General features: G+C 40.6%; 42 protein-coding genes, 1 pseudogene, 1 riboswitch and 1 other annotated feature. Of the genes and pseudogenes, 12 read left to right on the plus strand and 31 right to left on the minus strand.

Annotation, left to right across the window (positions count from 1 at the left end; translation table 11 throughout):
- The 7 genes and pseudogenes from ACIROD_RS21695 to ACIROD_RS21725 form a co-directional block, all read right to left on the minus strand.
- Nucleotides 1-93 (minus strand): annotated as a pseudogene (locus ACIROD_RS21695) (L-serine ammonia-lyase, iron-sulfur-dependent subunit beta); the annotation flags it as partial.
- A 419-nt stretch (nt 94-512) separates the two neighbouring features.
- Nucleotides 513-1064, minus strand: coding sequence for a hypothetical protein (locus ACIROD_RS21700; RefSeq protein ID WP_402944138.1), 552 nt, complete (start codon nt 1062-1064; stop codon nt 513-515).
- A gap of 197 nt (nt 1065-1261) precedes the next feature.
- Nucleotides 1262-5593 (minus strand): endonuclease, encoded by a 4332-nt coding sequence (locus ACIROD_RS21705; RefSeq protein ID WP_402944140.1) that lies wholly within the window; start codon nt 5591-5593, stop codon nt 1262-1264.
- A 54-nt stretch (nt 5594-5647) separates the two neighbouring features.
- Complete coding sequence (locus tag ACIROD_RS21710) at nt 5648-8458, minus strand: bifunctional metallophosphatase/5'-nucleotidase (RefSeq protein WP_402944144.1); 2811 nt, start codon at nt 8456-8458, stop codon at nt 5648-5650.
- 540 nt (nt 8459-8998) lie between these two features.
- The gene (locus ACIROD_RS21715) at nt 8999-9850 is read right to left on the minus strand and encodes a pirin family protein (RefSeq protein ID WP_402944147.1); all 852 of its coding nucleotides are present in this window, start codon (nt 9848-9850) and stop codon (nt 8999-9001) included.
- Nucleotides 9851-9920: 70 nt separating this feature from the next.
- The gene (locus ACIROD_RS21720) at nt 9921-10394 is read right to left on the minus strand and encodes a MarR family winged helix-turn-helix transcriptional regulator (protein WP_402944150.1); all 474 of its coding nucleotides are present in this window, start codon (nt 10392-10394) and stop codon (nt 9921-9923) included.
- A gap of 182 nt (nt 10395-10576) precedes the next feature.
- Nucleotides 10577-11131, minus strand: coding sequence for a helix-turn-helix domain-containing protein (locus tag ACIROD_RS21725; RefSeq protein WP_048678909.1), 555 nt, complete (start codon nt 11129-11131; stop codon nt 10577-10579).
- A gap of 103 nt (nt 11132-11234) precedes the next feature.
- Between ACIROD_RS21725 and ACIROD_RS21730 the strand changes: the two genes are divergently transcribed.
- Complete coding sequence (locus ACIROD_RS21730) at nt 11235-11819, plus strand: LysE family transporter (RefSeq protein ID WP_402944157.1); 585 nt, start codon at nt 11235-11237, stop codon at nt 11817-11819.
- A gap of 226 nt (nt 11820-12045) precedes the next feature.
- Here ACIROD_RS21730 and ACIROD_RS21735 read toward each other — a convergent pair whose 3' ends face one another.
- A complete protein-coding gene (locus ACIROD_RS21735; protein WP_260356603.1) occupies nt 12046-12831 on the minus strand; it encodes a PhzF family phenazine biosynthesis protein in 786 nt (261 codons plus the stop codon).
- Between the two features lie 341 nt (nt 12832-13172).
- Nucleotides 13173-14585, minus strand: a complete 1413-nt coding sequence (locus tag ACIROD_RS21740; RefSeq protein ID WP_402944763.1) for a glycoside hydrolase family 18 protein — start codon at nt 14583-14585, stop codon at nt 13173-13175.
- Nucleotides 14586-14721: 136 nt separating this feature from the next.
- On the opposite strand from ACIROD_RS21740, the gene ACIROD_RS21745 reads away from it, so the two are divergent.
- The 3 genes from ACIROD_RS21745 to ACIROD_RS21755 all read left to right on the plus strand — a co-directional run bounded on the left by ACIROD_RS21745 (nt 14722) and on the right by ACIROD_RS21755 (nt 17685).
- Nucleotides 14722-15132, plus strand: coding sequence for a hypothetical protein (locus tag ACIROD_RS21745; RefSeq protein WP_402944161.1), 411 nt, complete (start codon nt 14722-14724; stop codon nt 15130-15132).
- A 116-nt stretch (nt 15133-15248) separates the two neighbouring features.
- Nucleotides 15249-15626, plus strand: a complete 378-nt coding sequence (locus tag ACIROD_RS21750) for a hypothetical protein (RefSeq protein WP_402944165.1) — start codon at nt 15249-15251, stop codon at nt 15624-15626.
- Between the two features lie 1309 nt (nt 15627-16935).
- Nucleotides 16936-17685: a sulfite exporter TauE/SafE family protein gene (locus ACIROD_RS21755; protein WP_402944169.1), complete on the plus strand. Its 750-nt coding sequence runs from the start codon at nt 16936-16938 to the stop codon at nt 17683-17685.
- A 78-nt stretch (nt 17686-17763) separates the two neighbouring features.
- Here the strand turns inward: ACIROD_RS21755 and ACIROD_RS21760 are convergent, their stop codons facing one another.
- Both ACIROD_RS21760 and ACIROD_RS21765 read right to left on the minus strand, forming a co-directional pair.
- Entirely contained in the window at nt 17764-19368 is a 1605-nt protein-coding gene (locus ACIROD_RS21760; protein WP_402944172.1) for an ABC transporter permease, read from the minus strand.
- Entirely contained in the window at nt 19368-20285 is a 918-nt protein-coding gene (locus ACIROD_RS21765; RefSeq protein WP_402944175.1) for an ABC transporter ATP-binding protein, read from the minus strand. Before ACIROD_RS21765 ends, ACIROD_RS21760 begins: the two co-directional genes overlap by 1 nt.
- A gap of 154 nt (nt 20286-20439) precedes the next feature.
- Between ACIROD_RS21765 and ACIROD_RS21770 the strand changes: the two genes are divergently transcribed.
- Entirely contained in the window at nt 20440-21027 is a 588-nt protein-coding gene (locus tag ACIROD_RS21770) for a TetR/AcrR family transcriptional regulator (protein WP_063596019.1), read from the plus strand.
- Nucleotides 21028-21062: 35 nt separating this feature from the next.
- Here ACIROD_RS21770 and ACIROD_RS21775 read toward each other — a convergent pair whose 3' ends face one another.
- The 6 genes from ACIROD_RS21775 to ACIROD_RS21800 form a co-directional block, all read right to left on the minus strand.
- Entirely contained in the window at nt 21063-21584 is a 522-nt protein-coding gene (locus tag ACIROD_RS21775; RefSeq protein WP_402944178.1) for a hypothetical protein, read from the minus strand.
- A 349-nt stretch (nt 21585-21933) separates the two neighbouring features.
- Nucleotides 21934-22632 (minus strand): GntR family transcriptional regulator, encoded by a 699-nt coding sequence (locus ACIROD_RS21780; RefSeq protein WP_101224786.1) that lies wholly within the window; start codon nt 22630-22632, stop codon nt 21934-21936.
- 724 nt (nt 22633-23356) lie between these two features.
- Nucleotides 23357-24823, minus strand: coding sequence for an aminoacyl-histidine dipeptidase (locus tag ACIROD_RS21785; protein WP_402944183.1), 1467 nt, complete (start codon nt 24821-24823; stop codon nt 23357-23359).
- Nucleotides 24824-24862: 39 nt separating this feature from the next.
- Nucleotides 24863-25471, minus strand: a complete 609-nt coding sequence (locus tag ACIROD_RS21790) for a VanZ family protein (protein ID WP_101224788.1) — start codon at nt 25469-25471, stop codon at nt 24863-24865.
- A gap of 733 nt (nt 25472-26204) precedes the next feature.
- Entirely contained in the window at nt 26205-27221 is a 1017-nt protein-coding gene (locus ACIROD_RS21795; protein WP_402944188.1) for an ABC transporter permease, read from the minus strand.
- On the minus strand, nt 27218-27943 hold the full coding sequence (locus tag ACIROD_RS21800; RefSeq protein WP_402944191.1) for an ABC transporter ATP-binding protein: 726 nt from the start codon (nt 27941-27943) through the stop codon (nt 27218-27220). Before ACIROD_RS21800 ends, ACIROD_RS21795 begins: the two co-directional genes overlap by 4 nt.
- Nucleotides 27944-28060: 117 nt before the next feature.
- Between ACIROD_RS21800 and ACIROD_RS21805 the strand changes: the two genes are divergently transcribed.
- Entirely contained in the window at nt 28061-28660 is a 600-nt protein-coding gene (locus ACIROD_RS21805) for a TetR/AcrR family transcriptional regulator (RefSeq protein WP_402944194.1), read from the plus strand.
- A 212-nt stretch (nt 28661-28872) separates the two neighbouring features.
- On the opposite strand, the gene ACIROD_RS21810 is transcribed toward ACIROD_RS21805, so the two are convergent.
- A complete protein-coding gene (locus ACIROD_RS21810; protein ID WP_076370632.1) occupies nt 28873-29064 on the minus strand; it encodes a hypothetical protein in 192 nt (63 codons plus the stop codon).
- 331 nt (nt 29065-29395) lie between these two features.
- A riboswitch (cyclic di-AMP (ydaO/yuaA leader) is annotated at nt 29396-29538 on the plus strand.
- Between the two features lie 152 nt (nt 29539-29690).
- On the opposite strand from ACIROD_RS21810, the gene ACIROD_RS21815 reads away from it, so the two are divergent.
- The gene (locus ACIROD_RS21815; protein WP_402944197.1) at nt 29691-31016 is read left to right on the plus strand and encodes a TrkH family potassium uptake protein; all 1326 of its coding nucleotides are present in this window, start codon (nt 29691-29693) and stop codon (nt 31014-31016) included.
- Between the two features lie 23 nt (nt 31017-31039).
- Nucleotides 31040-31696 (plus strand): potassium channel family protein, encoded by a 657-nt coding sequence (locus ACIROD_RS21820; protein ID WP_101224793.1) that lies wholly within the window; start codon nt 31040-31042, stop codon nt 31694-31696.
- A 141-nt stretch (nt 31697-31837) separates the two neighbouring features.
- Here the strand turns inward: ACIROD_RS21820 and ACIROD_RS21825 are convergent, their stop codons facing one another.
- The 3 genes from ACIROD_RS21825 to ACIROD_RS21835 form a co-directional block, all read right to left on the minus strand.
- A complete protein-coding gene (locus ACIROD_RS21825) occupies nt 31838-32671 on the minus strand; it encodes an STAS domain-containing protein (protein ID WP_101224794.1) in 834 nt (277 codons plus the stop codon).
- Between the two features lie 362 nt (nt 32672-33033).
- Nucleotides 33034-33738 (minus strand): class I SAM-dependent methyltransferase, encoded by a 705-nt coding sequence (locus ACIROD_RS21830; RefSeq protein ID WP_402944203.1) that lies wholly within the window; start codon nt 33736-33738, stop codon nt 33034-33036.
- 378 nt (nt 33739-34116) lie between these two features.
- Nucleotides 34117-34737, minus strand: coding sequence for a class I SAM-dependent methyltransferase (locus tag ACIROD_RS21835; protein WP_402944206.1), 621 nt, complete (start codon nt 34735-34737; stop codon nt 34117-34119).
- Nucleotides 34738-35008: 271 nt separating this feature from the next.
- Here ACIROD_RS21835 and ACIROD_RS21840 point away from each other — a divergent pair, with 271 nt between their 5' ends.
- Together ACIROD_RS21840 and ACIROD_RS21845 are read left to right on the plus strand one after the other, a co-directional pair.
- On the plus strand, nt 35009-35287 hold the full coding sequence (locus tag ACIROD_RS21840; RefSeq protein ID WP_373459010.1) for a PadR family transcriptional regulator: 279 nt from the start codon (nt 35009-35011) through the stop codon (nt 35285-35287).
- 16 nt (nt 35288-35303) lie between these two features.
- A complete protein-coding gene (locus ACIROD_RS21845; protein ID WP_402944208.1) occupies nt 35304-36023 on the plus strand; it encodes a pentapeptide repeat-containing protein in 720 nt (239 codons plus the stop codon).
- A 230-nt stretch (nt 36024-36253) separates the two neighbouring features.
- On the opposite strand, the gene ACIROD_RS21850 is transcribed toward ACIROD_RS21845, so the two are convergent.
- The gene (locus tag ACIROD_RS21850; protein WP_402944211.1) at nt 36254-37144 is read right to left on the minus strand and encodes a PhzF family phenazine biosynthesis protein; all 891 of its coding nucleotides are present in this window, start codon (nt 37142-37144) and stop codon (nt 36254-36256) included.
- A 147-nt stretch (nt 37145-37291) separates the two neighbouring features.
- Nucleotides 37292-37513: a binding site (T-box leader), on the plus strand.
- A gap of 64 nt (nt 37514-37577) precedes the next feature.
- On the opposite strand from ACIROD_RS21850, the gene ACIROD_RS21855 reads away from it, so the two are divergent.
- Nucleotides 37578-38402, plus strand: a complete 825-nt coding sequence (locus tag ACIROD_RS21855) for an ATP-grasp domain-containing protein (protein WP_402944214.1) — start codon at nt 37578-37580, stop codon at nt 38400-38402.
- Between the two features lie 771 nt (nt 38403-39173).
- Here ACIROD_RS21855 and ACIROD_RS21860 read toward each other — a convergent pair.
- From ACIROD_RS21860 to ACIROD_RS21895, 8 genes are all read right to left on the minus strand, one after another.
- Nucleotides 39174-40454: a M20 family metallopeptidase gene (locus ACIROD_RS21860; RefSeq protein ID WP_402944217.1), complete on the minus strand. Its 1281-nt coding sequence runs from the start codon at nt 40452-40454 to the stop codon at nt 39174-39176.
- Nucleotides 40455-41158: 704 nt separating this feature from the next.
- The gene (gene galE / locus ACIROD_RS21865) at nt 41159-42130 is read right to left on the minus strand and encodes a UDP-glucose 4-epimerase GalE (protein WP_402944220.1); all 972 of its coding nucleotides are present in this window, start codon (nt 42128-42130) and stop codon (nt 41159-41161) included.
- 97 nt (nt 42131-42227) lie between these two features.
- On the minus strand, nt 42228-45830 hold the full coding sequence (locus ACIROD_RS21870; RefSeq protein ID WP_402944224.1) for a CDP-glycerol glycerophosphotransferase family protein: 3603 nt from the start codon (nt 45828-45830) through the stop codon (nt 42228-42230).
- Nucleotides 45831-45986: 156 nt separating this feature from the next.
- Nucleotides 45987-46874, minus strand: a complete 888-nt coding sequence (gene galU, locus ACIROD_RS21875) for a UTP--glucose-1-phosphate uridylyltransferase GalU (RefSeq protein ID WP_101224801.1) — start codon at nt 46872-46874, stop codon at nt 45987-45989.
- Between the two features lie 266 nt (nt 46875-47140).
- Nucleotides 47141-48883, minus strand: a complete 1743-nt coding sequence (locus tag ACIROD_RS21880; RefSeq protein WP_402944228.1) for a phospho-sugar mutase — start codon at nt 48881-48883, stop codon at nt 47141-47143.
- Nucleotides 48884-49087: 204 nt separating this feature from the next.
- Nucleotides 49088-49729, minus strand: coding sequence for an NAD(P)-dependent oxidoreductase (locus tag ACIROD_RS21885; RefSeq protein WP_402944231.1), 642 nt, complete (start codon nt 49727-49729; stop codon nt 49088-49090).
- Nucleotides 49730-49993: 264 nt separating this feature from the next.
- Nucleotides 49994-50404, minus strand: a complete 411-nt coding sequence (locus ACIROD_RS21890; protein ID WP_230177787.1) for a disulfide oxidoreductase — start codon at nt 50402-50404, stop codon at nt 49994-49996.
- 2 nt (nt 50405-50406) lie between these two features.
- Nucleotides 50407-51096, minus strand: a complete 690-nt coding sequence (locus tag ACIROD_RS21895; protein ID WP_402944235.1) for a DsbA family protein — start codon at nt 51094-51096, stop codon at nt 50407-50409.
- Nucleotides 51097-51409: 313 nt separating this feature from the next.
- Here ACIROD_RS21895 and ACIROD_RS21900 point away from each other — a divergent pair, with 313 nt between their 5' ends.
- Nucleotides 51410-51844 carry an Rrf2 family transcriptional regulator gene (locus ACIROD_RS21900; RefSeq protein WP_402944238.1) on the plus strand — a complete coding sequence of 145 codons (435 nt, stop codon included), beginning with the start codon at nt 51410-51412 and terminating at the stop codon, nt 51842-51844.
- 43 nt (nt 51845-51887) lie between these two features.
- On the opposite strand, the gene ACIROD_RS21905 is transcribed toward ACIROD_RS21900, so the two are convergent.
- A partial coding sequence (locus ACIROD_RS21905; RefSeq protein WP_402944240.1) for an SH3 domain-containing protein occupies nt 51888-53818 on the minus strand: 1931 nt, incomplete at its 5' end.

Raw genomic sequence — 53818 nt, forward strand, 5'->3', positions numbered from 1 at the left:
TACTCTGCCAATTCTGGCAGCTCCTGCTGTATGTGAGCTTGAAGGTCCAATCATGACGGGACCGATTATATCGAATGCAGATCTGTATTTCATCGTGAAATGCCCCATTTCTGGCAATATATTTTTTAACCGTCTTTTAAGGATGAATGAAGATTAAAAAGCGGCATAAATACTATATTAAAATATTTTTGTCATTCCTGCAATGAAAACCCTTTCATTGCATATCCCATATTAACATATATTACATAACATACCTACCAAAATATTTTTTATTTAATGCAAAATAAACGTTTGATTTTTCAGTATTTTAAGATAATTAACTATCAATGATTAACTTTATATAAAAGCATGAAAAAAGCAGCCTTGTGGCCACTTTCAGTTTGTAGATAAAAAATCGTGAGCACTTGCATAGTCACGACTTTTTCTTTTTAAGCAAACCAGCTAATAGTAGCGACTCAATTCATCCATTAAAGGGCCCCTTTATTGAATAAGAAGGTCATTTCCTCGACCGTTCACGCAGTTATTCGGTCTCCCCCCTCTCGATTCGACCGTTCACCCACTTTATTCGACCTTCCACCCTCTCGATTCGACCGTTCACCTACTTTATTCGACCTTTCACCCTCTCGATTCGACCGTTCACCCTCTTTATTCGACCTTTCACCCTCTCGATTCGACCGTTCACCTACTTTATTCGACCTTCCACCCTCTCGATTCGACCGTTCACCTACTTTATTCGAGCTTCCACCCTCTCGATTCGACCGTTCACCCACTTTATTCGACCTTCCACCCTCTCGATTCGACCGTTCACCCACTTTATTCGGTCTTCCACCCTCTCGATTCGACCGTTCACGCACTTTATTCGACCGTTCACCCTCTCGATTCGACCGTTCACCCTCTTTATTCGGTCTTCCACCCTCTAGATTCGACCGTTCACGCACATTATTCGACCTTCCACCCTCTCGATTCGACCGTTCACGGACTTTATTCGACCTTCCACCCTCTCGATTCGACCGTTCACCCACTTTATTCGACCTTCCACCCTCTCGATTCGACCGTTCACCCACTTTATTCGACCTTTAACAATTTTTTTCATTATTTTGCGGTCCACGCATTAAATGCCAAGCGACGCACTCATTTAACAGGGTCTCCGCTAGCCAGTTAAACCAAGTCTCCTCTTAACATCATGGTTGCACTTTCGTCCCCCTTGTGTCAGCAAACTAAAAAAGCAGCCATCAGGCTGCTTTCCCTTCTATCTCCGATTTTAACTTGCCTTTTTCTCATCGATGGATTTAGCGGCACCCCAAATTTCGGATGCCCATTCAGGATGATCGATGAATGGATTGCGGTTATTTTGCCAGTCCTGAATGACATCATTGCGATGGCTCTCGAAATCGTCTACTGGATCGAGTTCATTCCATTTCAATAGTGTCGATAGCTTTCCATGAAGCGGCTTCGGATACGTATTGACTGTATCGGATAATTCAAGATCCAACTCGCCGTCTCCTTCATATCGGACGGCCATGTAAAATAACATCCTTGCTATATCGCCTTTAACATGATCTGGCGGCTCCCATGAATCTGAATCAAACTTACATTCACATCCACTATATGTTTGACCGCCCTCGTCGAAATCAAGGTGGCCCCTTTTCCCATTCACTGTCACATCAGCGGGACGGAGGTGATGAAGGTCTGTCCCGGGACCTTTGCTTGTCCCAAAATCACCGTGGGACTTTGCCCAAACATGTTCACGGTTCCATTGTCCGGCATTGCCCCCATTCGCGTTCTCAGAGATGGATTTTCCAGAGTAAAGCAAGATGACATTCTGTTTGTTCACAGGGTCTTCATCCGTTTCCTTAAGGGCATTCCACACTTGATCATAAGATAACATCGTGTGACCCTTAATAATCGAGTGCAAAACCGATTTCAATTCGGTTCCCGTTTTTCCTGCAGCCGTTTCGTAATAAACTTCAAGCGGCTTATCATTCGATATAGTCAACGTGAAACGTGCAACAACTTCCGATTGCTGGTCCTCGGCCTTGACTGCGACAAGGTATGTTCCAGCTTCATTTGCAGGAAGGATTAATGTCTGACCGGTGACCGTACCGATAGTCGATGAATAGGTAAGTTCATCTCCATCTGGATCTGAGAAGTGCTCACTCAAATCGATGGTGACCTTGGAGCCTGCTTTCACTTCAAGATTTTCCAGGTTTTTGGTCACGACGGGCGCATGGTTTTCTTTAGGGTCAAAAGGGGAAGCAATTGCTTCCCCCTTCGAATCGACAAACTTGATATTCGATGTGTCTACGCCATCTGTTACCGACCATTTCTGAACATTTTCAGCGCCCCTGATTTCTTTTACATTAGCATTATCAATGATGACTTCCTTCACCGCCATGCCGCTAAAATCAATGATTGCACCATCCTTATCCGGTTTTATCGTCACAGCAGCATTCTTCAGCCCAAGGCCTTTGAGTACAGCATATGAACCTTTTAACCAGATACCTTCTTCGATGCTGGATGTTTCGTCAAGATCGATCAAAGCACTAGGTGAAGCGATCGTAAGTCTTTTTGTTTTAACGTTTGTCAGATTATATGTTTTTTCTGGAGAGGGAGTTTCAACTCCCCCTGATTCAGATAAAGTGGTTGAAATCAGTACAGGGTCATGATCGCTAGCCCTTCCGTGAACTTCCATGAAGGATGAATTAATATGGATAATATCAACTTTCGTTGCCGCGGCCATATTATTCGAAACAAGGATATGGTCCAGTACTTGTGAATTGCCTTGATATGTGTAAGAATAACGTTTTTCAAATGGAACTTTTTCGATCATATTGGTTAGGTCTTTGCCCTTTAATGTTTTAAGCGGAGCCGAAAATTCAAAATCATTAAAGTCTCCAAGCAGGACAATATTCGCTTTGGCATCCTGTGACTTGATATCACTGACAAACCGATTGACGATGGAGGCAATTTGAAGCCTTTGCGTTTCACTTGAAAGGACAGGAGGCTGGTTTTTGCCGAATAACGGCTGGTCACCACCCTTGGAATTAAAATGATTGGCTACCACCACTACGCTTTCACCTTTAAATTCGAATTGAGCAGCCAAAGGCTTCCTGCTAGAAGTGAAGGCGGGATCGGCAGGCTCGATTCGTCCAGGGTTCAAGGTAAGTTTTCCATCTTTGAAGGCCACGGACTGTATTGCCGTTCCTTTCGTTCCTTCAGTTAATTTGACACGGTCGACATTATATAAAAAGCCTACCCGGATATTTCCGCCGGGTGCCCCGCCATCAAGTTTATCTTCTGGAGCGATATCGATGTATTGATATTGAGGTCCGCCCAGCTCTTTTATTTTGTCAGTTAACTTCTTGGCACTTTGTGCAGAATCCGTTGTCCCGCTATCTGTTGCCCCATCATTATCTTGCATTTCCGTTACGCCGATGATATCGGGTTGTTTTAGATTGGTAATGATGGATGTTGCGATCGTTTCAACTTTCGAATTAGCGGTTTGAGTCGAGAAATTCTCGATATTATAGGAAGCGATCGATAGCTTATCAGCATCCTTCTCTAAGGATGTCACTTCCCGAGCCGTACCGCCATCCTTTAATGCCGGCAGCTGAGCTTTATCCGTCAGTACCCTATAGTTGCTATATCCATAGCTGATGACACCCTTAACCGAGCCTTCAAAGTAATCACCGGTTTTAGCTGTAAATGACTCATCATTTATATCCAAGGTAATTCTTTCAGGATTGAAATCCGTTTCCGTTATTTTGACGCCTCCAACTGCAGTCGTCGTTTCCATATTCCCCGGAATCACGACCAATTCACCATAGTCTTGAGGAGCTACCACTTTCGGGTCATATACTTCTACGAGCATGCCTTCCAAACTCTCGTAGAAATCAATGCCGTCTTCACTTGGGTTAAAGTCTGTCAATCTATCATCATCGATGTTCTCAGACGGCGGAATGACATCTTTTCCAATGATGATCGGTTCTGGCATAGCTGCAGTGCCAAGCTTTTCAATCGTCGTATTGGTCAATTCAGTTGTTGGCAGATCCGTCGTTTTCATTTCAGCGTATCCTTCGATATACCATTCGGCAACTTTACCTGCCACTTTGACATGATCTCCCGCTTTCAGGCCATGTGCTTTGTTGTACACAAGTATTCCCTCGGATGTCTTCAGGTCCTTATCCGGGTTGGGATCTTGCATGTAAAAGTTATTCGCATCTTTTACATACGTGACGACACCTTCCACACCTGAGACGAGTTGAGTTTCATATGATGAAAAATGATTCATCCCTTGAATGTCACGAATCTTCACTTCATTGGTTTTGGTAACGGTATAGGCAAATGTGAAAACTTCCGATGTCTTGTCATTGACAGCGATTGCCTTGATGACCGTATCTTTCGTTAAAATGATGGGTTCTGTGTACACAGCACTTGAAGACGTAGGTGCGGATCCATCCAGCGTATAATGGATTTTCGCTGCTTCCCAACCAGATTCAAGTGATACCTTTGTATTTTCACTAACCGTACCAGGGAAAATATCCGTGTAAACGGCTGGTTTGTTCACCAGTTCATAATCTTCAATACCACGCGGCTTCAACTGATACGTGTCATTGAACCTCGATCCGATTCCGGTTACGGAAATGACATCCCCTGCTTTAAAGCTCTTCACGAAATCTTCATAACTTGAACCGGTCCGGTTATCATGGCGAACGACAACAGATTTCCCTTCAGTATCTTCCGCCTTGAATTCGAATGTTCCGTATGTTCCCGATGCTGCCAATTCTGTAATGGTTGCATTCTCAATGGTAACCAGCTCACCTTGTGTTTCCTCATTTACGCTAGATGCATCAATTTTTTGGATATCAGGAAGTTCATTCCCGGAGGAAACCACTTTAAGGGAGGTTGGTTGAATTTGTAATTCATTATTATAAGCGGACACTTGTCCGATTACAGTAACCTTATCCCCTAGCTTTACATCCGCAGGCCACGAAGAACCATAAACATATAGCCCAGCCGTTTCATCCTGGATATAAAAACCCTTTCCTCCCCAATAACCAAGGCCCGTGGTGACCACCCCATCGACCTGCACGACATCTTCAGTATTCGTGCGTGCTTCGGCAATGGAGTCCAGTACCTTTACATCAGGCTGTTCTGGAGTCGTTCCTCCATCAGTGATAATTTTGTAATCCGTCGCGGATTTCAGGCCGGGTACTGAAAAGTACTTTTCAAGCTTCCCCGTAATCGTCACCTGCGCATTGAGTAATTCCGGATGTTCGACCAAATTCAAAGCAGTTCGGATATTTCCGGCTGGAAGCTGAACAGGCATGATTTTCTTAACATCCGTTTCATCCGGTCTATCCGCAATACCTATATTCGTACCTTCAGTAAAAGGCGATGTTTGTTGATAGCTTGTACCGCTTTTAGCTGTACCGACAATGTATCCCTTCACCGTCGCCGTACCGCTGTTATTATTAATCGCTTCCGTTACCGATATTGTCCCTTCCGCTTTTGCAGCGGCTGCATATGGCAAAACCGTTGACAGCACGATCAGTATGGCAAAGAAAAGCTTGCTTATCCCGTTCTTCTTCAAGATCTCAACCCCTTCAACTTTTTTTCGTAGGCTCAGCAGTCATTTGAATACCGCTTAAAGAATGGTTTCGCCATTCACCGAGACACCGCTCATGCTCACGGTCTTACCGTTAAGTCCCGATAAATCCAAATTACCCTCGACTGTAACTTGCGAAAAAGTAAAGTCATCCGGAGGAGTTCCTGTTAATGTAAGATTCCCTTTAACCACTGCATTTTCCAATGAAGCAACATCAGTAATATCAACAACTACATTACCTTCATGTGTTTTTGGCGCATCAGCCGTTCCGCCAAAGTCTTTGGCCAATACCACAGTCGGGTCTGTATTGCTTCCGGCAACATCCTTGATGCGTCCTTCGATGCTTGGATCGACAGTTTTCAGCCCGCTTACATAATCCCGTAAATTCTCCCAATCAGCGAGTCCGATATCCGTCACCCTTCCTTCTTCATAAGCCTTCTTGAAAACGGTGAATCCATCTCCGCCCTTGGCTGTAAAAGCATTGGTCGCCACGACATATTCCTTCGCTGCATCCAATTCGGAATAGGTTCCATCTTGTCCAAGGACTTCAACCTTTGTGACACGATTGCCTGCTTCCTTCGAACTGTCGTAGCTGAATTTCATTCCGGAAACATGCAGGAAGCCGCCATTTTCCTTAGGAGCGAGGCTTACACTATGCTCTAATGCTTCATTGATTTCTGCACCCGTAAGCTTCATCGTCGCTAACGTATTCCCAAACGGTAAAACGGTTAGGATTTCCCCTAAAGTGATCTCACCTTGATCGATGCCAGCGCGGATGCCCCCGCCATTTTGGAAGGCTATGGCCGTATCCTTATTGAATTCCTTCGCTTTAGAAAGCATTCCATCCGTAATTAAATTACCCAGTTCCGTTTCATTTTTGCGAACACTCGGCTTTGTTTCATCTCCTGCATCACGCGGTGTTTCCAACGCCTTCACAGCAGATGCACCAGTCTGCGTATCCTTCAGCTCCTTAATCTTCGAGGAGTATGTTTCGAGCACTTTTGCCGCTTCAGCATCATCCTGTTTTTCAGAAAGCTTTATCAGCTTACCGGCTTGTCCGACAATCTTGCCTTCCTTATCGAAGTTCACATCGATCGTTCCTAAATAGTCGCTATATTGATACCCTTGAACGATGACAGTCGGCTCTTTCGTTTTCCCTTTATCATCTTTGTCAACAACAACGGGGGCGTCTAACTGCGTATGGCTATGTCCGCCCACAATCACGTCGATGCCCTTGACCTTGGCAGCCAATGTTAAATCATTGTCATAAGCCGCATTGTCATCATAACCAATATGGGATACGGCAACTATCTTATTGACACCCATGCCTTTGAACGCCTTGACCGCTTTTTCGGCTTCTTCAAGATAGTTTTCAAATTCTATACTTCCTGGACTTGAAATGTCTTTCGTCTCTTCAGTTGTAAGCCCGAAGAACCCTACCTTTTGGCCATCCACTTGTTTTACGATTCCATTGTATATCTTCCCTTGCTCCGGCTTACTTGAAATTAAATCCGAGAATAGTCCCTTGAATTTATCATCTTTGGAGAAGTCTACATTCGAACTGACAAATGGGAACTGTGCCCCTTTAATGAAGTCAGCCAAAGCTTGATGCCCTTCGGCGCTAGATCCCAAATCAAACTCATGATTCCCGAATGTCATGACATCATATTTCATTAAATTCATGAAGCGAAGATCCGCTTGCCCTTTGAATTCATTAAAATAGAGGGTTCCCGAGAATACGTCACCAGCATCCACCAAAAGAGCTTGCGGCTTACTCTTACGCACTTCCTTAACAGCCGTCACCCTTTTGGCCACATTGTCCAAGTGGGCATGCGTGTCATTCGTATGCATCAAGGAAAGCGTGATCGCCTTCGCTGGATTTTTCAAGGCTTCTTCAGCGGCAGCGACTTTCTTATCCGCCAATGCTATTTTCGTCAGGAATTCCTTTCGGTCCGACTCCTTGATTCCATTTAAATTAATGGCTGCTTTCGCCTTTTTAGCCGCGTTTATCTGTTCTTTCGTTTTAAGTTCCCCATTGGCAAGTGCTACATAGGCATTGACCCGTTTGGCCACTTCCTTTTTCTTTTCTGCATATACCGCATCATCATACTTACCTTTCACTTCTTTCACATAGGCGTGTATGGCTTTTCCGAGCTTGGATGTTTTGCTGACCTTTTTCAACTGCGAAGAAACCGTTTGCATCCGCTTGTCCGCGGTCTTTAAATCACCTTTCTTCACCCAGTATGCAGCTTTTTCATAGTAGTACGGAGCTTTCAGGTCACCGTTCAAAGCTGTTTTGGTCGATTTAGTGAATTTATCGTATAGGAGCTTTTCGATTTTCGCACCGTAAACAGTATCTTTAATATCTTTATCTGCCTTTTTCACGGCTTTATCCAGTGCCTCATATTGATTCCTGATATCTATTGATTTCTTGGCAAGTATTGAATTCGTAAGGGCGCCAATCGATTTGCCATGTGCAGCTTTTGCTTTCTCAGCCGCTTTATATCCTTTTACATAGCCTTCTGAACGAGTGATGTACTTATCATAAGCTTCGATTTCTTTGTATTTGGCATCTTTTTCTTTTTTGCTTAACATTGATTTTTTAATGGTAGAGTTGATGTCTTTTTTTGCTTGTTTAGCAGATTTGATTTGTTTTTCAACAGTGGACACTGAAGCGAGTTTAGAAGTGTAAAAATAGGTATCGAATGGTTTTTTGATGGCGGCCTTGGCCGTTTTGATTTTACTATTCAGGCTAGTGGCAGCATCAGAAGGTGCCGGCGCTACCGCTACGATCGTTGTCGCAGCCATTATGGTAGCTGATGCAATTTTTACGATTTTCTTTTTCCCCATTATAGTTAATCCCCCCATAAGTTATATACTGACATAACATTCTGCTAACTTATCCATAGAATTGACACAATTTCCCAAAAAATGAATCCCGACAAATTTACTTATCCATACACAAATCCACCCTACTTTTTTCCTCTAAAGATCCGTGTATCTCCTATATTACAACAAAATAATCCAATTTTAAAACAAATTTACAATACAACATCGAATATTAACAGAATATTATCATTATAATCACCCCAAAATACCTAGTGGCTAATTGATGATATATCAAGAAAATTATTTAATGGTAAAATTGAATCAGTTTCATCTAATTCTAAACTTAGTCTTTATACCTAATTGCTGAAAAGCAAAAAAGGGAGAGATTTAAATCTCTCCCAAACTGCAGATAATGACGCCTAAGACTAGTTAGCATCCAGTTTTTTCTTAAAAAAAGTCCAGTTAATTTCAGAAATGCTCTCCCTTATAATCACTATCCCCGCCCACCAATATGGGAAGATTCAAAAAAAAGAGCATCAATTACGATGCCCTTTTTCCATCTTAATGCTTCAAGAAAGTGCCTTGCCGATACTCAAGGTATGCCTGATCGATTTCCTCTTCAGTATTCATGACAAACGGTCCGCGGGCAACAACAGGCTCCATTAAAGGTTCTCCTGCATATAGAACAAGTCTTAAAGGTTCAGTTGCCGTTATATCAACTTCACTTTCCCCTGATTCTTTACAAGCACCCAGCCATAATACCTGTCCCTTTGAGGCTCTCACTTCGTTGTTACCGAAGATTCCGCTTCCTTCTATTAGATAGATGATTCCGTTGTAGCTTCCTGGTAAATTCTGCGTGACCGATGCTCCAGGCTCCAGGACCATCTCCACCATCGTCACGGGAACATGGTTTTTCGTTGTCGAGATAACGTCCTTGGATGATCCGGAAAAGACACGGATCAGTGCTCCTTCTTCTTTTCTGACCGGCATATCTTTTGCCATTAAGTTTTGATATCTTGGTGTCGTCATCTTTTCACTCCGGGGAAGGTTGACCCAAAGTTGAAGGGAATGGGCAGTCACACCTTCGGAAGGCACCTCATTATGCACGACGCCGCTTCCCGCTGTCATCCATTGTACATCACCAGGTCCAAGTATCCCTCCATCCCCGGTATGACTGTCATAGTGCTCGATCGTTCCGTCAATGACGAATGTAACGGTTTCGATTCCCCTGTGCGGGTGGATATCGAATGATCCCTTTTGAAATTTATCCTCCATCATTAAAAGGAACGGATCACTCTTTTCCCAGTTTCCTGGTTCTATGACTGGTCCGGCCGTATGAATCGGACTATACCTTTGAAGCTTCACATCTTTCACTTCGACAATATCTCGTTTAAAATGATTTTCACTTTTCATTACTCCATTCCTCCCTTAAGTTACTAGTAAACTGATAAAAATGCTATCATTATGGCTGCCTGATCCAGTCTTAGGATTCCTCCTTGCTGGCATTAGGCACTTCAATCTGTAAACTATGTCTATGAATCTTTATCATCATCTCATGCATGCGCTTCTTTTCTTCATCATCCAATATATCGAATAATGAAGCTTGGAAATCGGATTGAATAGGCATGACCGTTTCCATTAACTTTTTCCCTTTTTCCGTTAATGAAATATATTTAACCTTCCATTGTTGATTACGGACGATCAAGTTCTCTTTTTCCAGCCTTGTCAGCATATGTGATACGCCTCCACGGCTTATCGTTAGGTGCTCCGCTAATTCGATTTGTGAAACAGGCTGATGGATAAGTACTTGTGCCAACATATCGAATTGGGCAGCGGTGACGCCGAAATGCTGTAAGTGTTCATTCGAAAGCTGATTGCTTCTTTGATAAAAACGAACCATTCGCAGCCAAATCAGCAAACTCAATTTGTTCTCATCCGAAAATCCCCGTCTATCCATGTAAAGCCTGCCTCCCATCTTTGATGCACCATCAGTTTACTAGTAATTTGATGACAAGTCAAATCGTTGGGCCTTTGACTTTTTGAAGCAGTATCCCCAACAGGCAGACCATACCACCAGTCAATCCATAGGGGATATTCACTTTGCTAAGATATATTAACAGAACTACATTACTCCATTTTTTAAGTTGGATAATATAAGATCATGCTTAATCGAGTTAATGTATCCCCTGAATTATGGTAGGCATGCGGTCTGTCAGCCTTGAACCTGATAGAATCACCATTCCTTATTGTAAATTCTTCGTTATTTACACGTACAGTCACTTCCCCTTCAAAAACAGTTATGTACTCTTCCGTCCCTTCCCTATGCGAATCGGAACTTAGGAATCCACCTTTTTCTATCTCGACTGAATATACTTCAAAGCGCTTCTCATCCTCAAAGGGAAAGTGGGGATAAACTCGATATTTGCCGTTATCTTCAGATAATGATTGAATTTCACTTTTTAAAACAATTTTTGTATCCGGCTGCGGACTATTTATCAATGAAGAAAATGAAATCTTTAATCCATTGGCTATTTTCCAAATTGTCGTAATCGTAGGGCTCGATCCTCCCCTTTCTATTTGTCCGATCATCGTTTTGCTTACTCCAGTTAATTCGGCAACCTTTTCAAGACTTAATTTCTTGCTTTCCCTGATGGCTTTTAAATTGTTAGCAATAATAAAATTTATTTCTTCCATAAAAATACTCCTTATTTACAATATAACGTCTGCATTGTACAATAAAAAGGAAATCGTTATAATGTCAATTTTGGTCATTATAGCATACAAAGGGGAATCAACCATGCCATTACTATCTTTTTTGCTGTTTGTTTTTGTTACCAGTTTCACTCCGGGTCCAAATAACATCATGGCCATGTTATTTGCGAACAAGTACGGGTTAAAAAAGACGATTAAATTTTGTTTCGGAGTAGGTGCCGGTTTTTTTATAATCATGCTATTGTGCAGTTATTTTAATGTTTTGCTTGAAAATTCCATACCAAAGATTGAATTTATCATGACGATCCTTGGGGCAATTTACATGCTGTATCTGGCCATAAAAATCATTTCCAGTCCAAATAAAGCGAAGGACGATAATGATGACAGGAACAACAGTTTTATAGCAGGGATGCTTTTACAATTCATAAATCCAAAAGGAATCTTATATGGCATCACGGCAATATCGACCTTCATCCTACCTTATCACTCTTCAAATTTCAGCTTACTATTCTTTTCATTATTTCTGGCTTTTGTTGGTTTTATGAGTACGTTCTGCTGGAGTATGTTCGGTTCTGTTTTTCAAACGTTTTTATCAAAGTATAGAAGTCAGTTTAATGTAATCATGGCTTTGTTATTAGTGTATAGTGCCATTTCGATTCTTGCACACTAAAAAAAAGGTAAAGGGCACAAACCTTCATTAAGAAGGATTGCCGAGTTGTAAATTTCGAACGTTCATTTCCACACCAGGCACTCGCTTTCCGCGGGCGGTCCGCCCTCGGCGCCTTTGTGCCTGTGGGAACCCCCTTTGGACGCACCTTTCCCGCGGAGTCTCGAAAACCGGCTCCAATCAACTTTTTTAAAAATTTAGATGGAACCACTCAAATCTTCCCCCTGCATTAAATGGTTAAGTTCCCTTCGAATATTGTGACGGCATGTCCGGAAAGTTTAACTGTGTCTTCCGTTACTTCAACCTTCAATAGACCTCCTCTTTCCGATGCCTGATAGGCTATAAAAATACTTTTGTCCAGCTTTCTTTTCCAATATGGTCCCAGACAGCAATGGGCCGAGCCCGTTACTTGATCTTCGTCAAGGCCTTGGGCAGGGGAGAAGAAACGTGAAACGAAATCATATTCACTGCTATCCGATTGACTCGTTACAATGACGCCCCGAACCGGCAATTGGGCAATGGAATCTATATCCGGCTTTAAATTCCTTACGATTTCCTCTGATTGAACTTCGACTAGAAGATCCCATTTGTTTTGCCCAACATACTCAGGCTCAACACCTAAAGCCTTTATCAGTAAATCAGGGGCAGCGGTCTCCTTCTCCCTTAATGACGGAAATTCCAACTGAACCATTCCTTCAACGAATTTTGCAGTGAGAAGCCCGCTTTTCGTCTGATAGGCAATCGGCTGATTCCTTGGCACGTATCCTTTATCCCATAAAAAGAAAGAGCTTGCCAGCGTCCCATGTCCACAAATCGGGATTTCAATGAAAGGTGTGAACCATCGCAGCTTCCATTCACCATTATGAGGTTGAATAAAAGCAGTAACAGGCATATTAATCTCTTTAGCTATTCGCTGCATCCACTCGCTGTTACTTTCCCCGGTAAGAAGGCAGACTGCAGCAGGGTTTCCTTTAAAAAGTTGATCTGTAAACGTATTAATGATGGTTAATTCCATTAACTGTTCCTCCGGTAAGTAATATTCTAGTCTCCTAATTCCACAATGAGGAGCCCTTTTCCTTTTTTGAATGACCATTACCTTGTTTTTTAAAGAGTTCTCATTAAAATGAAAAGGACCACCATATGGCTGCCTTAGGGATTCTATTTTTTCATTCATAAGTTTCAATATGGTGCTCTCGATTAAGTCCCTTTATCGACTCAGATTCCAAACGATTTTTACGTTGTTATAAAAATCCAATTCTTGAAATGCATTTCGAAATCACTAAAATAGACAGCTTTATAATAAGCTGCCCATCATATATTAATAATGTTTGATACACCTTGCTGTAACAAAACACCCTACAGTTTCCGTACAATAAATGTATCCCCAAGCAGTTCCCAATTCTGTGGAAAAGGATAACCAAGTACCCAATAACTGAGACCCCTTGACCTGTAAATTTTCACCAAGTCGAATTTGGCTTTGGCACTGCGTGCGTCTTCAAACCAAACTTCATGTGTGCGTCCCTGATTATCTTTGTACCTATAATAAGGGGATTGGGCTGTCTCGTCATATTTTATTTCTGCATTATATTGGACGGCGCGTCTGATGGCTTCCTGCATGTCGAAAGTCTCTGCTTCCTGTCCCTCTTCATGAGGAATAAGCCAGTCCCGTGCATAAATTTGAAATCCTATGAAGATTTTATTTGTTGGTATCACCGTTACGGCATAGTCAAGGACACGCTTTATTTCATTAATGGGAGAGATTGCCTGCGGCGGCCCCTTTCGGTAACCCCATTCATATGTCATCAGCACCACGAAGTCGAGCAGCCGTCCGTGAACTGGATAATCATGTGCCTCAACTAATGGTCCCTTTTGATTGGCGCTAGTTTTTGGGGCAAGGGAGGATGACACAAAGTAGCCTTCAGGATGCAATCGATCCACTGCTCTTTGGAGAAAGCGATTATAGAAATCACGGTCCTCTGGCGCTACACTTTCAAAATCGATATTCAATCCACGGTACCCTTTATTTTTCATCGTTTTTATGACGTTGGTTAATAATTTTTCCACTAAACTTAAATCGGAAAGTATCGTATGTGCAAGCTGTGTTCCCGCTTCCGTTGCGGAAAAATTCGTTATGCACATCATGGGTATGACGCCAGTTGACTGTGCCGCCCGTATCGTCGGGGTGTCATCTATGACTTCTAGGCTGCCATCTTTCCTCATTCTATAACCGAATGGACTTACGTAGGTCAAATCGTAGGCTACATCACGTACCTGCTCCGCACCTACTTGCCCGTAAACGTTTGTAAAACCATTTACATCAATGATGGGTTTTGGTTTCTGGGGAATCCTTATTATCCTCCCGATATGAATATTGGACGGATCTGTAATCCGATTCGTTTGCATAATGGCTTGAACTGTCGTTCCATAACGTCTCGCAATATCATAAAGGGTATCTCGTTCCCTTACGGTATGATAAATAACCGGGATGGTTAGTCTCTGCCCTGGATAGATAGCGGAAGGATTCGTGATGCGATTCGTTTGCATGATTTCCTGTACCGTAATTCCAAACTGATTTGCGATATTATTTAGAGTATCACCTTGCTGAACCCTGTACTGAAGATAAGGTTCAGGAATCAAAAGAGCTAGGCCAATCACCAGCTTATCTGGATTTTCAAGGCCATTGATCCGAACAATCCGGTTGATACTGACACCATATTGCTGGGAAATTCCCCACAAAGAATCCCCCCTATTCACCACATGGATTTTCACATGCACAGCCCCGCTTTCCTTCAAAATATTCCCTTCATTTTATTCCCTAGATAGCACTAATATGTTTTTTTGCTTTCAACACTCATTAAATAAATGTGTTCATAAGCCTGTGAAGGATATAGGGGAAAAAATAATAATGGCAGCTATCAATTCCAGGGAATGTATTGAGGGCTTGTCCATGTATTTTAAAAGAAACTACAGGCATGATAATACGATTTTTAGAGGGGATTTTGAAGCCGAAGTATTCCAGAAGAGAACTATTATTCAGAAGGAAAGGATTCATTTAAGATTCAAAGCTTATGAGCATGAAAGAATTTCTGCATTGGCCTATTCCATGGATTGTAGTGTTAGTTTAGCGGCAACTATGCTGCTGATTGCTGGTATTAGAAATCGAGACGCCTCTACACAAATGGTGGATTCAGAGGTAATTAGTTTACCTGATCCCGGAAGGCTTAAAAGTTTAAAGATGATTCAGAAATACATTTCAAAACTGAATGACGAGCACATTTCACTTTTTTCTCTATTTTCATATGTAGCGCTGAAGTAGTGGATATACAAAAACGCTTCGTGAAAAAGTGAATCTTTGGATAGATGATAATATAAAAAATATTGATTAGAATTATATGGAGAATAATAAGTCAAAACGGGTGAGGAGGAATGAGCATGAAAATGTTTAAAATAAGTGCTGTGGCATTGGTCGCTGCGTTGTTGTTCCCTTCTTCTACATTTGCAAGTGGCTGGGATTACTTAGGAGAACAATCTCTTTATTCTAATGGTGCTGAAAGTGATGTGTTTGCCTCTACTGGTGGTGATTATAAGATTTGTCGGGATTCTTACGTGGGTCCAGCTGGTAAGTTAAAAGTTGAATTATGGGAGTATGATCCTGACAGTTATAATGATTATGTAGGGGTAAGATATTTAGATCGAGGCCAATGTGGTATTTTCCGGGGTATTGGTAACTTTGTTGATGGAGGAAATGAAGCAGAATTTTTTGCGAAATCAAGGACTAACAGTGATATGCATTTAATCTTTTATGATTAATTCACTAACTGAATGAAAAAAAGACCTGAGATTGATTCGTAAATGCTAAAGGATATTCTTCTAAAATATATATATAGGGTTTTTTAGGCTGAAGTATTTCCACTTCAGCCTTTTCTTATGCAGGAAAATAATTATTTGATTTATCTAAATGGAAAGTGTCATAACTTAAAGGTATTGGCAGAAGAAAGAGCATAAGGAAAAACTGTCCCCAACTAAGTTGTTGAACTAGGCAAAGCCTAGTGTTTTTGTGGTACATGAAAACTCCATCAATGTCCCCTTTGTGTCCCCTAATAAAACCATCAATGTCCCTTTCATGTCCCCTATTTTATTAATTTATTGTACGCATTTACACCAAAATAAACCACTTGTAGCCAAGGGGTTTATTTTCTTTCACTTTTATTGTTTATGTATGATTTTATTCAGCTAAAAAAGGTAGTTTCATAGCGTTAGATTGATTGTCCTTTTTTTCTCTTCTGTTATTTAAGGACTCACCTCTATCAAAGGATTTGGCGTTTATTGTGTACCCCTGCTGGGTACACAATAAACAAAGACCATCTTTATAATGATGGTCTTTGTTTTGGTTAGCAGATTAAACTTTAAATTGAATAAAAGCTTGTAATTCCAATTATCATAGCGATTATTAGAATGGATACTACAACAATAGGTATTTTCTTCCAATTTTTCATATAATCACCTACTATATTTGAAATTTATTTTTTTACAGAAGTTTTTATACTACCTGAGAGTTTTCCTAGATGATTTCCTGATACTTTAAGATAAACATTTCCTATTTGTACAATACCAAGCGATCCTACTCCAACTTTATAATAAAAAGTTACCTCTCCGTAATATTTTTTATTATTGATATAACCACCATAATAAGTTAAATCTGTAGAGATTCTTGGATTATAATGATAGACTACTTCTCCTTTAGTTGAAAGGGCTGATGTAGCACCACTAGGAGTATAATTATATTTTCCTGTGATTTTATATTAAAAGGGACTCCTAAAACTCCTAAAGTTCCAGTATGACTAATTGTTTTTGTTTTAGTTGATGCGAAAGTAGAAATTAATGGAGTTTCATCTGAATTAACACTTCAAGATATACAACGCTTTTCCTGCCTCGTTTTCGACTCATAAGCAACAAAAATAAAGGGTGTGTACCTCTCTATTAAGTATCATTTCAAACACTTCACAAAGAGCGTAAAACGCCTTAAATAACCCGTTTTAAGCATGGTTCCCCCAACCTAAAACCAGGTTGATATGGTATAATTTATAGAAGGGTTATTGTGCTTTTAGGAGGTGAAAGAATGACGATCAGCAGCATCATATTGGTGGTGGCGGCAGTGTTTATCGGCGCCTTGATGCGGACGATGTTCGGGTTCGGTGAAGCGATTGTCAGCATGCCTTTGCTTGCCTTACTTCATATTCCGCTTAATACTTCGGTTTCCTTGATTGGATTGGCCGGTCTTACCGTTGCCTCGCTAACCGTCGTTAGCGGATGGCGGCATATTGAACGCTCGGTATTAATCAGGCTGGCGGCTTCAACGGTGATCGGCATACCAGCCGGCCTGGCTTTGCTCCATTACGCACCTTCTATGATCATCACTTCTGCACTGGGTGTTTTTTTGGTTGCATATGGGGGTTATTCTCTTCTAAAGCAAAGACTTTTTCAGGCTGTGGAAAAACCATTACTTATCTCGAATGGCTGGGTATGGCCGTTCGGTTTTGCGTCGGGAGCCCTTGGCAGCGCCTATAACTTTAATGGGGTGCCGGTCGTCGTCTATGGAACTTTACGAAGGTGGAATCCAGATCGATTCCGCGGAACATTGCAAGCCCATTTCCTAATTTCCGGAATCCTGGTAGTGACGGGTCATGCGCTAGGCGGACTGTGGACAGCCGATTCACTTATTCTTTACGCTTATTCCATTCCAGCTATATTACTTGCGACTGGTCTCGGAATCTTCATGAATAAGCGGATTCCTGCGAAAAAATTCGAAAGCTATTTATTCTTTATCATCATTGCGCTAGGTGTACTATTATTAATTTCCCATGACTGATAACCAAAAGCCTGATTTCTCATTGAAACAATGAGGAATCAGGCTTTTTTCAGGAATAATAGAATCATAGTTGAATCGTCAACCTCGGATATCCCGTTTGTTATATCCGGTAAAGCCAATAGCCAGTAATACTATGGCTATGATGGTAAGCATGGATACTTTCATGAAGTCGATATCTTCAACAGGAAGTTTCGGAATATGGCCAAATGGCGTTAGTTTACTCATCCATTCAGGGAATTGAAGCATTCCCCCTAAATAAACGACCAAGATTGAGTATGTCAAGTAAAGCCAAGTCAAGCCAGATAATTTTGGTACAAAGCCAATGAACAGCACGGCAATGCCAATCATGATCCACATCGCAGGCAGGTAAACCATTGCTGCACTAAATATAGTGCCGAAAGCAACCCCTTCATCCATCACTGAATTCCCGACTGCCCAAAGACCGATGTCAGCAATCGCAAGCATGAGAAAACCGCTAATAACGGAGATGATAAGATAGCTGCCCATAAGCCTTGTACGTGATACAGCGCGGCTCAGTAAATGTTCAGTATAGTTCCTTTTTTCTTCCCCTTTAAGCTTTAACATCGCCATTAGAGGCGGGATGGTGCATATCATTGAGATGACTGACATCAACATTTTCAAGAATTGTTCCGTCAGCGAAAAGCCTTCAACTGGCGTCAATAGTTCGGCCATCATTTCATTTTTTGCAAAAAAGGATTCTAAATCACCTAAAACGGAACCGTAAGATGTGCCTAAAATGAACATCCCGGCTGCCCAGGCAATCAATCCTGTGCGCTGAAGCCTTAGCGCGAGACCAAGCGGACTTTTTAAAAACGATGAAGCATATTTTCTGCCAGGCTTAGCCGGTATGAATCCAGCTTCCAAATCACGGATGGCATTCAAATATAGAGATAGTACAACCAAAATGATTGCCGCACCGATCGTAAGGATGATTGGCCACCAATAATTATTCACATATACCTCTGAACCTAAAACCCAACCCAAAGGTGAAAACCAGGAAAGTGTTTCATTGCTGACATCCCCTATCGCCCGAATAAGATAGGAAAGAAGCAAAACAGTGATGGAGTAACCAATCGTACCTCGCGCACTCTCCGTAAGCTGGGCAAATAATGCCGTTATCGCCGAGAAGAAAATACCGGTTGCCCCTAACGCAGCTCCATACATAAGGGAACCTTCCAAATCCATGCTTTCAATTCCCAGAGCATACAATCCGAAACCCGTTATTAACGCGATCAATGCATTCGTACCAAACGATACGGAAATGGTTGCATATAAATTAGCCAACCGGCCAGCCGGCAAAGAACGGATCATCTCGATACGGCCGTCCTCTTCATCTGCGCGTGTATGGCGCGTAACAAGTAAAATACTCATTATCCCCACGGCCATAGCGGTTAACAGTAACATTTGATGCGCCATCATCGCTCCGTTTGTATAGTCATCCAGGCCGTAACCTTTCCCCACCATCGCTGTCATTGCAGGATTCCTCATTGTTTCTGCAATAGTTTGCCTTTCTAGTTCAGTCGGGTACAGATCGGTGAATGCCATTGCAACCATAAATGTAAGGACAGATAGGGAAATTATCCAAACAGGAATCCGAATCCGATCTTGCCGTACGATTAATCGGGAGAGTCTTCCTGTATTATGATAGGACTGGTTTGCCATTATAACGCACCTCCCGCCCCAGAATCAGAAGTCTTCCTTTCACCTTCATAATGGCTCATGAATAAATCTTCCAATGTAGGCGGCGCGCTTTCCAATTTCACAATTCCAAATTGGCATATATACTTCATGACATTATCCAATTCACCTGTATCCACTTGGAATGAAAGTGCCTGGTCTTTCATCACGATATCCCGAACACCGTTTACATTCCCTAAAGCAGGAATAGGCTGCTTCGTTTCGACAAGCAAGCTTGTTCTCGTTAAATGACGCAGCTCATCCAATGTTCCCGTTTCAATTATTTGCCCTTGCCGAATGATACCCACTTTATCGCATAACCTTTCCACTTCAGAAAGAATGTGACTGGAAAGTAAAATGCTTTTTCCTTCATTTTTCGCTTCCATCACACATTCCTGGAAAACCCTTTCCATCAATGGATCTAGACCTGATGTTGGTTCATCCAAGATATAAAGGTCGGCATCAGATGAGAAAGCAGCAATCAAAGCAACCTTTTGCCGATTCCCCTTTGAATATGTTCCACATTTCTTTGAAGGATCCAAATCGAATTTTTTTATTAGTTCTTCCCGTCTGCTTTTATTGTTCGCCCCGCGTAATTCAACAAATAGATCAATAACTTCTCCGCCTGTTAAGTTGGGCCATAGGTTCACATCTCCCGGAACATACGCAATTCGCTTGTGAATTTCAACCGCATCTTTCCATGCATCCTTGCCAAAAATCTTCGCTTCTCCATCCGTCGCTTTTAAAATCCCGAGCAGCACACGGATCGTTGTCGATTTTCCAGCACCATTAGGACCGATGAATCCAAATACCTCACCTTCATTCACTTCAATGTTCACACCATTTAAAGCTGTAAACCTTCCAAACTTTTTCGTTAAATTCGTTGTTTTCAATACTGACATCCCTCATCCACCTCTTCCTCTGAAAAGAAATTATGAAATATTTTTATTAATTTAGTTCATAATATATAAAATAATAATTCCTGACAATAGTTTATGAACTTATTTTATTGTTCTATTACATATTTTTAATTAAACTAAGGTTGAGGTGAAATAAATGGACGGATTTCAACGCCGCAGGGAACAAAAGAAATTGAATATACTAGAGGCTGCCTTAGCTTTGTTCATGGAGTATGGTGTCCAAAAGATTTCGATTGGGGAAATAGCCAAAAAAGCAAATGTATCTCAAGTTACGATATATAATTACTTCGAAAGCAAACATAATCTAATTCATGAGGTTTTTGTTTATTATACAGATAAGGCACTGGATGAATTTGAACAAATACTGGCCAGCAACATGGCCTTTCCTGAAAAAATAAAGCAGCTCATGTTCACGAAGAATGAAACAGCCAAACAAATACATGAAGATTTTTATCAATATTTAATGAAGGAATATACTTCCGGAATCAATTATATGGAAAAAATATATACAGAAAAGGCCCTGCCCCGCTTTATCGATCTGTTTAACCAGGGGAAGGAACAAGGATATGTTGATCCGAACTTATCTAATGAAGCGATTTTATTTTATATAAAAGCAATGAATGAATATATCCAACGGGAAGAGGTTTATCAAAGCATCCTGCCTTTGACTGAGGATATTATGAAGATTTTGTTTTATGGGATCGTTGGGGAAAAAGAGAAATGATTTAAGAAAAAACGGTGTGAATCGATATCTCCCATTCACACCGAATAAATCTTATTAAGCTTATTCAATTCCTTTGCCAAAATGGATTTCCTTAAACCTCTTTGACGAATGAATTCTCTCATTTCCTCTGGACTTTGATAGGAAAGCCTGAAGTGATAATAATTAATATGCTCGATGATGGCGAAAACATAAAGAAACGAAAACCAAAATACTCCTGATTCAAATGCATTTAATTGATAAAAAAAGGCTGCTATTCCTAGGGCAATAAGGAAAAGGTTTAATCTTTTAAAGAATAGAAAAATCCGTAATTGCGTATAAGGTAAATGGGCGTAATGGTTTTCTTTAGCGCGTTTCCATTTAAGAAACCAATATAAACTTCCTTGAAGTAAAATAAATTCCAGTAGGACGAACGCATACACAGATGAAAATGAAGTTAAGTAGGAATCAGTCCAATCATGCTGCACCAGAAACGAAACCCACAGTACAGCAAAAATCACAGTTGCCATCAATTCTCCTGTATATAAATGAAATAATTTTCTTTTCACCCTTTTTTGCATAAGATTCCCCATTTCCAATACATTGATTGATAAGAATGCAAATGTCCTCAATCTATTAATCTTTGCTTCTTGAATTTTAACCCCATATATTTAATATACGAAAAACAAAGCTTTCCGTTTCATTAATTCCGCTATAAGTTCTGTTCTGCTTAATGAAATTTCCGGTACTTGGGCAGGAATATATGTATCACTAATAATAGATCAAGTAAAACTAAAATAAATAATAAGAGCGATTGCTAATTAATGCAGTCGCTCTTTGTTTGAATATTATTTGATATTATAATCTGTTATCGTTAATCGATCATATCTCTGGAATCTTTTAATATCCTGAAAGAATTTCCTGCCCTCATTAAGTCAATGTTAATAATTTGGCTGAAGTGTAATTATATTTCTCGATTGATAAATCAAAAACGGCTCCGGCTTTTAAAAAGACCGTACTTTCAACTATTAATGTCGGATCACCTGGCTGCAAGTCCAAAAGCTTGGCATCATCGTCATTTAGTTTTTCACACGAAATGATTTTATCTGCAAAACCAATATTCAACTTCAGATCCTCGACTATATATTCATAAATGGAACCATTTGCGATTTCTTTATTTATGATTGGAATGATATCTTTATTGAAAAAGGACTCTTCTATTACAATGGGTTCACCATTTAAATATCTAACCCGTTTGAGGTTATAGATTTTGGTTTTCACATTGCATTTCATTTGCTTGGCCAATTTTTCATCGGCTTCAATTAATTCTAACTTCAACACTTTACTTTTCATTTCATCATTTGGAAACACTTTGGTTAAGCCACCCATATCCCTCATTGAAATGCAGCCCGGTCTGGAAAATTCCCTTAGGAATATGCCGCTTCCTTGCACTTGATAGATATAACCCTGCTCAACCAATATGTTGATTGCTTTTCTTATGGTATTCCTGCTGACATCGAACTTCTTCATCAACTCTTCTTCAGTAGGTAACTTTGTATTTAATGTATATTTTCCTTCTAATATTTCTTTCTCCATTTGTTCTACGACCATTCTATACTTTACACCCATATTTCCATATACCTTCCTCTATACATAATGATTTCGAACAATAATTAATGATAGGTTTTCTTTACAATAGTTTATTTTATAACGATTGTAAAGAAACCTCTGTTTCTTTCAGAATGTAGACAAAAATTCGATGAAAAGCCAGTTTACCTGGAGTTTTTTCTAAAAAAAGATTCGAGTTGATTTCAGAAATCCGCTCCCTTTCCGCCGACTGTCTGCCAAGCCTCCTTGGCGCAAGCGTCTGCGGGGTCTCGGCTAGCCAGTTATTCGGCAGGAGTGTCGCAAATTTCTTCAATCCAATAAGAATTACAGAAAAAAACTTAAAGGATAAACTAGTTTTAAACATAATTCGGGATGAGGCCAGTCTACAATTTTTTCAAGAAAAGATTGCAGTTGATTTCAGAAATCCGCTCCCTTTCCGCCGACTGTCCGCCAAGCCTCCTTGGCGCAAGCGTCTGCGGGGTCCCGGCTAGCCATTTATTCGGCAGGAGTGTCGCAAATTTTTTCAATCCAATAAGAATTACAGAAAAAAACTTAAAGGATAAACTTTAAACATAATTCGGGATGAGACCAGTCTACAATTTTTTCAAGAAAAGATTGCAGCTGATTTCAGAGGCCCACTCCCTTGCCGCCGGCTGCTGCCCTCAAAAAAAGAGACATCCAATCGATTAACGATAGGATGTCTCCAAATCTATTGAATGCCATATTGCCGTTGCCCAAACATTGTTTATAGATCTTTCATCCGTTCTAATGTGTAAACAAAATATTCCCAGTTGTTTATGGTCGAAGGGATGCTTAAGTGTTCTTCAGGTGTATGTACGGAAAACATATCCGGTCCGATTGAAACAGTATCCAGCCCTGGTATCTTATCTATGAATACCCCACACTCGATCCCTGCATGCACAGCGATGATTTCAATATCCTCATGATATTTTTCTTTGTATGTCTCTTCAAATAATTTCTTGAGTTTCGAATCAGGATTATAGGGCCATTCCGGATAATCCGCATCAATCAATAGCTTGCACCCAAGCATGTCGGCAATCACCTTTGCCTGCGTGACCATATTATATTTGATGCTTTTGACCGAACTCCTGATTTCACTTTCGAATATCATTTCCGCTTCATTTGTTGTAACGACCCCTAGATTCGTCGAACTTTCCACTAATCCTTCTATTCCCATACTCATACCTTGAACGCCATGCGGGATTACCAGTAAGGAGGTAATGGCTTTAGTCACCGTCTCTTTGGAAAAAACGTTTGAAGAAATCGTTTCGATCTTTTCAAATCTAATCGATACCTCAGGGTCAGAAGATTGCAGTTCATTTTTAAAAGTATCCTCCCATTTCTGGAGTCTCACCGTTATCTTCTGAACATCTTCTACAGAAATCAGTACAGTCGCCTCTGCTTCACGAGGAATCGCATTCCCTTTCAAGCCCCCGTTCATTTGCTGTATGAAGCAAGGAAAGTCTGTCGTTAATTCATGTAATACTCTGCCCAAAAGTTTATTGGAGTTCCCTCTTTCCTTATGGATGGACATACCGGAGTGTCCGCCCTTCAACCCTTTAATCCTGATATTATAAGATACAGCTTCAACAATTGAAACCGATTCCCATCCGATTTGCAGGATTTGCCGAACTCGTATTCCTCCAGCAGAGCTAACCAGCAGCTTTCCATCTTCCTCCGAATCAATATTGATCATCAATTTTCCCTTGAAGTGAGCCGGATCCACGGCAAGTGCACCGTTCATTGTCGTTTCTTCTTCAGTCGTTATGACTATTTCAAGAGAGGGATGCGGAATATCATTCGCATCCAATAATGCCAAAGCATAAGCAACGGCAATTCCATTATCCGCCCCCAATGTTGTATCCGTTGCATACAACATGTCTCCCACAATCCTTAATTGAAGCGGATCCTTCTCAAAATCATGAAGCGTTCCCTTGTTCTTTTCGCAAACCATATCCATATGCCCCTGGATAATGACGGTAGGTGCATTTTCATATCCAGTTGTGGCAGGCTTTTTGATAATCACATTCAGCGCCTCATCCTGGATCACCTCCAGGTTCCTATCCTTAGCGAAGCGAACCAAATAGTCACTGATCGCTTTTTCGTTAGCCGATCCTCTCGGGATTTTGGAAATCGCTGCAAAATAATGAAACACAGGATGGCTCGATAATTCTTCTAACGTGCTATACATGAAAATACACCCTTTCATTTAACATAATTGCATTGCCTCTCATGCTTTTACTTTTCCAGAACGGAGCACTACGACTTTCTTGAACAAAGGATGCAGAATGTACCCCAGGTAAACACCAATCATATTCAGGATCAGGTCATCGACATCCAAACTTCCGCGCCGAAAAACAAACTGACAGATTTCGATGACTGAAATCGAAAGTAATGGATATAGAAATTTCCTTTTAGCTGAGGGCTCTTTCCCTTCCCTTGACAACAAATACAGGCCGAATGGAATGAACAGCCCTACATTAGCGCTAAGGTTATAAAATGACACAAGCCAGTTCATTTCGTTCGATAAATATGAAAGAATCGTAGAAAAAGGAATCAAATTATACGAATATACCTGCCCTTCCGGCCGAAAGAACAGCAAAACCAATAATGATAAACTGTAACTAAACAATGCTGACTGCCATAAAGAGCGCGGAATTCTGACCGTTTCACCTCGAAAATAAAGAACCGCAAACGAAACGAAAAGAAGTATACAACACCAGACAACCATGATTACCAAAGGATTCAAATATAATAGAAGCTGAAGAAAAAAAGGTAAACCGCACAAAAACATTGCTTGCGACAGCAAAAGGGAAAGCATGACCGATTTTAGAGACATATAACTCCCCCTTTCTATTTCTTTCCAAATCAATTCATATCCTTATATCCTAGGACAACTTTAACAGCCCGTCAACAAACTACTTCAAAGGGAAGCTTTTTAGAATGAATCAACCTATCGGAAGGATATTTCGTCCTTCATCCCCGATAATTCATTCGATGTGTGGGTTTATTCGACCTACATCCGGATAATCCGACCGATGTGTGGGTTTATTCGACCTACATCCGGATAATCCGACCGATGTGTGGGTTTATTCGACCTACATCCGGATAATTCGACCGATGTGTGGGTTTATTCGACCTACATCCGGATAACTCGACCGATGTGTGGGTTTATTCGACCTACACCCGGATAATTCGACCGATGTGTGGGTTTATTCGACCTACACCCGGATAATCCGACCGATGTGCGGGTTTATTCGACCTTACTCCGGATAATTCGACCGATGTGCGGGTTTGTTCGACCTACACCCGGATAATTCGACCGATGTGTCGGTTTATTCGACCTACACCCGAATAACTCGACCGATGTACGGATTTATTCGACCTACATCCGGATAATTCGACCGATGTGCGGGTTTATTCGACCTTACTCGGATAATTCGACTGTTGTGTGGAATAATTCGATCTTCTTCCAAAAAACAAAAAGCCGGCCCCTCACGATCCAGGAATCCGGCTTTGTTTTACGTTATTCAGATGTAATCATATTAGCAAGGATTGGTATTTAATCCTCATTATAGTGCTCGGTATTTTTTTAAACTAATGATATTGATGGTGATAAAGACGACGGCAAAGGCCAGGAGAATGAGCAGATCCAGTGAAATCTCATTGAACGTGAAGCCTTTGTACATAATGCCGTTCATGGCATCCGATGCGTAATAGAGAGGCATGATCTTGCCGATTTTTTGGAGCCAGTCTGACATGCCATCCAATGGGAAAATCCCTGTAAAGAAGACTTGAGGCACGATGACCAGCGGAATGAATTGTACCATTTGGAATTCAGATGTCGCGAAACTCGATAGCAATGTACCAAGCGATAATGCAACGAGCGCGACCAGTATATTCGTCAATAAAACGAGCCAAATGGAGCCAACAAGGACGATATCCAATACATTGACAGCATATAGTACGACAATTATGGTTTGAATTAGAGCAAATAAGCCATATCCGATCACATAGCCCGCTACGATTTCGTATCTTTTAATCGGGGTGGCAAGCAGCCGTTCCAAAGTACCACTTGTACGCTCCTTCAAAAGCGCAATCCCCGCTATTAAAAATACAAAGAAGAAAACGAAAAAGCTGACGAGCATCGGACTGAAGGTATCAAAACCCTTTGTGTTGGCATCTCCGTAAACATATTTCTCCTCAATTGAAGTAGTGTTTTTTTCATTCCCTTGCAAGCCTTGCATCATTTGCATTTGAACGGCTTTTGCCCGGGTCGGTTCGTCGTTCAAAAGTGTGAGTTTCATTTTCCCATTTTCAACATGCAGCCAGCCATCCGCATTCTTTTCAATCATCTTTTCCTGTGAGAATTCCTCAGCAGCCGACACTTGAAAATCCGCTTTTTTCAATGCTTTAACGATCGTTTCATCACTGCCTGTAACAACGATTTTCAAATCACTTGCTTCTGTATCGAAAATAAAATACATGAGCGTTAAAATGAGCAAAGGAGCTAGGAAGAATAAAGCAAGCGTCCTTCGATCCCGGCGCATCTGCTGAGTAATTCGAGTAACAAGAGAGGCAATTCTCATTTTAAGCCGCCTCCAATCCTTAAAAAAACATCATCAAGCGTTTCCACGGCAAATTGTGTTTTTAAAGCAGCAGGGGTTCCTGCCGCGATGATTTCACCTTCACGCAGCATCGCCAGTTTATCGCATCGTTCCGCTTCATCCATCACATGCGTCGTGATGATGATCGTCTTATCATCTTCATTTCTTAAACGCTCAAGTTCCTCCCAAATCGATTGTTTCAGCAAAGGGTCTATTCCTACTGTCGGTTCATCCAAAATGAGAATCTCCGGATTTTGGATGAGTGCAACCGCCAGTGACAGACGGCGTTTCATTCCCCCGGAATAATGCGCAACCCGAACGCTCAAATCATTAGTCAGCTGTACGATTTCAGCTGCATATTGAATGCGTTCCCTTCGTTCCTTTTTCGAAAAACGGTATAGTTTCGCAAAAAATTCGAGATTTTCAGCTCCCGTCAGTTCTGTATATAAAGCATCGGACTGTGCCATATAGCCGACATCCATTAACAGTGCTTCATTTGGCACTTCATGATCCAGAACCGTGACTTTACCCGCATCAGGCTTAATCAATCCGACAATCATTTTAATCAAGGTGGTCTTTCCGCATCCGGATGGACCTAATAAGCCAAAAATTCCGTTTTTTTCAATATTCAGGCTTAATGGCTGAATGACCTTTTTCTGATGAAAACCCTTAGCAATCCCTTCAATGGAAATCGCATTTTTCATGCACACACATCCTCCCTCTTTAATTAACACGGTGTTGAGTGTATCATCATTCTAAGGTAGCATTCGTTCTAATACAATCAACACATTTGGAAAAATGTTTAGTGAAGGAGACATTCCATGGCATCGATTCATGAGGATATGGTACAAAAGACGAAAAAGCAGATACAACATCATTTTATTGCACTCGTTGAAGCAGAGGGGTTCTCACATGTATCAGTGAAGAAAATTGCAGAGCGTGCCAACATTAATCGGGGCACATTCTATTTGCATTACACAGATAAATATGAATTGATGGATCACTTACAGCAGGAATTGTTACATGAACTTCAAACACGCATTACTGCCATTTTGCCGAAAGAGGCTTTTTTGGCTCTTCATCAACAGCAACTTTACCCGCCTTTCATAGAGATTTTTCAATTCATCAGTGAACATGCTCACGCATTAAGGGCCATTCTAGGTGATCAGGGCGACCCTTCTTTTGCGAAAAAAATAAAACGGGTTTTCGGTGAAGTACTGTTGGAGCGTTTGATCAGCCTGCATCCAGCAGCTAAAGATGAAGCATTCCGCATGTATATGCACGCCTTCCTGACATCGGCGATTTTAGGGGTGATTACTGAGTGGCTAGAGAACTGTGAAAAACAAACGGCGGAAGAAATGGCGAAAATCCATTTTCAAATCTTGAACTTCATCAGCCAATTGCGCACATTCATCCAATGAACGATTCATTAAAGGCAGGTTCCATCAACATGCCTTTAAATCGGATTACATTTTTTCCTTCGCTTTTGCCTCTAAATAACCAACGCAAAAAAACTCATTATAATAAATGAGTTTCAAAGCAAAACAAGATATGGATTTTTCGCTCAGCATTCCGGATAGAACACAGGGAATAAATAATTGAATACCGCTAATGAATGTTGGATGCAGTTGATTTACCTTAGGGAAAACAATTTTAAGAACGGATTCTTTTTCTTATCCGTTATCCTTAACTCATCCATAATGATTTGATCCTCATGATCGGCTATCCATTTCCTTAGTGCATCTTTATCCTGGCATTGTGTTAAATATGTCTGGCCACCCTTGCCTGTAGCATTAATAACATATCTATTGAACGTCTTCTCCATAATTGCCCGCCTTTTTAATAAAATGTCTTGAATCTTTAAATACAAATGCAATGCTTTTTTCTTTATCATTTACAAAAGAAACATAAAATATATGTTAGAAAATTTTGATTGGCATCGCATGTTCTGCTTGAAATTATTGAATAAAGTACATCGATGCCGGTTATCATAATTGGATTAATCGAACCTATCATAATGTGCTAACTAATATTTGTCAATACGTTTTCTAAATGTAAATAAAACGTAAATTTTCAGTTTTGTTAAAGAAATATTTTTTTACGATTTAGGGGTTTACAACTGCTAAATGATGGGAGTAGAATACGTTTATCAATTTAATGCATTTCGGCCAAAACTCATGGAAATTGAGTACGGAGGACCCAATCATTTGGGGTTAATTCTGCCTTGCAGAAGGGATGAGATCAGCTCTTTCGCCATCCTACCCGTCAGCTAACTTCGTCGGCTAAAGCGAAGGAGGTCATAAGACCGCCTATTTCGGGAGCTTTTTTTGCACGCTTTTTGTGGCAATACAGCTATTCGATGTTTTCGCAGGTCTTTTTATTATGCCTTTAAAAAGATTCGAAAAGCAGATTGATGATTAAAAGTCATACAGTAGGGATGATCATTTGAGAATGACAAAATTGGATCCGCCAAAAATACTTGTACTTGGCTTTGCCATCCTGATACTTATCGGGGCCTATTTATTGACCCTGCCGATTTCCACAGAAAATGGCCATGGTCTTTCTTTTCTGGATGCTTTATTCACCTCGACTTCCGCTACATGTGTAACAGGACTGGTCGTTGTGGATACGGGATCGACCTTCACCACTTTTGGTGAGTTGGTCATCTTAACACTGATTCAGGTAGGCGGCTTAGGGTTCATGACATTTGCGACGTTTATCTTTTTCCTTTTAGGCAAAAAGATTTCTTTAAAAGGCAGGTTAGTTCTGCAGGAGTCGTTAAATAATCTATCCATGGCGGGTGTAGTCAGATTAGTGAAACGGCTTTTAATTTTCACGGCCATCATTGAAGGCATGGGTGCACTTATCTTATCGATTCGCTTTTCTTTTGACATGCCAATCGTTAAAGCGGTCTATTACGGGGTTTTTCATTCCATCTCGAATTTCAATAATGCCGGCTTCGATTTAATGGGGGAATTCAGGAGTTTGACCCCATATGTATCGGATCCATTCGTAACCCTTACCGTCGCCTTCCTCATCACGTTTGGAGGAATAGGTTTTATCGTAATGAATGAACTATATGAATATCGGAATACCCATCGTTTATCAGTACATACGAAGATCGTTCTAGCGACTAGCTTAACCCTTACGATTGCCGGAGCAATTTTAATCTTTCTATTCGAGTTCGGCAATGCCAAGACATTGCAGCCTTTATCTTTCATGGGTAAAACGCTGTCATCATTATTTCAATCGGTATCACCAAGGACGGCAGGCTCCAATACGCTGAATATCCCTGATTTAACTCAACCAACATTACTGCTCATCATTTTTCTGATGTTCGTCGGGGCATCACCCGGATCGACTGGCGGCGGGATTAAAACGACTACATTGGCGACGCTTGTCGGTACCGTTTGGTCACAGATTAAAGGAAAGGGTGATGTGGTATTATTCCGTCACCGCATTGTGAATGAAACGATTTTTAAAGCATTATCCGTTACATTCATTGGCGTATTCATGGTTTCACTCATCTCCATTCTGCTGACCATCACTGAAAGCGGAACTGACTTTTTGATGATTTTGTTCGAAGCCACTTCAGCTTTCGCCACCGTGGGACTTTCAATGGGTTTGACCCCGGAATTATCACCGGTCGGCCGGATGCTCATCATTTTCACGATGTTTGCAGGACGTGTTGGTCCTTTGACTTTTGCCTTTGCTATCGCCATGAGGCGCAAGCCAGATCCATTCCGACGTCCAAAAGGGAAAATCATGATTGGTTAATAATGAATGAAGGAGCGTAAAAGATGGGAAAACGACAATACGCCGTGATAGGTTTAGGCAGATTTGGAACCAGTGTGGCCCATAGATTATATACGGCAGGCCAAGAGGTTTTGGGTATTGATGTGAACGAGGAAAGAGTCGAGAATGCGGAACTGAACGTTACCCATGCAGTCATGGCGGATACGACCGAAGAAGAGACATTGAAAGCAATCGGAATCCGTAATTTCGATTGTGTCATCGTAGCCATCGGAAATGACATGCAATCGAGCATTTTAACTACCTTGCTTTTAAAAGAGCTTGGGGTCAAAAAGGTCATTGCCAAAGCACTTAATAAAAATCACGGTCAGGTGCTTACTAAGATTGGTGCCGACTGGGTGATCTATCCTGAGAGGGATATGGGGGAACGGGTCGCGAATCAGCTTCTTTCCCCTAACATGCTGAACTATATAGAGCTCTCCAAAGAATACAATATCGAGGAAATCATCCTCCCCATGAGCATGAAGGGAAAAAGCCTCAGGGAGCTTGATTTACGGGCAAAATATAATATCAGCGTCATTGCCATCGTGAGTAATGGGGAAATTATCATAGCACCCTCACCGGATCAGGATATCCATGAAAAAGATATGCTTTTAGTGGTTGGCAATAAAGAAGATCTAGCCTACTTCGCCAATATTGAATAACTGGCAGGTGCCAGCTCTTTCTTCATTGAGCCCGATACCTTATTTTTGAATGCAAGCATTATACATACGAGAAGATCACCATATGGAGGTCTTCTCGATGAAATTTATAACGAGTATTCCCATGCCCTGGATATGTATGTATTATTTTATCGTACTGATCGCTTGGGCAAGAGTGGACTTTATCGTCACTTTATCAAAAGGCAGTTGAAGCTTAACGGCAGTCATGGCTATTTCCGGCCGAAGTCCTGAAAGGGTTGTTTGAATTCCGATCAAATGTAAGGATTCAATCAATTGTGACAGCTGGTGGGCGGATGCACTATCAATTGCATGAACGCCCGAGAGGTCAATGAAAAGCCTGGTGACATTTTTTTCAGCGCACTTTTGTAAGGTGTTTTCAAGTAAGGACATGCCCCTCGCCGTATCAATATCGCCTATCAGGGGAAGTAACGCCGTATTATCTTTAAGCGAAATGATGGGAGTGCTCAATTCATCGATCGTTGCCTGTTGGGCTTTCATGATTTTATTGGCATACCTATGATTCGCTTCCGTAAACTTCTCCATCACTTCGCTGAACACCTTCACCACTATCCGATACCAGGAATTTATTTCCGCCTGCGTATAGTTTTCTCCATGCAATCCCACAAACCGGTCAATATAATCCAGGTATTGCTCTTGCGTTCGAGAAAACTCCCTCAATATAAAATAGATGGGTGTGTTTAAATGCTGCTCATCCTGACCGATATCTTCAATCCACTCACCAAGCTGCTCAAAGAATTCCCTCTCCTCTGTATCAAAGACCTGAAAGAAACGTAAATGGAATTCATTATTTTGCTGCTTAAGTTTTTTAATCACATTGGGATCTGGTGAGCTGTAAACCCCCGCCTTATCGTTTTTATTCAATGTTGCGTACCATTCCTCAGTCAATTGTGCTGCCACACCCAATAAAAAGGAATATAATTCTTTATTTCTGTGCATAAACTCCTCCTATTTAGTTTTTTATAAAAAGCAGTCGATAAATCTAACGCTGAAATCAGCATTGTCAGGGTATTGAAAAATTATCAACAAAGTAAGCATCGAAGAAAACCTCTTCCATACTTAAAAATTCTTATGATTTAAAAACCCAATGGCCCCTCTTTCCATATACCTTCCCAGCTGTTTTTGAAACCATACAACCACTGTTTTTCAAAAAAATTCAGTAAAACCTTCATCTACTATTCTGGTTCCCCCATTGTAATAGTTTTCCATTTTTAAATATCGTTAACAAATTACCCCTTTTCTTATAACAAAAAAGGACCTGATTCCAGATCCTCCGTTTAAACCCCATTTTGACTTTAGAATTACTTTTTCATAAATAAGGCCGTCCATAAACCTTGAACCCCAAAGGTTTGCTCCGATTTTTCCATTTTCCTCATCTTCCGTATTTCCACCACTTCAAAATCCTTGAAGATCTTTCTGAGTTTTTCTTCCGTAAAACCTAATCCGCCTTTAAGGCTTCTTTGCCTATATACTTCCCAATCTGAAATATCGGCACCACCCAATATGCCGCCCTCGACAAAACAGGTAATCGAATACAATCCCTTAGGCCTTAACGCCTTTTTCACCGTGTCCAAATAATTGATCCTTCTATGTGGAGCAATATGGTGAAAACAACCTGAATCAAAGACGAAGTCATATTGCCCTTCCTCAATGTCCAAATCAAATATATTCCTTTGAATGAAGTTCACATGGACATTTTTATCTGACGCTCGTTCTTTTCCCCATTCAAGGGCTTCCTTCGAAAGGTCCACCGCATCAACGGTAAAGCCCTTTTGAGCAAGGTAAATGGCATTTCTTCCAGGTCCGCATCCAAGCTCAAGAACCTTTCCCGGCCGGATTAACCCACCATCAAAATATGTAACCAAATTTTCATCAGGGAGATTTCCGAAAAAGGGTACCCCTTTTGAGCGGTCTTCATAAAAACCATTCCAGAATCCAGTTGGCTCACGCAATAACGAGTCGAGCATATTCAATAGATCTTCATGGGTTGTTATTGTCTCGGACAAAACCATCACCTCTTCCCATTGTATTCCACCATTTAATTATACTGATTTCGGCCAGTGCCTATGTAACAGCTTCATCAAAAATGCGTGACAAAGGACGTTCAAACACTATTGGACACTGTTGTTTATATGATGGTCACTGAATTTAAAGGTATCGAAGATGTGTTCAAAATATGTTCTTATAGTATGATACATTCTCACTTAATAACCCGATGTTCGGCTCATTATCCATGTTAGAAAGGACATGGTTTTTATATAAGCATGTCAAATATAATTCAGTAAATCAGATTTAGCTTCCAAACAACAAAACTCAGCTCTATGATGTATCCAGATTTCTTAGAATCCGACTCCCAATCCACTTCTGAAACATCTCTCCGCTTGTCACATCCGTTTACTGATGATTATCTTTCTATACATTCCATTCAGCATGATCGGTCGATCTTCTTCAATTTTCATATTCTTAACATGCCTACTGAACAAGTCTTCAAACCTCAAGCCAATATCCGTTCCTAAAAATCGAATGATGGGCCTCAGAAGCTTTTTGGGTAGTGAAAGCACTTCATCTTTAGAAATAAACTTATCGAATAGCATTATTTTCCCCTCGCCTTTTAAAACCCTGATCATTTCCCGAAGGCATTCATTGGCATCAGGTACAACCGAAAGAACCAAACTTCCCACTATATAGTCAAACGATTCATTATCGAATTCCATATGCTGTGCATCCATCTCGAGGAAATTGATCGATGCATCACCAAATTTCCCCTTCGCTTTTTTTAGCATATCGGCTGACAGATCTATCGCCGTTATCTCAAGGTCAAGGTTCTTGATCAGCTCCAAATCGGCCCCCGTACCTACGCCCACAAACAGAACCTTTGCATTTTCATGAAAATGCATCTCTTCAAACATTCTTTTCCTGGCATCTAAAAAGAGATGAGAGTTAAAGATTTTGTCATAAATTGGCGACCAAAATTTATAAATCACTTTATTCCACGAATTATTCAACATCCCCACCCCCTTACATACTACTTCCATGAAGCATGATAAATCCCTTCCAAGCGCATATTATCTCAAGAAAATTAGTAAAAAAGTTTGCGACGCAGTGATTCACGAAAACGGGCATGTTACTTTTCATAAACCCTCCAAACCTGCATAATCCATAGTAACCAAATTACCTTGACTGTCATAGTAATACACTATAAGATATACCAAAGGAGGTGAGGATTTGGTTCAACGACAACTATCCTCTGACTTGCTTCGCGGACATGTAGATACGATGATTCTAAAACTCCTGCAAAGTGGCGATAAATATGGTTATGAAATAAGCAAACTGATATATACGAATTCCAATGAGCAATATGAAATTAAGGAAGCGACGATGTATTCCAGCCTAAAAAGGCTGGAGAAGGACGGATGCATCATCTCTTATTGGGGAGATGCCACACAAGGCGGAAGAAGGAAATATTACAAAATCACCCCGATCGGGGAAGACACATATACCCAAAATAAAAATGACTGGGAGCAGGCCAAGCGAATACTTGAGCGCCTCCTCTAAGAAAGGAAGATGAAATGTGATTGATAAACTGAATGCACATGTTCATAGCATTTTTGCCCCGTACAAAAGTGCAAAAACTGCAAAGGAATTGGAAGAAGAACTGCTGCAAAACTTACTGGAAAAGTACAATGACCATAGAAGGAATGGTGCCAGTGAGCAGGAAGCGTATAAGCTGACTGTGGATTCGATTGGGGAAGTATCAGAGCTCATGGATTCACTCAACCTACAATACAATGTGCTTGAGCAGGCGATAAACATGGACTATTCCAGGCATCGCCTATTGGATTCCGACTTCCGCTCGGTTTCTGTGCATGATGGCAAGTTTAATTCCTGCGATTTAAGCCGTTCTGACTTCAGCCATTCCGACCTGACGAACAGCACATTTAAAAACAGTAACTTAGATCATTGCATCTTTGAAAACGCCAATTTAACTGGCACCTTATTTAAAAGTGCAAATTTAAAAGGCGTAACTTTCAAGAACAGCATTTATAATAAAACCCATTTTAAAAGCTGTAATTTATCTGGTCTTATATTTGATGGGGAAACTTTCAAACAAACCATTTTCGAAGGCTCTTCATTGAGAAAGGCATCATTCCGCGATACCACCCTCATCAATGTTCAATTTCGGATGTCCGATTTAAAGAAAATCGACTTTACTGGAGCTTCGATGGATAAACTCACTTACAACTTTTTACATGGAGCAAAGGTTGATCTTAGCGGCGTGACCATCATCTAAGGAAGAATTTCCAATGACTTTACCGATAGCGATTGTCGTATCCACCTCAATCATTTGCGTGACCGTGTTTCTGACTGCAGTCGCTTTTTAAAAGGAATGAGCATGGGAGAATGATTCATCAAGAACCCTGTGCTAAGACATGAAACGTCTTAGCACAGGGTTCTTACGTGTTCACTATACCTTTTCGGGTATGCTAATCATTCAACCGCCCATCGCCTTCTGCATGAACCTTAGACTTCCACTTCAAGTTCTTTAACATAGACAGCATTCCCGGTGATTTCAACATCGTATGTGCCACCGTTTTTGGTAGCTGTAACGCGAACCCTGCCATCCTTTCCGATTTCATGACCCTGTTCGATTAACAGATGCACCTCATCTTCAAGATCATCCTTTATGTATTTTGCATAATAAGCGCCCATTACACCTGAAGCCGTTCCTGTAACCGGGTCTTCAACCGTACCTGAAAATGGCGAGGAAAAATGCCGGGCATGCATATGGGCATCACTATCGTACGTTTCCATGCAAAAGGGATGAACGGAAGCTCTTGGCATTTCCTTTAATATTTGCGGAAACAGGCTATTGTTCGCCTTCATCCTTATAAATGAATTTCTTTCTTTTACTGGTACCAGTAAAGTCCATAAACCTGTACTTCCATAAACAATAGGCAATTCACTTTCCAGATCTTCTATATCAAGGCCGAGGGAACTGGCTAATCGACCTTTATCTCCATTAAACGCTTCAAACTGCGGCGCTGCCTGCTTCATCGTAATATATATATCAGGACCCACCGTCGTATGGATCTTGATTGGCAATATACCCGCTCCTGTTTCAATCATCAGCTCATCTTTATTCAATAATCCCCTGGTCTTCAGTGCATGGATGGTAGCCATTGTCGCGTGTCCGCATAGATTCATTTCGTGTCCCGGTGTAAAATAACGGATTCTAAGATCGGCAATATCGGACTCCATCGGAAAAGAGGTTTCATTGAACCCCACCTTCACCGCTATATCCTGCATTTCCTTTTCGGTCAGTCCATCCGCATCTAAAACCACACCTGCCGGATTTCCTTTATTCGGTTTACTGCTGAACGCATCGTAATGAAAAACCCTTACCGTTTTCAAATCTAACATCTCCTATTAAATGAATGGTGCTTCTCTTGAATAGTAATTCTATATCTCTATTCATATCCCTTTTTCGTCCTATAGTAAGTGAAACAACCATTGATTTTATTTTCTGAATATTATACAATTACTCAAATTCATCAAATGTAAAATTCCATGAAGGGAAGGAGTACGTTATCGTTCTGTTCCAAAGAGAGCTGGTGCTTTGCTGAAAGCCAGTGTCCAGAATCTGACCGAAGATCATCCCCGAGAAGTAAAGCCGAAGCTTCAGTAAGCTTTACCGGTTTCCCCCGTTAAATGGGACAACGCATTAATGTGCGTTTGTTATTAAACAAGAGTGGTGCCGCGAGTTCAAATCTCGTCTCTTAAAGAGACGGGATTTTTTGTTTTTAACCTAATCAATGAAAATAACGGGAAAGCAGGTGCAGGATTCATGCAGAAACTATTATTCGTAACGGATTTATACTATGAAGCAAAAGGAAGAAATTATTATGAGGAGGATTTGTACCTTACCTCGAAGCTTAGAGAAGATTTTCAGTTAGTACTTTGCCATCCTGAAGACATTGAAACGTTTGAAAAGGATTTTGACTTGATCGTCTTTCGAAATGCCGGTCCAGTAGCCAATTTTAAAGATAAGTATCTAGCATTCCGTAATAGAGTGGCTGCTGGTTATTTGAAAACGTACAATTCATTTGTTGGAAAGGCTGATATGAACGGGAAGGAATACTTAATTGAACTGACGAATGCCCAATTCCCTGTCATTCCGACCATCGATTCACTTGAATCTTTAAATAAACTTCCCAATGTGGAAACGTATATAGTGAAGCCGAAAGATGGCGCGGATTCCATTGGTTTGGAATTTGCCATGAAAGAAGAATTGGGAGATAAAATGGATGCAGAATCAAAAAACACATTGGTACAGCCATTTATCAACTTTGAGTATGAAGTCTCTTTTTATTTTATCGATAAGGAATTTCAGTATGCCCTTTATGCCCCTGATAAAGAGAAAAGGTGGGAATTAAAAGAATATGCACCTACTGAAGCAGACCTGGCCTTTGCTAAACGATTTATAGAATGGAACAATCTTGATTGGGGAATCCAACGCGTTGATGCCTGCCGGAATGAGCAAGGTGAACTTTTATTAGTAGAACTGGAGGATTTAAACCCCTATCTGTCCCTGCTGGAATTAACGAATGAAACACGTCAGAATTTTGTAGAAGCCATGAAAAAATCAATCCAAAAAGCTCTGCAGGCTTAGTATAAAGTGCGAGGTAGGTCGAATAACTGCGTCAACGGCGGAAAAAAGTTAGAAGAAAAAATATTGGAAATAGACAGAAGACAAAGAAGAAAATAAAAAGTGGTGGAAGTTTTAGGATTAAACTTTCACCACTTTATTTATGGACAAATAAGAATCTCACTTGCAAGCTCCGATTTTATGAATCGCAGGCGAGGTTTGCGATATCTCTTCTTTTTAGCCGTCATTTTGAAAAACGACTCCTTTTTCATTTATATTTTTTGCCGTTTACTGGTTGCGAATATTTTATTAAATATTGTGTGACTTATTATATAAACCGGTATGATTAACAAATATATATAAACATTATGTGGCATATATTCAGTAAAATAGCGAATGAATATGATTAACCATATAATTAATACTAAATACTTTAATACAACTTTCATTTAACTATCTCCTTTTAGGAATTCGGTTAGTATATCTTATCGTCTAGAGGAAAATCGAGAAAAAAGGAATTCCCACTTTTCCCAAAAAGAAAAAAGCCTGAAGCGGTTTTTCTGCTCCAGGCTTTTTTTTTATCTTTTGGTCTTCATGTAAATTTGAAACAAAGTTTGATCAAAACACGCTATTAATATATTTAGTTTAGCATTGAACTAAAGAATTAATACCAACGAGTATATAAATATTCCCACCAATAACCACCACCATATACACCTTTAAAGAGAACCTTAACAGTAGCACGTGCAGTATACCCTGCATCATTAACCTGCAAAAAGTTTAGTGAAAATAGATTTAAAATGACCTAAGATATTTGACTGCCGTCTCAGCATATATCTCGGCAGATTCTACTAAGTTCTCCACTGAAACCCGCTCATCGTACCCATGGATAGTGTGTTCCAGCCCAGGACCGTAAAGGACGGTATCAATGCCATGGCGCCGGAAATGACTGGCATCACTTGAACCAAGCAAAAGTACGCTGAAGACGGGTTCCCCCATTCCAAGGACACTCTGGATTCCCAGTTCTATGGCCCTGACAATTGGACGATTCTCTAAGGTCCAGTTCGGGTTAGTACAGGGTACCATTGGCTCTACAACCGCACCTGGCGCTACAGCACTAACAAGATTCCTAGCGACATCAAGTACAAACTCGGGCTTCATACCGAACGGAACCCGGGTATCCACTTTAATGATACACTTGTCTGCGACGACGTTCACATTTGTTCCGCCCTGAATTATACCTGGATTGTAAGAGGGACGATAAAGTAACTGTGACAGTAAGGGATTTCCTAGACGCTGAGATAGGAGCCACTCAGTATTGTACAAAAGTTGACAAGGCTCTACCGGAGGCGTTGCCTTGAGCTCCCATAGCTTGGTTAGTGCATCGACCGCGGCTGCCCCTCTTCGTACGGCGGAGATTCCATAAAGCGGTTGTAGGCTGCCATGATCTGTCTGACCTGGTATGATCACCTGCATCCATGCCTTGCCCTTTTCACCGGCATTCGGATGGTGGGGGTCCGTTGGTTCACCAATCAGACAAGCATCACCCTTAATCAATCCTTGATCCAGGAGCGAGGCCACCTCAATGCCGCCAGTCTCTTCATCCGGAGAGGCAATAACTCCTAGGCTACCTTTCAAATTAAGAGTGGGGGCGAACTCCTGAAGTAGTCCAGCCACAAAAATCAGTGATGCCAAGCCTCCTTTCATATCGGAGGCTCCCCTACCCAAAAGCATACCTGCTCTGACTTCTCCTGAGAATGGATCGAAGGTCCAATCTGAACAATCGCCTGCAGGTACGACATCTGTATGTCCACAAAATAGGAGCCGTGGACCGGGTACCCTGGTTAAGGGAGCATCACAGACCACGGTAACCAGTGCATTTTCGCTACGGCGGTGCTCGGTAATCAAGAACCCTTTTGCTGCTAGGTATCGGCTAATATGGCGTCCCATTTCTGCTGACTGCTTCATAAACTCGGGCGATGGATTTTCAGTTGGAATTCGAATAAATGAAGCAGCAAGTTCGACTAATTCCTGTTGCCTTGACCTTATCAGCTGCCGGATTATTCTGGTACTCATATAAATACATCCCCTCCATGTCCAGTATTAGCTGCAGTATTTCTATACTATTCTATGTGCTGTTCCTAGATCATATTTCTGGGGTTCAAAGTGGGGAAACATTTGATACATGTTATTTAAAGTCGCGTTCAATGCTATAGTTAAACTGAATGAGCCAAAGATATATAGGGGTAGCGTCCGGAAAATGTGCTTAACGTTGTAAATCCGCATTTTCCTGACGCTACCCTTATATAGTAAATATAAGATTATGTAGTGGTAATGCCTAACCCCCGTTATCTTAACAACAATTCTTTCAACTATTTAGCTAATTATGCTTGACTGGTTTTAGGGTTTTTGACTTGCTGAGGTGAAGCATTGAAACGGCTGGAAGGCAGTCTTATCCCCTATGCTCAGGAACCTTCTACCCGAAGGCGCTACTGTAAGTTTTAGAGGTTGCATCAAGCAACCGTCAAGCAGGCTCGATGGACAAGCTATCCCCCCTAAAAACATTTGTGAGCTTACAAAGTTATATAGATATAGATATTAATACTAATGCTAAACTTGTCTGTTTAATAACGATAATTAATTAAACAAACATAGAATCAAAAAGGGCGCGGATTTCTGAAATTAGCTGCAACATTCTTTACATAAAAAAACTGCAGGCAAACTCGCTTTTCTTCGAGTTTGCCTACAGTCTGAAACGACTTACGCGTCCCAAGGAACCATTAATTCATTTGAGATTTATGCCATTTCCACGCACTTTCAATAATTTCTTCCAAATCTATCGATGCTTTCCATCCAAGCTCTTCATATATCTTATTTGCCGAAGCAACCAGACGGGCTGGATCTCCAGGGCGACGTTCTGCATACTCTATGGTCGGTTTTACTCCTGTGACCTTTTCACAAGTGTCGATTACATCCTTAACCGAAAATCCTTTTCCATTCCCAAGATTGTAGGTGGCCGTATCCTTCTTCCTGAATAATAGGGCTTGAAGGGCGATTATATGAGCTTGAGCTAAATCCGTTACATGGATATAGTCACGAATGCAAGTGCCATCTTCTGTGTCATAGTCCGTTCCAAACACGGAAATCTTCTCACGTTGACCTAATAAATGCTGTAAAATAATAGGAATCAGGTGTGTTTCCGGATCATGACTTTCACCGATTTCTGCCGACGCATGTGCTCCAGCCGCATTAAAGTAACGCAAGACGACATAATGAAGTCCATATGCATTTGCAAAGTCCCCTAAGATCTGCTCTACCATCAATTTCGAGCGGCCATATGGATTAATCGGATTGGTTGGCTGATCTTCATCTATCATATCAACATTTGGTATCCCGTACGTAGCTGCCGTTGATGAGAAAATGAAATTCTTAACATCATGCTTGAGCATGGTATTCAATAATGTAAGAGTTGCACCTACATTATTATCATAGTATTTATAAGGATCTTGAACAGACTCCCCAACCAAGCTATTAGCGGCAAAGTGCATAACAGCTTTAATGGGATACTTAAGGAATATTTCATTCAAAACTTCCTCGTCCCCTAAATTCCCTTCCACCAAGATGGCCTTCGAATCAACCAGCGAACGAAAACCGGTTGAGAGATTATCCAGAATGACTACCTCTTCAGTATTCACTAACTCTTTTACAAGATGACTTCCAATATATCCTGCACCGCCAACGACCAAAATCATATAGAATTTCTCCTTTTACTGTAAGCTTAAATGAATCATTGCCAAATCTCGCAACCTATATATGTGAGGCTCTACTAATTATAAAGAACCCATCATTTTATAAGCATTTATTGAAGGTTTCCATGGCCAATCCATTATATTGGGTGTAATCAAACTTCGCTAGTTCAGGATTATCATTATTTACCATAGTAGATAAGCCCTTTTCCAGTCCATCTACGCTATTTTCGACAAGTAAACCATATTTACCGTTTTCCAAAACGGTTCGGTTAGCCACTATATCAGTAGCCATGATTTTCATTCCTAAAGTCATTGCTTCCAATAATACCATAGGCTGCCCTTCATAATGTGAGGAAAGAACGAAGCAGTCACATTTTTCCATGAACGAAAATGGATTTTCAAGCTGGCCTAAAAGATGAATGGAATGATTTAAGCCCAGCTCATCAATGATTGCCTGCAAATCTTCCTTTAAAGGTCCTTGTCCTAAAATATATAGTTTACTATTTTTGTGTTTTTCATGAAAGCCTGCGAATGCACGAATCAAATTATCTTGCCCTTTTTCTGGGGATAATCTTCCCATATTGACAAAGTTAAAATCATTTTTATCAGGATATGGAACGAATTGATCATTCACTTCCAATCCATGCACCTCTTGTACGATTAACGCCTGTTTATCGATCCAACCAATAGATATCCCGTCCAATAATATATGGGCATAAGTACCAAGTTGAGTAACCGCTTCTTTATCGAATTCCACGATCCGGCCATTAAAGGTTGGTCCATTTTCCAAGACCATGGCATCTTGCAGCCCATAAGGCTTATCCCAAATATGGTAATCGCCTAAGTTAATTTCGGCAGTGCCGCGCACTTCCCGTTCTTTTAACAGGATTGGCTCTTCTATGATTTCGAATGCCCCCGTATTTAACCAGCCTATTCTCTTATTATCGATTTCGAAAAGGTAATAGCCGCCTTTGTTGGTTCTGTTATACTTTACGATTCTGACGATTTGCCCTTCAAAATCGATTGCCTTGCTCACTCTTTTAGCCTTGTAGTTCGGATATGCCTTCGTCCAGATTGTATGGTCTTCCGGGTTAGTTATTTTACCGTACTTCTGATTACCGGTGTTTATTTCCTTCAGCGTTCTATTCTCAATCTTATCAATGAACTTTTTATTGTTTTTATAGTTTCTGGATATTATATACTTTCTTTTCATCATGATTTGCAGCTTGTCATTAAAGCTCATATCTTCATTGATTGTACAATGTTCAAGCATGGATAAAGCTGAATTATCTATCCAGCCTATTATCTTGTTTTTTACAGATATTCTGCTATAAATCGAATGCTGGGTTTTTGCTTCCCTATCGACTTTTACAATGATTCCTTTAAAATCATGACTGCCGGAAACTTTGTACGTTCCTTCGACTTTATACGGCAAGGACCAAATATAGTTCGATCGAGGTCTTACTAACCTTGCAATTTTATCCACTTCTTTTTCATAAATGATGCTGTCTGGCAACAGCTCCACAGCTTCTTCACTAATCCAGCCTATTATTTGATTGTCATGACTGAATTTGTAAAATGTCTTTTGATCAGCATGGGCTTTTCTCGAAATGACGATTTCAGCACCTTCAAATCGTTCTTCCAGTCGAAATTGGATTGAATTCGGGATTCCAGGAAGGGTATTCCAAACTTGATTATCCTTGACATCGGTTAATATCGCCCTTGCTTTGAAGTTTTCTGTGATCATTGCCTTTTCATCATGCTCGATAGCTTCAGATTCATTTGACTCGATTTGAAGGATTTTATCCGGGTTGATAGAATTCATTACATAATCAAATTTATCGAAGTCTGCATACTCCAATAGATTCTTTCGGTTTAATTCCATCGTTCCCTTAGAAACACTTACTAGCTTATCAAATCGATTGTATACCGAAAAAATCCCTCTTAGATTGATACGGTGAGGTCTCTTTCCATTAATGATGCGCTCACTATCAGAAAGCAAATCATTATGCATATAACAAACTTTCTTTTTTGCATCTGCCGCCAGCAGATATTTAGCCCAATAATGACTATAACCGCTAAAATCGATAACAAAATCAAACTTTGTTTTACCGAATAAACGTGCATGCTCCCTAATATAAGCATTTTCCGGGTAAAGCTTCTTCCCTAAGAAGCCTCTTTCCCCTCTGTTATGGATGAATTTGTCTTTGTAGACTTCCAAAAATTTATACACAGGCAAGCCAGGTTTGAATAGAAAACGCACATTCTTATTGACCTTGCCCATATTTTTCAAAACCTCGTACGAGTGAGGGGTGGCAGTAAAACAGCTGACATCATATTTATCATAATCAATATTATTCATTAAGTTAAGGAATGAGGATGTAATTCCGTTATCCCTCAATCCGCCCGGATAAATCAATATTTTTTCCTTTGTGGAATCCAGCCCGGTAATTGTATTTAGTTGTTTCGTAGACTTATTGAAAATATTATTGACTATTCTTTCTGTTACTTTTCCATCCTCATGGTTCGTGAATTTTCCCTGCATTTTTTTATATTTATCGGAATATCTCAATTCCACATTTTTAATATCTTTAATGGCTAGTGCCAGTTCTTTTGAGTTAAAAAGCAGCGGTCCCGGAAGTTCGTCATTTTGGAGATATTGTCCCCTTTGCTCTGCATAAACGTCCGTGTCCCAAGTGTAAAATAGAATTGGCTTATCGGTAACAAGGTAATCAAAGAATATGCTGGAATAATCCGTGATAAGCAAATCAACTGTAGCAAGCAATTCATTTGTATCCACATAGTCAGGTATTAGCACATCCTTGATTTCCGAATGCTTGGCCGCTTCTTTATATAGAAATGGATGCACCTTAATAAATAGGTTATATTGTTCACCGATTTGACTTTGTAAATAGTTAATATCCGCAATGATTTGAAGAAGATCGTTATCCACTTTGGCAAGGTTCGTCCCCTTCCAAGTCGGGGCATATAAAATATTTTCCTTGGCATCACTGACTTTCAAACCTAGAGTCCTTAGATACTCCTTATACTCCCCCGAATCCGTATTCAACGTCAAATCGATCCTCGGATATCCTTCTTCTATAATTTCACCTTTATACAATCCATTTAACTTATAGCTATGTGTAAATATGTTGGTAGTATGGGTATTAGGGCTCAAAATGAAATCTGCACTCAAAAAGTTCCTGACAACGTTTTGAGAGACCGAAGGATTACCCGGTATATCAAAGCCCATATTCTTAAGGGGAGTTCCATGCCAGGTATTGATGTAAATTTGATCGCTTTTAGGGATGAAGAAAGACTGGAATGTGGAGTTATTGATTAAATACTCACTTGTTGCCAACCATTTTAAATATTCCTTTGAATTACGCTGAACGAATTGAACATTCGGCATATCCTTATACTTCGCCATTACACCTGAGAGGACGCTGAAATCCTGGATGGACCATATGTGCATAAAATCTTGATAGCCTTGATTTTCAAGCATATATTTAAACATCGCGTACGGACTGTCAGTCATACTGTTTCCATCACGACTCTCATATAGAATCGTGTTTTTTTGCACGCTTAATTTCTCATAATACTTTGCATATCTATTTACGCGCTTATGATTTTCCTTTAATAGGAAATTAGCGATAGGTTGTTTAAGGAAATCGACTTTTCTTTTTATTACCTTCTTATTCACTAAATAGGCATCCCCTTTTATGGATTTATATTCACCATTCAAAATTATGTTTGCCTTTCATTAACCAAAAATAACAACTATGAATGATCAATAGTTGGAGATTTTCTAAAGATGATTACTACATTAAATTAAAAGATTATGAATGGCAGTAAGAGTTTATTTGTCCACTGCCTTATGCATTTCGAGGATATTTTCCATTACTTTTATGATGTCGTCTCTTAAATCGGGACGTTGCAGGGCAAATTCAATTGTCGTTTTCACAAAGCCATCGACAACGCCGACATCATAGCGTTTTCCTTCAAAATCGTAAGCGAAGACTTTTTGGATTTCATTCAGTTTTTGGATGGCATCCGTTAACTGGATTTCACCGCCGGCCCCTGTTTCCTGCTTGGCCAGGAAATCGAATATTTCCGGAGTCAGTATGTATCTTCCCATGATGGCTAGATTGGATGGTGCCGTTCCTTGTTTTGGTTTTTCGACGAAACGGTTCACTTCGTATCTTCTGCCTTCTTGCGTAAGCGGGTCAATGATGCCATATCTATGCGTTTCGCTCTCATTTACCGGCTGCACCCCAATGATGGACGAACCTGTCGCATCATATTCGTTGATTAATTGGCGTAGAGAAGGAACATCGCTTTCAACGATATCATCGCCTAAAAGGACGGCAAATGGCTCATCACCAATAAAGTTACGTGCACACCATACAGCATGTCCGAGGCCTCTCGGTTCTTTTTGCCTAATGTAATGGATATTAGCTAAATTGGATGGGTATCGCACCTTCTCCAATAAATCGAATTTCCCTTTTTCACTCAAGTTATTCTCTAGTTCGTAAGCATTATCAAAATGATCTTCTATTGCTCGTTTATTCTTTCCTGTGACAATGATTATATCTTCGATTCCCGCTTTCACGGCTTCTTCTATAATATATTGTATAGTTGGTTTATCGACTATTGGCAGCATTTCTTTAGGCATAGCCTTCGTTGCGGGCAAGAATCTAGTGCCTAGTCCCGCTGCAGGTATAATGGCCTTTTTAACTTTTTTCATTCTTTGTAACTCCTTCATATTAAGATAAATCTACAAAAAACCCCATTTTTTTCTGAATCATCCTTTTCATAGTAACATAGACTCGTTTTTTGTAAATATCTTAACAGAAAAATTCCTTCTTTTGTAAACGCATCCATAAATTAAACTTCCAAGTAATGCAATAGCCCGCTTTCTTCTTGAAAAAAATAAGGCCTTCCCTGATATTTCAGGAAAAGGCCTTATTTTTCTTAATTATATGACTGATAGGTCCAAGGGCTCAGGATTATTTATTTAGCACTATTGATCATACCATGAATATTTTCCATGAAAGCATTCATGACCTGCTTCAATTTCAACTCGGCTTCTTCCATCGTTTCACTTTGGATCCCAAAATAGAATTTGATTTTAGGTTCTGTACCAGATGGCCGCAAGCATACCCATGTGCCATCCTCAAGGAAGTACTTAATTACATTTGATTTAGGTAAATCAATGACTTCTTCCTTATTTGTGCCCACCGTCAGCTTCACACCGCTTTGATAATCCTCCTGGATCGTTACAGCTTTTCCGGCAATTTGCTTTGGAGGAGCCTCACGGAACTGATTCAGTATCCCTTGAATCTGTCCGGCGCCTTCAATCCCCTTTAAGGTCAATGACTGAAGTCCCTCCAGATAATACCCGTACTTTTCAAAGATGGTAAGCAATCCTTCATATAGATCCATGCCCTGTTTTTTATAGTGGGCACAAACCTCCACCGCAAGAATGGCCGCTTGGATCGCATCTTTATCACGGGCAAAATCCTTGATTAAATAGCCATAACTTTCTTCATATCCGAATAAGAACGTGTGCTTGCCGCTATCCTCATATTCATTGATCTTTTCAGCGATGAATTTAAAACCCGTTAATACATCAACGGTCCCTAAACCATATTCCTTAGCGATTCTGCGCCCAATTTCAGAAGTTACTATCGTTTTTAAGACAACTCCATTGGAAGGTAAAGTGCCTTTCGCTTTCTTTTCTTTTAAAAGATAATCCAATATTAGTGCACCTGTTTGATTACCTGTAAGCACCACATATTCGCCATCTTTATTTTTAACGGCGATACCGAGTCGATCTGCATCCGGATCTGTTGCGATCAAAAGGTCTGCAGATACTTCATTTCCTAATTCAATGGCCATTTCAAAAGCTGCATGCTCTTCCGGGTTCGGGGATTGAACTGTCGAAAAATTGGGATCAGGCAATTCCTGCTCTTTTACAACGTGTACCTTGTCGTATCCCAGATCTTGTAAAGCACGTCTGACAGACTTATTTGCCGTGCCATGAAGCGGTGTGAATACAACTGTCACATCCACCTCTTCACTTAAATCTTTGTTTTCGGGCACAGTAAGCAATTTATCATTATAAGCGGTATCGATATCCTCTCCGACAATCTCAATGAGGCCTTGCGCTTTCAATGTCTCTTCATCTTTTACCGAAATGGCAAGTTCGTTTTCAATCGCATTCACGAATTCTATCACTACATCAGCCGTTGCCGGAGGAAGCTGTGCACCATCTGGCCCGTACACTTTATAGCCATTATATTCAGGGGGATTATGACTTGCTGTAATAACGATCCCAGCATAGGCATTCAGTTCACGAACGGCAAAGGATAACTCCGGCGTTGGCCTCAACTCATCGAATAGATAAGCCTTGATTCCTTCTGTAGCCAGGGTTTTGGCTGCTTCCAAGGCAAATTCAGGCGATTTAAAACGTGAATCGTAGGCAATCGCGACACCTCTGCGTTTTGCTTCATCACCCATCGATTGCAGATAATGGGCTAATCCCAATGTTGCTTTACGGACTGTATATAGATTCATCCGATTCGTACCTGCCCCAATTTCCCCGCGCATACCGCCTGTGCCGAATTCCAAGTTCTTATAAAACGCATCTTCTATATTCTTTTCATCATCTTGCATCTCGTTAAGTAATGATTTCATTTCATTATCAAGGGCTTCGAAGTTCACCCATGAGTCGTAAGAACATTTCCAATTCATCTTCTAATAGTCCTTCTTTCTTTGTTGGGAATTCTAAATGTTTCTACTAAAATCTAACAATAAAAATTAATAAAAAAAAGTCTCTATAGGACTTTATCGCTATATTATCTGCAAAAAATGGACATCAGTCAATATTTTGGGCAAAAATTTGTTATACATAATAGAAAAAAATGGACGTCACCATAAGGGGCGACGTCCACTTAATTATTCAGCTTCGGCAACAACGGTAAAGCGTTGGTTGATGTGCTTTGGAATTTCAATTTCATCAAGTACTGCAAGGGCAAAATCAGCATAACTTACATAGCTTTCACCCTTTGAATTTACAAGAAGGTTATCTTTCCCCAGTTTATACCCACCTGTTCTATCTCCTTGCGGATCAAAGAAGGCGGAAGGACTGATGAACGTCCATTGGATGCCAGTCGCATTTTGCAGATCTCCAAGGTTCTTGGATTGATTAAAGGCTGTTGCAAAGTATTCTTTAGGGAACTCAGGCGTATCCAGTACACGGATCGTTTTTGCCTCGTCAACGAAAAGGCTTCCAGCTCCGCCAACAACGATCAGTCTAGTTTGAGGCGCCCCTTTCATTGCGTCAATCAGGATTTTTCCTGCATCGACATGCAGATGTTCCTTCCCCGGAGCAGCGCCAAAGGCATTCACAACCACATCGAATTCTTTAAGATCCTCTGCTTTCAGATCGAATACGTCTTTTTCCAGTACGGATAATCCTTGGATTTGGACTTTGGCTTCATCCCTTACAATAGCCGTAACTTCATGTCCCCTAGTCAATGCTTCGTTTAAAATCAGACTTCCAGCTTTTCCGCTTGCACCAATAATAGCAATTTTCATATTAAATTCCTCCTATATATTGTTATAGAAACTTTAATTGTAACTAAATTAATTACATGTAATAATATAAGTTACAGGTTGCATCTTGTCAACATTTTTATTTTGGGGAGTTTCGGAGATATATTGGAGTTTTCGTCGATATATTGCAAGTTTCGGAGATATATCCAGTTTTCAGTCGATATAATTCAATTTTCGATGATATAACCGGATTTTCGTCGATATATATAAAAAAAGCACCATTCCTTTTAGAATGGTGCGCTTAAATTACATGTTTTTTTTCTTTTTCATTAGCAGTGCCATGCAGATTGTGATGAGCGTAAAAGCGATAAAGGCCAAAAACGGGATCGTGATGAATCCTAGCCAATTTATATACTCACCTGAGCAGGGAACACCGCTTTGGCACATTTCGAAATGCTGTAGTGCTGGAATTTTTTGCAGACTATAGTGATACCCTGACACCACCATGCCCAAAATCGATAATGGGAGGATGTATCGATAGATTTTCAGGTCCTGTTCATAAAAGGCCCGGCCCAATAAGATAACGAGCGGGTACATCAGAATCCTTTGATACCAACAAAAGGTGCAGGGTACATAATGGAGAATCTCACTAAAGTAGAGACTTCCGGCAGTGGCGATGATGGATAGGATCCAAGAAAATAATAGTGGCTTGTTCATCACTATTTCTCCTTCGCTGCATCATCAACCATTTTCACTAAATCATCGATTGTATTTCCTTCAAATTTCTTGCCATTGACAAATAAGGAAGGAGTTCCAGTAACGCCCAATTCGTCGGCCATCTCCATATCCTTGTTCCATCGGTCCTCGGACTTTTCGGCTTTAAAAGAGGTAACGACCTTTTTCACATCTTTGTCATTTGCAATTTCTTTCAATGTTTCTTCTAAGAACTTGTCCGTAAACACATCTTCCTTTTCATATTTCAGGTCAGCTGGCTGTTTATCGAACAAAAGTTCATGAAATTTCCAAAAGGTCTCATTTCCTAATTCCTGATAAACACTTTCCGCGAATTTAGCGGATCTGGTTGAATCGACGTTAATGAACGAATAATTCATGAAATAAAATTGCGCTTTTCCTGTATCAATCAATTCACTTTGTATAGAAGGAAAGAATTGCTCCTCGAATGTCTTACAGACTGGACATTTATAATCCCCAAATTCCAAAATTTGCACAGAAGCCGATTTCTCTCCCAAATAAGGCTGTGCTTTATAATCGATTTCATTAACGGCAGTATCTTCGTCCTTCCCATTTGCCAAAAATATAAAGCCAATAATGATTACAGCGATTAACCCGATGATCCAAAACGTGAATGCAGAAGATTGTTTTTGATTACCCTTTTTTTTATTAGCCATCATATACCTCCATCACTTGTAGTTGTGTCATATTCATTATCCAGCCATAGCGGCAGATTTCAAGTTCCCCCTTCCTGCACCTTTCACCTGTAACTGATTCATTTACACGTTATAATATAAGTTTCACCATGCTGGTTTGTCAATTACACATACCTTTTATTTTTGCCTTTGCAGAAACGGCGTGACTTGACAAGGAAACGGTTAATGGATAAATATTATTCTTGCAGGCCATTATAACTTGTAACCACTTGAATTACATGTTAAATAATTTATACTATATAAGAATAGAGATTTTAAAGGAGAGAAAAAAGAGATGTCCATCAGTACCCGCTTTTCCGTAGGAATCCATATATTATCTCTTTTAGAAATAAACAAAGAAGGCGTTAACACTTCTGATTTTATAGCAAAAAGTGTAAACACCAACCCAGCCTTAATCAGAAAAATCACCGGCATGCTGAAGAATGCTGGTTTAGTGAATGTTCGGCCGGGTATCGCCGGAGCGACATTGGCCAAGGAATTATCGGATATCACTTTGCTCGATGTTTATCAAGCTGTCAACGTTGTCTCCGATAAAGAATTATTTGGAATCCATGAAAATCCTAATCCAGCATGCACTGTTGGAAGAAATATACAAGATGCAATAGAGCCTATCTTTTCAGTTGCTGAACTTGCCTTGGAAAAGGCATTGGGAGTGGTGACGATCGAGGATGTCGTCAAGTGTATTCTGGAAAAGGATAAAACTAATTAGCAAAAAAACACATGAGTCGGACTCATGTGTTTTTTCCTGCTTTCTATTTATACTTAGGAACTTCAATCGTCAATTTATAGGAATCTAGTAAACTATACAAATTATAAATCTGTTTCACTTGTTTTGTTGCCCAGCCAATATCAGTGGCATACTGGTGTGAAGCATATCCATATTTCTCTGCAGCTGTAGGATTCCATCTCATTTTGTAAAGCGTGTCCTGTCCAGCGGAGATATATCCTTTGGCGATGAATTCGGCACCGCCGATGATGGCCGCTTCTGGAGTGAACCAGCCTGCATTATAGGCGTATTGAGCGCCGCTGCTTAGTGCCGTTCCGTCAAATGCTCCCACTCCATACATATTATAGACCGTTTTCCCGTTCACCTTTACGCCAGTCGCTAACGGTGATGTGCCGTTCCCGGTCTCCAGCAAAGCATGTGATATCAGGTAGATTTCATTGACCCCATATTTTTCACCTGCCGCAGTGAAGGTTGCAGCTTGGCCTTGTAAAATCCCTTTGCCTGAAAGGATTCGATTATTCACTTCTGAAACGTTCATGTTGGTGACTTGGGAAAGCTTGACGAATTGGAATGAATTGACTGGATCATTCACAAAGTTATTTGGGTTAAGATTATATTCTATATCTTCCGGACTGGCATTTACCCATGTCTTGTTATAGTCCACCTCATACCAATAGTAACCATCAGAGCCCTTTACTTTCGATTTAATATTCAATGATTGATTATTGCTGACAGGACCGACTACCCAATAATTAGAACCAGCTCCGCCCCTGACACGCCATCCGGTTCCTTTTACCGTACCTTTGGATGAACTGATCAAAGTTAATCCATCTTCACGTATGTAGGTTTTATACTTTTTATCCGTTTGACCATTTACGCCCATTTGAATTTCAACCATCTTTTCCATCGTAAGGTTATACTCTTTATCAATCCTGATTATCGATCCATTCGAACTACCCGGACCTTCCGGTGCTTTGGCCGTTAAATATTGCGTACTGACATACCCGGTTTTTCCATTGGCCGTGACTCTTGACCAGCCATTGGACTCTGAATAAACCGTTACGGCCGTATTGTTTACAAGCTTGGCTATAATTGAAGCGGTAGCTGATGCAGCAGACCGCATATTCAGACTGGAGCCATCATTCACATTTACATATTTAACTGACGTGTTTCCTTCTTCGTCTGGATTCAACCCCGGTAAAGGACCAGGCTTCGTTGCTGATAGATATTGCGTATTGACATAGCCCTCTCCGCCATACGCTTTAATATTTGACCAGCCATTTGATTCCGAGATGACTTCTACCTCTACACCTCTTGCCAATTTCACAATGACGGAAGCACTTTCTGATGGCTTATTCCGCATATTCAGTGAACCCGTGCTGACATTTACATATTTCGTTGTCGTTTTTTCAGGTATGGATGGTTTGGATTCCGTTCCAGGCTTTGTCGTCGAAAGATAGTTAGTACTGACATACCCATCCTTCCCATTTGCCTTGATTTTCGCCCAACCTTTTGATTCCGAATACACCGTCACTTCAGTTCCTCTTGAGAGCTTTGCGACTATGCTCGCACTTTCCGAACCGCTTTTTCTCATATTGAGTGTTCCAGAGCTTACGTTTACATATTTCGTCGTCGTTATTTCAGGTGTTACGGTCGTTGATCCCGATCCTGGCTTTGCAGCAGATAGATATTTGGTATTGACATATCCGTCCTTTCCATTGGCTTTGACTTTCGCCCAGTCATTGGATTCCGAATATACCGTCACTTTCGTTCCTTTTGAAAGCCTCGCGACTAAGCTTGCGCTTTCCGAACCGCTTTTTCTCATATTGAGCGTTCCAGAGGTTACGTTTACATATTTTGTCGTCGTTTTTTCAGGTGTGACAGCCGTTGATCCCGATCCTGGCTTTGTAGCAGACAGATACTTGGTGCTGACATATCCGTCCTTTCCATTGGCTT

Origin of the sequence: Peribacillus sp. NPDC101481 (assembly GCF_044767165.1) — a bacterium.
Classification (GTDB): domain Bacteria; phylum Bacillota; class Bacilli; order Bacillales; family DSM-1321; genus Peribacillus.

Coding starts and splice junctions, on each gene's coding strand:
- ACIROD_RS21710 (WP_402944144.1), bottom strand. CDS start 8,458: ATGGGGAAAAAGAAAATCGTAAAAATTGCATCAGCTACCATAATGGCT.
- ACIROD_RS21715 (WP_402944147.1), bottom strand. CDS start 9,850: ATGAAAAGTGAAAATCATTTTAAACGAGATATTGTCGAAGTGAAAGAT.
- ACIROD_RS21720 (WP_402944150.1), bottom strand. CDS start 10,394: ATGGATAGACGGGGATTTTCGGATGAGAACAAATTGAGTTTGCTGATT.
- ACIROD_RS21725 (WP_048678909.1), bottom strand. CDS start 11,131: ATGGAAGAAATAAATTTTATTATTGCTAACAATTTAAAAGCCATCAGG.
- ACIROD_RS21730 (WP_402944157.1), top strand. CDS start 11,235: ATGCCATTACTATCTTTTTTGCTGTTTGTTTTTGTTACCAGTTTCACT.
- ACIROD_RS21735 (WP_260356603.1), bottom strand. CDS start 12,831: ATGGAATTAACCATCATTAATACGTTTACAGATCAACTTTTTAAAGGA.
- ACIROD_RS21745 (WP_402944161.1), top strand. CDS start 14,722: ATGGCAGCTATCAATTCCAGGGAATGTATTGAGGGCTTGTCCATGTAT.
- ACIROD_RS21750 (WP_402944165.1), top strand. CDS start 15,249: ATGAAAATGTTTAAAATAAGTGCTGTGGCATTGGTCGCTGCGTTGTTG.
- ACIROD_RS21755 (WP_402944169.1), top strand. CDS start 16,936: ATGACGATCAGCAGCATCATATTGGTGGTGGCGGCAGTGTTTATCGGC.
- ACIROD_RS21760 (WP_402944172.1), bottom strand. CDS start 19,368: ATGGCAAACCAGTCCTATCATAATACAGGAAGACTCTCCCGATTAATC.
- ACIROD_RS21765 (WP_402944175.1), bottom strand. CDS start 20,285: ATGTCAGTATTGAAAACAACGAATTTAACGAAAAAGTTTGGAAGGTTT.
- ACIROD_RS21770 (WP_063596019.1), top strand. CDS start 20,440: ATGGACGGATTTCAACGCCGCAGGGAACAAAAGAAATTGAATATACTA.
- ACIROD_RS21775 (WP_402944178.1), bottom strand. CDS start 21,584: ATGCAAAAAAGGGTGAAAAGAAAATTATTTCATTTATATACAGGAGAA.
- ACIROD_RS21780 (WP_101224786.1), bottom strand. CDS start 22,632: ATGGGTGTAAAGTATAGAATGGTCGTAGAACAAATGGAGAAAGAAATA.
- ACIROD_RS21785 (WP_402944183.1), bottom strand. CDS start 24,823: ATGTATAGCACGTTAGAAGAATTATCGAGCCATCCTGTGTTTCATTAT.
- ACIROD_RS21790 (WP_101224788.1), bottom strand. CDS start 25,471: ATGTCTCTAAAATCGGTCATGCTTTCCCTTTTGCTGTCGCAAGCAATG.
- ACIROD_RS21795 (WP_402944188.1), bottom strand. CDS start 27,221: ATGAGAATTGCCTCTCTTGTTACTCGAATTACTCAGCAGATGCGCCGG.
- ACIROD_RS21800 (WP_402944191.1), bottom strand. CDS start 27,943: ATGAAAAATGCGATTTCCATTGAAGGGATTGCTAAGGGTTTTCATCAG.
- ACIROD_RS21805 (WP_402944194.1), top strand. CDS start 28,061: ATGGCATCGATTCATGAGGATATGGTACAAAAGACGAAAAAGCAGATA.
- ACIROD_RS21810 (WP_076370632.1), bottom strand. CDS start 29,064: ATGGAGAAGACGTTCAATAGATATGTTATTAATGCTACAGGCAAGGGT.
- ACIROD_RS21815 (WP_402944197.1), top strand. CDS start 29,691: ATGACAAAATTGGATCCGCCAAAAATACTTGTACTTGGCTTTGCCATC.
- ACIROD_RS21820 (WP_101224793.1), top strand. CDS start 31,040: ATGGGAAAACGACAATACGCCGTGATAGGTTTAGGCAGATTTGGAACC.
- ACIROD_RS21825 (WP_101224794.1), bottom strand. CDS start 32,671: ATGCACAGAAATAAAGAATTATATTCCTTTTTATTGGGTGTGGCAGCA.
- ACIROD_RS21840 (WP_373459010.1), top strand. CDS start 35,009: ATGATTCTAAAACTCCTGCAAAGTGGCGATAAATATGGTTATGAAATA.
- ACIROD_RS21855 (WP_402944214.1), top strand. CDS start 37,578: ATGCAGAAACTATTATTCGTAACGGATTTATACTATGAAGCAAAAGGA.
- ACIROD_RS21860 (WP_402944217.1), bottom strand. CDS start 40,454: ATGAGTACCAGAATAATCCGGCAGCTGATAAGGTCAAGGCAACAGGAA.
- galE (WP_402944220.1), bottom strand. CDS start 42,130: ATGATTTTGGTCGTTGGCGGTGCAGGATATATTGGAAGTCATCTTGTA.
- galU (WP_101224801.1), bottom strand. CDS start 46,874: ATGAAAAAAGTTAAAAAGGCCATTATACCTGCAGCGGGACTAGGCACT.
- ACIROD_RS21880 (WP_402944228.1), bottom strand. CDS start 48,883: ATGAATTGGAAATGTTCTTACGACTCATGGGTGAACTTCGAAGCCCTT.
- ACIROD_RS21885 (WP_402944231.1), bottom strand. CDS start 49,729: ATGAAAATTGCTATTATTGGTGCAAGCGGAAAAGCTGGAAGTCTGATT.
- ACIROD_RS21890 (WP_230177787.1), bottom strand. CDS start 50,404: ATGAACAAGCCACTATTATTTTCTTGGATCCTATCCATCATCGCCACT.
- ACIROD_RS21895 (WP_402944235.1), bottom strand. CDS start 51,096: ATGGCTAATAAAAAAAAGGGTAATCAAAAACAATCTTCTGCATTCACG.
- ACIROD_RS21900 (WP_402944238.1), top strand. CDS start 51,410: ATGTCCATCAGTACCCGCTTTTCCGTAGGAATCCATATATTATCTCTT.